Source organism: Variovorax robiniae (assembly GCF_037889955.1).
Lineage (GTDB): Bacteria > Pseudomonadota > Gammaproteobacteria > Burkholderiales > Burkholderiaceae_C > Variovorax > Variovorax robiniae.
In genome coordinates, this window is record NZ_JBBKZS010000012.1 from 115,343 (window position 1) to 172,250 (window position 56,908).

Here is a 56,908-nt window from a genome sequence, read left to right on the forward strand (position 1 = left end):
GACCGCCGAGTAGAAGTTCTCGGGGCTGCCTTCGGAGCAGAACACCAGCGTCTTCGCGGCGGCGGCGCCACAAGCGAGCGCCAAGGCGGTCGGGACGATCAGGGTGGCGGCGGCACGGATGCTGCGCGCGACAGGGGACTTGGCTTTCATTGCGGAAACTCCTTCAGACGGGAAACGGAAAAGGGTCTGCGCGCCGGCGGTCAGGCTGGCGCAAGCTGCGGATTATGGGCACCACCCGGGGCGGCGCCATTCAGGAATTTCTCTGCGTGATGGCAGGACACCATGCGTTCGTCGAGCGCGCGCAACACCGGGCGCTCGGCGCGGCATCGCTCGGTGGCGTGGGAGCAGCGCGTGTTGAACACACATCCCGTGGGAGGATTGAGCGGCGAGGGCAACTCACCCTGCAGCACGATGCGCTGGCTGGTGGCCAGGCCCGGCGTGGAGGCGAGCAAAGCCTGCGTGTACGGATGCAACGGGCGCGCGAAGATGCGCGACTTGGCGCCCTGCTCGACCACGTGGCCGAGGTACATCACCATCAGGTCGTGCGCGATGTGGCGCACCACGCCGAGGTCGTGCGAGATGAACAGGTAGGCCAGGCCGAGTTCATTCTGCAGGTCGGCCAGCAGGTTCAGCACCTGCGCCTGGATCGACACGTCGAGCGCGGACACCGGCTCGTCGGCGACCAGCAGGCGCGGCGACAACATCAACGCCCGCGCGATGGCGATGCGCTGGCGCTGGCCGCCGGAGAACATGTGCGGGTAGCGGTTGGCATGCTCGGGACGCAGGCCCACGCGCGACAGCATCTCACGAGCCTTGGCCGCACGCTCGGTCTTGCCGAGTGATGTGTTGATCGCCAGCGGGTCTTCCAGCACGGCCGAGATCTTCTTGCGCGGGTTGAGCGAGCCGTACGGGTTCTGGAACACCAGTTGCACCGCCTGCCGCATCTCGCGCTTGCGCTCGGTCGGCGGATTCACGGCGTCCATGCCGACGATGCTGAGCTGGCCCGCGGTCGGCTTCTCGATCAGCGTGACCATGCGCGCGAGCGTCGACTTGCCGCAGCCGGACTCGCCGACGACCGCCAGCGTGCGGCCACGCTCGAGCTTGAACGAGACCTCGCCCACGGCCTGCAAGTGCGCAGGCGCCTTGAACATGCCGCGCTTGATGTCGTAGACCTTGCGCAGGCCCTTGGCTTCGGCGACGACTTCCCCCGTCATGGCAATGCCTCCACCGGTTGCGGGCCATCGCGCTGGATCAGCACTTCGCGGTTCGGGTCGCCCAGCGCATAGTGGCAGCGCACCTCGCCGCCTTCGCCTGCAGCAATGGGGCGCAGCTCCGGGCGCACGGCGCGTGAATGGGCGGTGGCGTAGCTGCAGCGGGGGGCGAACAGGCAGCCGGTCGGACGGTCATGGACGCCGGGCACGACGCCGGCGATGGTAGCGAGGCGGCCTTCAGGGGCGGCGCGTTCGGGCAGGGCGGCGAGCAAGGCTTCCGTGTAGGGGTGTTGCGGCCTCGCGAACAGTCGGTCGACACGCTGCTGCTCCACCACCTGGCCGGCGTACATCACGGCCACGCGCTGCGCCATGTCGGCCACCACGCCCATGTTGTGGGTAATGAGCACCAGCGCCATGCCGCGCTCCTTCTGCAGGCTGCGCAGCAGGTCGAGGATCTGCGCCTGGATGGTCACATCGAGTGCTGTCGTGGGCTCGTCGGCGATCAGGAGGCGCGGGTTGCAGGCGATGGCCATCGCGATCATCACGCGCTGGTTCATGCCGCCGGACAACTGGTGCGGGAAGGAGTTGATGCGCGTTGCCGGCGCGGGAATCCCGACCTGCTCCAGCAGTTCGATCGCACGCTTGTGCGCGGCGCGCTTGTCCAGGTTCAGGTGCAGGCGCAGCGTCTCGATGATCTGGAAGCCGATCGTGAAGCACGGGTTCAGGCTCGTCGTCGGCTCCTGGAAGATCATCGCTACGTCCTTGCCGACCAGCGTGCGGCGCGCGCGGTCGGACAGGCCGAGCAGGTCCTGGCCGGCAAAGCGCAGATGTTTCGCGCGCACCTTGCCCGGTGAGCCGATGAGGCCCATCAACGCCATCATCGTGACGCTCTTGCCGGAGCCCGATTCGCCGACGATGCCGAGCACCTCGCCCTCGTCGACCTGCAGGCTCACGCCATCGACGGCATGCATGATCCCGCCCTGCGTGGGGAACTCGACGTGCAGGTCCTGAATTTCGAGAAGTGCCATACCTATCTCTTGAGCTTCGGGTCGAGCGCATCACGCAAGCCGTCGCCCACCAGGTTGAAGGCCAGCACCGCGGCCAGGATCGCGAGGCCCGGGAAGGTCACGACCCACCAGGCCCGCAGCACGAACTCGCGCGCGTCCGCGAGCATCGTGCCCCACTCCGGCGAAGGCGGCTGCGCGCCGAGGCCGAGGAAGCCCAGCGCCGCGGCGTCCAGAATCGCGGTCGACACGCCGAGCGAGGCCTGCACGATCAGCGGCGCGGCGCAGTTCGGCAGCACCTCGCGAAACATCAGGCGCAGCAGGCCGGCGCCGCTCAGGCGCGCGGCCGTGACGTAGTCGCGCGAGACTTCCGAGATCACTGCCGCGCGCGTGATGCGCACGTAATGCGGCAGCACGACCACCGCCACCGCGAGCATCGCGTTGATGAGCCCGGGTCCGAGGATCGCGACGATCACGATGGCCAGCAGCAGGCTTGGCAGTGTCAGCACGATGTCCATGAGCCGCATGATCGCGATCTCGACGATGCCGCGGAAGAAGCCGGCGATCAGGCCGAGCGCAATGCCGACCGCCATCGACAACGCGACCACCGCGATGCCGATCGACAGCGACAGCCGCGAACCCCACATGAGGCGCGAAAGGATGTCACGTCCGATGGCATCGGTGCCCAGGAGGAACTGCGTCGATCCACCCTCCTGCCAGGCCGGTGGCCGCAGGAAGGCGGCGCTGTCGGTCTCGTTGGGCGCATGCGGCGCGATCCACGGCGCAAGCACGGCCACGACCAGCAGCAGCACGATCACGCCCAAGCCGATGACGGCGCCCTTGTTGGCCGAGAACGAGGCCCAGAACTCGCGCCACGGACCCGGCGGCGCGGAGGCGCCGTTGACGACGGGGGATGCCAGTTCGCTCACTTCCTGATCCTCGGATTGATGACGCCATAGGCCACGTCGACGAGCAGGTTGACCAGCATCACGATCACGCCCAGCAACAGCATGCCGCCTTGCAGCACCGGATAGTCACGCCGCCCGATCGCCTCGATCAGCCACTTGCCCACGCCGGGCCAGGAGAAGATCGTCTCGGTCAAGATGGCGCCGGTGAACAGCACGCCCACCTGCAACCCGATCACGGTCACCACCGGGATCAGCGCATTGCGCAGCGCATGCAGCGCCACCACGCGGAACTTCGACAGGCCCTTGGCGCGCGCGGTGCGGATGTAGTCCTCGCCGAGCACTTCGAGCATCGCCGAGCGCGTCATGCGCGCGATCACCGCGAGCGGATTGGTGCCGAGCACGATCGCCGGCAGGATCAGGTGCTTGAGCGCGGACCAGAACGCACCCGGCTCATCGGCCTTGAGCGAATCGATCAGCAGGAAGCCGGTGGTCGGTTCGATGAAATACTGCACCGCGATGCGGCCCGACACCGGCGTCCAGCCCATCTGCACGGAGAAGAACAGGATCAGCAGCAGGCCCCACCAGAAGATCGGCATCGAATAGCCGGTGAGCGACACCGCCATCACGCCATGATCGAACACCGAGTTGCGCCGCACCGCCGCAATGATGCCGGCCGGAATGCCCAGCAGCAGCGCGAACAGGATGGCGCACACCGCCAACTCGACCGTGGCCGGGAACAGCGAGAGGAACTCGCTCATCACCGGCTCCTGAGTGATCATCGACTTGCCCAGGTCGCCATGCAGCACGCGCCAGACGTAGATGCCGTACTGCGTGATCAGCGGCTGGTCGAGCCCATAGGCCTTGAGCAATTCGGCATGGCGCGCGGGGTCGATGCCGCGCTCGCCGGCGAGCGTTTCGATCGGGTCGCCCGGCACCAGCCGGATCAGGAAAAAGGCGAGCATCGTCATGCCGATGAAGGTCGGCACGAGCAGGCTCAGGCGCGTGAAGATGAAGCGAAGCATTCGGCAGTGACTATGCAAGTCCAATGCCGGCCTCGACCTCCGGCTGAACCCTTACGACCAACGTATGAAAATGTGCGAGTCCGCGCACCCACTCGCGCTCGAAACCGCGGCAAGCGCAGCGATGCCCGTTCGTGGGCATCCGCGGAGCCGGCTTTGCCGGGCCGCTGGATGCGCCCCCGGTAGGGGGTTGGAGGAGCGCACGCAGTGCGCGGACCCTGGGGGCGAGCTTTATCTCAGCTCTCGACGCAGGATCTTGCCCACCGGCGTCTTCGGCAAATCGGCACGGAATTCGATCACGCGCGGCTGCTTGTAGCCCGTGAGGTTGGTGCGGCAGAAGTCGCGCACCTGCTGCTCGGTGAGCTCTGCCGCCTTCTTCACGATGACCAGCTTCACGGCCTCGCCCGTCTTGTCGTCGGGCACGCCGACCACCGCGCATTCGAGCACGCCGGGCATCATCGCGACCACTTCCTCGACCTCGTTCGGGAACACGTTGAAGCCGCTTACGATGACCATGTCCTTCTTGCGATCGACGATCTTGAAGTAGCCGCGCTCGTCGACTGTGCCGATGTCGCCGGTCTTGAAGTAGCCATCGGGCGTCATGACCTTGGCCGTCTCGTCGGGGCGCTGCCAGTAGCCGGCCATGACTTGGGGGCCCTTGATGGCGATCTCGCCGCGCTCGCCGTGCGGCACTTCGTTGCCGTCGTCGTCGAGCAGCTTCAGGTAGGTACCCGGCAAGGGCACGCCGATCGTGCCGGAGAACTCCTTGCTGGTGGTCGGGTTGCAGGTGGCCGACGGGGACGTTTCCGACAGTCCATAGCCCTCCACGATCGGGCAGCCGGTCTTCTCGAGCCACAGCTTGGCCACCGCGCCCTGCACCGCCGTGCCGCCGCCCAGCGACACCTTCAGGTTGCGCCAGTTGACCAGCCCGAAGTCCGGGTGGTTGGCCAGGCCGTTGAACAGCGTGTTGACCGCCGGGAAGCTGTGGAAGGTGTGCTTCGACAGTTCCTTCAGCACCGCGGGCAGGTCGCGCGGATTCGGGATGAGGATGGTCTTTCCGCCGGTGCGCATGCCGAGCATCATGTTCACCGTGAAGGCGAAGATGTGATACAGCGGCAGGGCGCAGACGCTGGTCGGCTGCTCGTTTTCCGGAATTGCGCGCATGACGGGCTCGTTCCAGGCCTCGGACTGCAGCACGTTGGAAATCACGTTGCGATGCAGCAGCACCGCGCCCTTGGACACGCCGGTGGTGCCGCCGGTGTACTGCAGCAGGGCCACGTCGTCCGGGCCGATCGCGTGCTTGTCGAGCTTGCGCACGCTGCCCTTCTCGACCGCGTCATTGAAGCGCACGGCACCCGGCAGGCTGTACGCGGGCACCATCTTCTTCACGTTGCGCACGACGTAGTTGACGATGAGGCCCTTCGGAAAGCCGAGCTGGTCGCCCATCGCGCACAGGACGATGTGCTTGACCTGCGTGGCCGCCACGCACTGCTGCAGCGTGGCCGCGAAGTTCTCGATGATGACGATCGCCTTGGCGCCGGAATCCTTCAGCTGGTGCTCGAGTTCGCGCGGCGTGTAGAGCGGATTCACGTTGACGATCACCAGCCCCGCGCGCAAGACGGCCGCCACCGCGATCGGGTATTGCGGGATGTTCGGCATCATCAGCGCGACGCGGTCGCCCTTGACCAGGCCGAGGTTCTGGAAATATGCCGCGAGCGCCGCGCTCATCTTGTCGGCCTGCGCGTAACTCAGGTCCTTGCCCATGAAGCTGTAGGCCACGCGATCCGAGTAGCGCGAGAAGCTTTCCTCCATCAAGCCCACCAGGGAGGTGTATTGCGAGGCATCGATGTCGGCAGGCACGCCTTGCGGATAGCTCGCGAGCCAAGGGCGATCGGTCATTTTTTTGAGTCTCCAAAACGGGAAAAGGCATGCGCCGCCGCAGTGTGCTGTCCCACAAATGGCTGCGCAAAATGAAATCGATGCGTTTCGTGTCAGGGCAAGGCGCAAACCACAGCGATACCAGCAGGTATCGCGAGGATTTGCAACGCAGCCATGGCGCGAAAGGCGCGATTTCATGCGCAGCCATTTGCGGGACAGCACACCAAGCGTGCGCATGCCGTATTAGACCAAAGCCGTAACGGGGTCGACCGGGCATTGTCAGCCCGGCGACAGGGGGTAATTACTCGATCGCCTTGCCCATGTCCTCGACCACCTTCTTGGCGTCGCCGAAGACCATCATGGTCTTGTCCATGTAGAACAGCTCGTTGTCCAGGCCCGCATAACCCGCGGCCATGGAGCGCTTGTTCACGATCACCGTCTTGGCCTTGTAGGCCTCCAGGATCGGCATGCCGTAGATCGGCGTGCCCTTCTGCAGCGCGGCCGGGTTCACCACGTCGTTGGCGCCCAGGATGATGGCCACGTCGGCCTGCGCGAACTCGCCGTTGATGTCTTCCATCTCGAAGACCTGGTCGTAGGGCACCTCGGCCTCGGCCAGCAGCACGTTCATGTGGCCCGGCATGCGGCCCGCCACCGGGTGGATCGCGTACTTGACCGTGACGCCCTTGTGGATCAGCTTCTCGGCCAGTTCGTTGACGGCGTGCTGCGCGCGGGCCACCGCCAGGCCGTAGCCCGGGACGATGATCACGGTTTCGGCGTTGGACAGCATGTAGGCCGCGTCGTCGGCGCTGCCGCTCTTGACCGGACGCTGTTCCTTGGCGCCGCCGGTCGCGGCCACCGCCTCGCCGCCGAAGCCGCCCAGGATCACGCTGAAGAAGGACCGGTTCATGGCCTTGCACATGATGTAGCTCAGGATCGCGCCCGAGGAGCCCACCAGCGAGCCGGCCACGATCAGCATCGCGTTGTTCAGCGAGAAGCCGATGCCCGCCGCCGCCCAGCCCGAGTAGCTGTTGAGCATCGACACCACCACCGGCATGTCCGCGCCACCGATCGGGATGATGATCAGCACGCCCATCACGAAGGACAGCAGCACCATCAGGAAGAAGGCCAGCCAACTTTCGGTGAAGACGAACACCAGGCCCAGGCCGATGGTGATCAGGCCCAGCACCAGGTTGACCATGTGCTGGCCCTTGAATTGCACCGGCGCGCCCTGGAACAGGCGGAACTTGTACTTGCCAGACAGCTTGCCGAAGGCGATGACCGAGCCGCTGAAGGTGATCGCGCCGATGGCCGCACCGAGGAACAGCTCCAGCCGGTTACCGGCGGGAATCGCGAAGCGCAGGAAGCCGTCGACGATCATCGCGCCTTCGGGCGTGTTGACCGTGCCCGCGGCCTGCACCGGCAGCGGCGTGATGCCGAAGGCCCAGGGCTCGACCACCGCAGCAATGGCGATGAACACCGCCGCCATACCGATCATGCTGTGGAAGAAGGCGACCAGTTCCGGCATCGCAGTCATCTCGACCGTCTTGGCCCGGTAGGCGCCGTAGCCGCCGCCGGCCACCAGGCCCAGCAGCACCCAGCCCATGCCGATCAGGTTGCCCGAGGACAGTTGCAGGATCAGCGCGGCCGTGGTCAGGATGGCAATGGCCATGCCGACCATGCCGAAGATGTTGCCGCGGATCGAGGTCGTCGGATGGCTCAGGCCCTTGAGCGCCTGGATGAAGCAGATGCTGGCGACGAGGTACAGCAGCGTGACGACATTCATGCTCATTTGGCTGCCTCCTTCGCCGGCGCCTTTTTCTCTTTCTTCTTGAACATCTCCAGCATTCGACGCGTCACGAGGAAGCCGCCGAAGACGTTCACCGCGGCCAACGCGACTGCCAGTACGCCCATGGTCTTGCCGAAGACGGAGCTGGTCATGGCGGCGGCCAGCATGGCGCCCACGATGACGATCGCGGAGATCGCATTGGTCACGGCCATCAGCGGCGTGTGCAGCGCGGGCGTGACGGTCCAGACCACGTGGTAGCCCACGTAGATGGCCAGCACGAAGATGATCAGGTTGATGACTGTGTGGGAAACGGGATCCATGGCTTCTTCCTCCTCGTTATGTGCGGGTGACCTGGCCGTCCTGCGTCATGCGGCAGGCCGCGACGATGTCGTCCTCGAGGTCGATCTTGAGCGTGCCTTCCTTGGTGATGACCAGCTTCAGGAAGTCGAGCACGTTGCGCGCATACAAGGCCGAGGCGTCGGCCGCCACGAGCGCGGCGAGATTCGTTTCGCCGACGAGGGTGACGCCATGCTTGATCACCGTCTTGTCGGCCTCGGACAGCGGGCAGTTGCCGCCGACGCCATCCGGGCCCTTGCCCGCGGCAATGTCGACGATGACCGAGCCGGCCTTCATCGACTTGACCATGTCTTCGGAAATCAGCGTGGGCGCAGCGCGGCCCGGGATCAGCGCGGTGCTGATCACGATGTCGGCCAGCGCCACGCGCTTGGCCACCTCGACCTGCTGGCGCGCGAGCCAGCTCGGGGGCATCGGCTTGGCATAGCCGCCGACACCGACGGCGGCTTCCTTCTCTTCATCCGTGTCGTAGGAGACTTCGATGAACTTGGCGCCCAGCGATTCGATCTGTTCCTTCACGCTCGGGCGCACGTCGCTGGCCTCGATGACCGCGCCCAGGCGCTTGGCCGTGGCAATGGCCTGCAAGCCCGCCACGCCGACACCCAGGATCACGACGCGGGCGGCCTTCACCGTGCCGGCCGCTGTCATCAGCATCGGGAAGAAGCGCTGGTAGCGGTCCGCCGCGATCATCACGGCCTTGTAGCCGGCGATGTTGGCTTGGGAGGAGAGCACGTCCATGCTCTGGGCGCGGGTGGTGCGGGGTGCGGCTTCCAGCGCGAAGCTGGTGAGGCCGGCGCTGGCCAGGCGTTGCAAGCCGGGCGCGTCGAAGGGGTTGAGCATGCCGATGACGACGGTGCCCGGTTTCATGCGCGTGGCTTCGGCGTCGGAGGGGCTGCGCACCTTCAGCACGATGTCGGCGGCAAAGGCGCCATCGGCATCGGTGATCTCGGCGCCGGCGGCCTGGTAGGCGGCGTCTGTGACGCTGGCGGCAATGCCTGCGCCGGATTGCACGCGGACCGTATGGTCTTGTGCTGTGAGCTTCTTCGCCGTTTCGGGCGTGACGGCCACGCGGGTTTCGCCGGCGGCTGTTTCGCCGGGCACACCAATCAGCATAGTTATTTCTCCTCGGGCCAAGCCCCTCGGTACCTCGATGACATTCGGCGCAGACTTTAACGTACGGCCCCCTCATGTCACGCTTTGTGCTGCATTTGCACACTTGGCTACAAATTGACAGGCAAATACGCTGGCTGCGGTTTAATGCAGCCAGAGGCCAAAAATGGGTACTTTTGACTAATTCTGACCGTAGTTGACGTTTGAAGCCCGCCTTCGTGCGGAAGTTGACAGTTGAAATCGGTCGGGACTTTGTCGCGTCACAAAGACAACCTCTAGACTCGGAAGTTCTAATAAAACGCAAGGGATTGGAATGCGAATCGCAGCGCTCGATGACGAGCCGTCTCAGCTCGAACTGATACGGCACACGATGGAAGGCATCGGACACGAATGCCATGGGTACACCGAAGGGAAGACACTGCTGCGCGATCTACGACAGCAAAGTTTCGACCTCCTCATCCTTGACTGGACGCTACCGGAAGTCTCCGGCCCGACGATCGTCAAGTGGATCCGCCAGGATCTCGCCAGCCGACTGCCCATCCTGTTCGTGACCAACCGTCGCGAAGAAGCCGACATGGTCGAAGGCCTCAGCGCCGGCGCCGACGACTTCATGGTCAAGCCGATCCGCGTGGGCGAACTGGAGGCGCGCGTCAAGGCGCTGCTGCGCCGCGCGTATCCAAGCCAGCACGAGGCGGAAGTCCTGTTCGGGCCCTACCACTTCCATCTCAATTCACGCACCCTGCACGTCAACGGCGTGCCGATCGAACTGAAGCACCGCGAATACGAACTCGCGCTGTTCCTGTTCCAGAACATCGGCCGGCTGCTGTCGCGCGAGCATCTGCGCGAGGCGGTGTGGGGCATGGGTCCGGACGCGCCCTCGCGCTCGCTGGACACCCACATGTCGCGCCTGCGCACCAAGCTCGACCTGCGCCCGTCCAACGGCTTCCTGCTGTCGGCGGTGTACGGCCTGGGCTACCGCCTCGAAGCCATCGACGTCGATTCGCTCAACGCCATGCCGGCGAGCCAACCGGGTTCGCTCAGCGCGGTCGCCTGAGGCCGCCATGTCTTCGCCAGGCTGGTCACGCGCGGCTGCCGCGTTTGTGCTGACGACGGCGCTCGGCGGCACGGGCGCGTGGGCTGCGCCCGCGAGTTTCGTGCAGCACCGCGTGATCGCCGGCGAGACGCTGGCGTCCATCGGCGAGCGCTACCTGCGCACGCCGACCTTGTGGCGCGACCTGCAAGCGCTCAACAACATCGCCGATCCGCAGAAGCTGGTGCCCGGCAGCATCGTGAAGCTGCCGCGCCGCATGGTGCGTCCGGCGGGCTTGGCCGTGGCGCAGGTCGAGTTCGTGCAGGGCGTGGCCACGGGCACCATGCCGGCGGGCAAGGAAGCCGCGGCCGCGCCGACGCCGCTTGCGGCCGGCGACGCGTTGACCGAAGGCACCAAGCTCACTGTCCCCGATGACGGCTACCTGCGGCTCAAGCTGGCGGATGGCTCGGTGGTGCGGGTGCTGGCCGATTCCGACGTGGAACTCAAGCGGTTGCGCGGCAAGCGCCCAGGCGCCTCCTATCAGTCGGTGATCGAGGTGCACAAGGGCAAAGTCGAATCCGAAGTGGCGCCACAACCCAGGGGCCGGACCTTCGAGGTACAAGCGCCCGGTGCGGTCGCCAGCGTGCGCGGCACCCGCTTCGACGTGGCCATCGGCCATGAAGGCCAGATGTGCGCCGCGGTCACGGAAGGCACGGTGCTGATGAAGCCGCGCAAGGCGCGAAAGAACGGCAAGACGGCCATGGTGGCAGCCGGGCAAGGCGCCGTGTTCGACGGCAAGGGCCAGCTCAATTCACGCCAGTCGCTGCCGGATGCGCCCGACCTCTCGGCGATGCCGCGCGATTTCGAAGACCCCAACACATTGGCCATGGCCATGGCGCCGTTGACCATCACCGGCAGTGGCTACGAAGTGCGCATCGCGCGCGACAAGCGCCTGCACGAGGTGGTGCGCAACGGCGTCTTCAAGACCGAGAAGGTGAAGTTCGCGCCGCTCGAGGATGGCGACTACACGATCGGCGTGCGCACGATCAATCCCGATGGCCTGGCCGGACCGGAATCGCAGCGCGCGATCCGCGTGCATGCCAACCCCGTCCCGCCGCTCTACCAGAGCCCCGCGCCCGGCGGCCGCGTCACCAGCGAAGCCGGCCAACTGGTCTGTTCCGAGGTGGCGGGCGCTGGCGGCGTGCTGTTCGAGGTGGCGAGCGATCCAGGCTTCCGCAACGTGCGGCTGCACGATGTGCGCTCGGGCGATTGCCGCATCGGCATCGGCGGGCTGCCGCCGGGCAACTACTGGTGGCGCGTGGCTTCGCTGCCGAAGAGCGGCGGGGAAGCGCAGCGCGGACCGTTTGCCGCGGGCCAGCCTTTTACCGTGGCGGTGGCGCCCACGACCGGCGCCGTCGACATCGACGACAGCGGTGAAAGCCCGACCCTGCGCTGGCAAGCCGGCGCCGGAGACAAGTTTCGCGGCCAGTTGGCGCGGGACGAGGCGTTCACCCAACTCGTCGCCGACGTCGAACTGACATCGCCGGCCTGGACGCTGAGCGGCCAGCCGCGCGGCCAGTACTTCGTGCGGCTGCAGGCGCGTGATGCCGAGGGGCTGGCCGGGCCGTTCTCGCCGGCCCGCAAGGTGCGCATTGGCGCCGTGGTGCGCAATGGCGCCGGCGGTGGTTTGGTGACGAGCGACGGCGCGCCGATCGAGCGGCCGTAGACCATTCAGCGTTCGCCAGGGCCACGTCGCCGGCCACCCGAAGCGGGGAAGCGCGGCACATGAAGGACTTGTTTTGGCTTGACCTAAGATTGCGCGCAGTGCCCACCCTCCATGCCGTACCAGCCGCCTGCGCCTTCTGATTCCAGCCTCCGCCAGCGGTGGTGGCGCAGTGTCCGCAAGCGGGTTCCGTGGCTGCTGCTGTCGGTCGGCATGCTCGGCTTCGTTGCCTTCCTGGTCGTCACGCAGCCGCTGCCGCGCGTGGACCGCATGCTGCAGGACAACGCGCGTGCCGAGATCAGCCAGCCCCCTACCAAGGACATCGTGATCGTCGCGATCGACGAGAAGAGCGTCGAGGCGATCGGACGCTGGCCCTGGCGCCGCGCGCTGCATGCGGAACTGCTGCGCCGCATCGCGGCCGATTCGCCGAAATGCATCGGCCTCGACCTGCTGCTGACCGAACCCGACAGCGAGCACCCCGGCGACGACCGCGTGCTGGCCAACGGCATCACCGATGCGGGCTGCGTCGTGCTGCCGATGGCGCTGCAGGTGCGCGGCGGCAAGACGCAATCCGAGCTGCTGCCGCTGCCGACGCTGTCCGACGCGGCGACCGCCCTCGGCCACAGCCACGTGTCGATCGACGAGGACGGCGTGGCCCGCACGGTCTACATGCACGAGGGCTTCGCGGGCCGCAGCTGGCCCCACTTCACCCTGGCCATCCAGGAGGCCGCCAACGCCTATGCCAAGGGGACGCCCTTGCCACCGGCCCCCAATCCGCACACCCAACCACGCGAACCGACCGGCCCCTGGCTGCGCACGGACCACCAGGTCGTCGTTTTCACCCGGGGAGATCCGCCGTTCAAGACGGTTTCGTACGTCGATGTGATCCGGGGGGCGGTGCCCAAGGGCACCTTCACCGACCGCTACGTGCTGGTGGGCACCACGGCCGCCGGGGTGGGCGACCTGTACGCCACCTCCGCGACCTCGACCACCGGCCTCACGCCCGGCGTCGTCATCTTCGGCAGCGTGCTGCAGGGCCTGATCACCGACCGGCAGGTGGTCCTGGCGACCACGGCGCAGGACCTGGCCTTCAACCTCGGTCCGCTGGCGGTGGCGCTGCTGGGGCTGCTGTGGCTGCGCCCGGTCGGCGTGGTGATCCTGATCTGCGCGATGCTGGCCTTGCGGCTGGGGCTGCATGCGTCGCGGCCGCTCGTCGGCATCCAGTTCGCGCCGGCGGCGGGCTTCTTCGGGCTGCTGCTGGTGTACCCGCTGTGGAGCCTGATGCGGCTGACGGCCGCGATCCGCTACCTGCGCTGGGGTACCGAACAGCTCAACGAGGCGATGAGCGGCCTGCCGCCGCGGCCACGGCGCCCGCTGAGCGGCGACTTCCTCGACCGCGAGATGGCCGTGACCTCGGAGGCCGGCCTGCGCATGCGCGACCTGCAGCGCTTCATCCGCGACGGCATCGACCACCTGCCCGACGCGACCATGATCCTGAGCCCGGTCGGCATGGTCTTCCTCGGCAACCTCGCGGCGTCGCGGCACTGGCAGGCCGGGCCGAACGGGCTGGTCGGCCGCGATGCCCACGAGCTGCTCGCCGACCTGCGCTGGCGCACCACCGAGGCACCGATGATGCCGCCGGGCGCGCTGGTGGGCCCCGATCCCAAACCGATCGTCGGCGAAGGACAGGATTCGCAAGGACGCTCCCTGCTGTTGCGTTGCGTGCCCTTCTACAGCGCCGGCAATGCGCATGCGGGCTGGATGGTGGCCCTGGTCGACATCACGCGCATGCGCCAGGTGCAGAGCCAGCGTGACGAGGCGCTGCGCTTCATCTCGCACGACATCCGCGAGCCCAGCGCCGCCATCCTCACCATCCTGGAACTGCTGCGCGCCAACCCGGGCGCGCTGAGCGACGCGCAGGTCCAGCAGCGCATCCGGCGCCATGCGGAGACCGGGCTGGAACTGGCCGACGGCTTCGTGAATCTGGCGCGCGCCGAGGCGCAGCCCTTCCATCCCGAGATGCTCGACGTCGTCAGCCTGCTGGAGCAGACCGTCGACGACGCCTGGGCGCATGCCCGCAAGCGCAACGTGAACATCGTGATGGTCGACAGCGTGGACGAGGCCCTGTGCCTGGTCGACCGCAGCCTCCTGATGCGCGCGCTGAAGAACGTGCTGAGCAACGCGCTGAAGTATTCGCCCTCGGGCGCGGACCTGTACTGCCGTGTCATCGAGCGCCCGGAACATTGGGCCCTGGCCATCCAGGACCAGGGGCCAGGCATTCCGGCGGCGATGCAGTCGCAGCTGTTCCAGCCCTTCCACCGGCTGCACAGCGAATCGCACCCGGAGGTGCATGGCGTCGGCCTGGGCCTGTTGCTGGTGCGCACCGTGGTGCAGCGCCATGGCGGCACCGTCGAGATCGACAGCGTGGAGAATGAGGGCTGTACCGTGACGCTGGTGCTGCCCAGGCCCACCGCCGCGGAGCTTGCCGCACTCGGCGACGAGAAGGAAGACCTATGAACCGGCCCCTGACGATCCCCATGCTGCTCGGCCTGACGCTGCTCCTCGGCTGGCTGGCCCCGGCCGCTGCGCAGGAAGTGGAAGCCAGCGACATGGTGCGCGGTGGCATGCAGGTGATCCAGATGGTCGACCAGGGCAAGACCGGCGAGCTGTGGGACGGCGCCACGGCGGCGGCCAAGAAGCAGGTGGGCCGCAGCGAGTTCATGGCCCAGATTTCCAAGGCGCGCGGGCCGCTCGGCGCGCCGGTGCAGCGGACCTGGGTTGCGGTGAACCGGCAAGTGGTGGCCGACAACAATGCCGACGTGGCCGGGCAGTACGTCAGCATCGAGTACGAGACCCGCTTCACCAACACGGCCGCCAACCGCAATTCGATGCGCGAGCTGGTGAGCTTTCACCTGGACCGCGACAAGATCTGGCGCTTCAGCGGATACCTCCTGAGGTAACAGCGATGCACAACCCCGAGATGCCCGCCAGCCCGGTGCGCTGGAAGCCCAACGTGACGGTCGCCGCGGTGATCGAGCGCGACGGGCGCTTCCTGCTGGTGGAGGAACACACCGCAGGCGGCCTGAAGCTCAACACGCCGGCCGGCCACCTCGATCCCGGCGAATCGCCGGCCGAGGGCTGCGCGCGCGAGGCGCTGGAGGAAACGGCCCATCACTTCACGCCGACCGCGCTGGTGGGCGTGTACATGGCCCGCTTCCAGAAACAGGCCGGCGGCGAGGACATCACCTACATGCGCTTCGCCTTCAACGGCGAACTGGGCGCCTTCGAGCCCGATCGCCCGCTCGACACCGGCATCGTGCGCACGCTGTGGCTCAGCATCGACGAGATCCGCGCCAGCACCGAGCGGCACCGCAGCCCGCTCCTGCTGCAATGCATCGAGGATCACTTGGCGGGGCAGCGCTATCCGCTGGAAATGATCCACGTCGATCCGTCGGTCACGCAGGGCGGCGCGGCGTAACCCGAAATTTCCGCACGCGGGCACCGTCTTGGCCAAGGCTGGGACAATCCCCCGGTCATGGAAAAAAAGCAGCGCGTCGTGGTGGGTCTGAGTGGCGGGGTCGACTCCGCGGTCACGGCGCACCTGCTCAAGCAGCAGGGCCACGAGGTCATCGGCATCTTCATGAAGAACTGGGAAGACGATGACGACAGCGAATATTGCTCGTCGAACATCGACTTCATCGACGCAGCGAGCGTGGCCGACGTGCTGGGGATCGAGATCGAGCACGTCAACTTCGCGGCCGACTACAAGGACCGCGTCTTCGCCGAGTTCCTGCGCGAGTACCAGGCCGGCCGCACGCCCAACCCCGACGTGCTCTGCAATGCCGAGATCAAGTTCAAGGCCTTCCTCGACCACGCGATGCGCCTGGGTGCCGAGAAGATCGCGACCGGCCACTATGCCCGCGCCCGCTTCAACGAGGCCACGGGCAAGCACGAGCTGCTCAAGGGCCTGGACCCGTCCAAGGACCAGAGCTACTTCCTGCACCGCCTGAACCAGGCGCAGTTGTCGAAGACGCTGTTCCCGGTCGGCGAGCTGCACAAGACCGAGGTGCGCCGCATCGCCGACGAGATCGGCCTGCCGAATGCCAAGAAGAAGGATTCGACCGGCATCTGCTTCATCGGCGAGCGGCCGTTCCGCGAGTTCCTCAACCGCTACATCAGCAAGGCGCCGGGGCCGATCAAGGACGCGCGCGGGCGCACCATCGGCGAGCACCAGGGGCTGAGCTTCTACACCCTCGGGCAGCGGCAGGGGCTGGGCATCGGCGGCGTGAAGGAGAAGGGCGCGCAGCGCGGCAGCGGCGACCATTCGCCGTGGTTCGTGGCGCGCAAGGATGTCGAGAAGAACACGCTGTGGGTGGTGCAGGGCCATGACCATCCGTGGCTGCTGACCCACTCGCTGGAAGCCGACGACACGAGCTGGGTGGCCGGGGCGGCGCCCTTCGCGGGCGAGTACGCGGCCAAGTCGCGCTACCGGCAGGCCGACGCGGAGTGCGCGCTGGCCGACGGTGCCAACGGGCGTATCCGGCTCGACTTTCCGGACGCGCAGTGGGCGGTCACGCCGGGGCAGTCGGCGGTGCTGTACGACGGCGAGGTCTGCCTCGGCGGCGGCGTCATCTCGCAGGCTGGATAGATAGGCCCACCCCCGAATGCGCCTGCGGCACCAGGGCGGCCACCAGAGGCGGCTGCTCTTGCGGGCCGTCCAAGCCTGCGCAGGCAGGCTCGGAGCCGCGGCCCTCAGCCCCTCGAGGGGGCGCACCCCGTGGCCCGGCGAAGCCGGTTCCACGGGTGCCCACGCACAGATTGCCACGCAACGTACCCGGGCGCCGCACGCAAAACCCCTGCGCACGCACGCAAGCTGCGAGTAGCATCGCCCGACGCGACAAAACTCAAGGAGAAGGCAACATGGCCAAGAGCGGACTATCGATACTCGACCCCATGGAGATGTGGCGCGATGCGCTCGCGCAATGGGAAGGCACGGCCAACAAGGTGGCCGGCAAGCAATTGAAGACGGAAGAGTTCGCGAAGGTGCTGCACTCGGTTTCGGGCGCGACGATGGGCATGCAGCAGGCCCTCACCAAGGCCAACAAGACGGTGCTCAAGGAAATGAACCTGGCCAGCCGCGACGACCTGGCCGAGATCGGCGAGCGCCTGCATCGCATCGAGGACATGCTGGAATTCCTGTGCCGCCAGGTGAGCGGCAAGTCGCCGGCGGCCTCCACGCCGGCGCCGATGCCGCCGCGCACGAAGGTGCCGCCCACGCCGGCTGACGCGCCTGCGGCTGCGGCACCGGTTGCAGCAGTGCCGGCAACGACGCCCGCAGCGGAAGCCGCCGCCACGAGCGTCGCGCCAAAGGCCGCTGTCAAGAAAGCTGCCGGCAAGTCTGCGCCCAAGCGCGCCGCTGCAAAGCCCGCCGCGAAGCGCCCGGCCCGCAAGAAGGCCTGACCATGTCGAGCAACCCCAAGGCGGAAGCGGCGCCGGACCCGTCCTGGGTCGCGCGCGCACGCGAGGAAATCGACCGGGCCGTCAAGCGCAGCATGAAGGCCGCGCAGTTCCTGACGGCCGAGCCGGCCACGGTCGGCACCACGCCCAAGGACGTGATCTACAGCCGCGGCACGCTGAGCCTTTACCACTACCGGCCGATGGCCGACGAGATCTACCGGATCCCGCTGCTGCTGGTGATGGCCACGACGAACAAGGCCTACATCTTCGACCTGGCGCCGGGACAGAGCCTGGTGGAGTTCCTGCTCAAGGCCGGCTACGACGTCTACGTGATGGACTGGAACCCGCCGCGCGCCGACGAGGCCAACCTGCGCTTCGAGGACTACACGCAGCGCTTCATCCCCGACTGCGTGCGCCGCGTGCAGGAAGACTCCGGCGTGCAGGACGTGAACATGATCGGCTACTGCATGGGCGGCGTGCTGGCCACCATGTACATGGCCACGCACACTGACGGGCCGGTGAAGAACCTGGTGTGCTTCACCACGCCGATCGACTTCAGCAAGATGACCGAATTCCAGGTCTGGTCGGACAGGCGGCACTTCAAGGTCGACAAGATGGCCGACGCCTTCGGCATCGTGCCGGCGCCGGTCATCGTCGGCGGCTTCGACGCGCTGCGGCCCACCGGCCGCCTCACCGGCAACATCCGCCTCTGGGACAACCTCTGGAACGACGAGTACGTCAAGCAGTACCGCATGATGGACCGCTGGGGCGCCGAGACGCTGCCGCTGGCGGGCGCCTACTTCAAGCAGACCATCAAGACGCTGATGTGGGGCAACGAGCTGTTCAACGGCACGCTGAAGGTCGGCGGCAAGACCGTCGACCTGGGCAACATCAAGGTGCCGCTGTTGTCGATCGTGGCCGAGTACGACCACATCGTGCCGTACGACGCAGCGCATCCGCTGATGGAGAAGGTCGGCTCGACCGACAAGGAAGAAGTGATCTTGAAGGGAGGCCATGTGAGCCTGGTGGCGGGACCGAACGCCGTCAAGCGCATGTGGCCGAAGCTGGACCAATGGCTCGGAGGACGATCGACATGAAGAAGGCGACTGCCACGAAGAAGAAGGACGACGCGGCCCACAGCTACCCGCGCATCGTGGATTGCAACGGCACCGAGGTCCACATCGACCTGCTGCGCGCCGGCGACGAGGACGAGCTGCTGGCCTTCGCGCAATCGCTGCCCGAGCACGACCTGCTGTTCATGTCGCGCGACATCGGCCAGCCGCGCGTGATGAAGGCCTGGATGCGCGAGTCCGTGGAGCTGCGCCGCATGCCGAGCCTGGTCGCGCGCGCCAACGGCAAGGTGGTCGGCTGCACCGCGCTGATGCACGACGACCATTCGTGGTCGCCGCACGTGGGCGAACTGCGCGCCGTGGTGAGCGCCGATGCGCGCGGGCTGGGACTGGGACGGCACCTGATCCAGGAAGGCTTCGTGCAGGCGCTCGCGGTGGGCCTGGAAAAGCTCGTGGCCCAGATGACGACAGACCAGCGCGGCGCGATCGCGCTGTTCGAGAGCATGGGCTTCCGGCCCGAGGCGCTGCTGTCCGGACACGTGCGCGACCGCAGCGGGCGCAAGCACGACATCGTGGTGCTGAGCCATGACGTGGCGGCTGCGCAAGGGCGGATGGCGGTGATGGGGGTGGGGGAGTAGCGGCGCTTCCGGCGCAATGGTGAAGCGCGCTTTGTTGGCTGCGGCGCTTCTTGCTGCGGCGTCCGTCGATGCCTTTGCGGATGGACGTTGCACAAGGGGATCGAAGACTGAACCTCCTCTGTGCCCGCTGTCGCTGCCATCTACCCAAAGGGTTGTCATTGCGGAGAACGGGGCGAAGTCCGCGCTGGAAAAGGATCCTTCGGTGCAGTGTTCCGGATTCGTCGTATCGGAGCGCCTGGTCCAACGCTTTTTTCGGCAAGCGAAGCGTGTTCCCGACGGGGCAGGGCATTCGACGCTGGACTGGTCGCCCTGCTACGCCGCTGGTACGGTACGTTTTTCGGATGGGCGGCAAGCCCGTTGGTCCGTTTCCCGGTTTCGCGTTGGGTCACTGACCTTCGATGGGCAACCTGAACAAACGCTCTACTGCGCGACTTGCAAGACAAGGCCGTTCGGCTGGTAGCCGGTTGCTCACGCATCGGCTGATGGTGCGTTGTGACCGTAGAGTTTTCTGAGGGCGCCCGACGCCAGCAACACCATCCCCAGCGCCGCAATGCCGGTCAACACGCCCGCCAACCGCTCGAGGGGGGGGCCGGCTGTCGACGGTCCAGCCACTGTCCTGCACGAACACCATGAGGAAGGCGACGCTGAACTGCGTCGCCATGTAGCGCACGACGGGCGCACCGCGCTGGAGATACGCACCGAGCCACGCACTCGCACACAACGTGAAAAGGCACCACAGTGCGTGGCCTTCGAGCAGCGGCAGCAGGGCGAAGGCGATGGTGCCTGCGCGGCGAGGCAGCCCACGAAGCGCTGCGCCATGCGCTCCACGACGCGGCCGTGCACGTCTGCCATCGCAGTCCCCGCTTCGAGTGGCACCACCAGCACGGCGATGGTGGTCACGAGCGCCTGGGCGAAGGAGCCGAGGTGCTCGACCAGAAGGATGACCGAAAGGATCGCCACGACGACGGCGCCGTGCAGCGCATGGACCGCGATGTTGCGCGTCTCGGCCGGCGATTCAGAAAGGCGGCCGGTGGGGCGGTGCGCAGCCGGGTCGGTCGCGGGGCCTGCGATGCCGCGCCGGAAAATCGTGGACAGCACGCGCCGGTCCGTCAGTCCTGCCACGACCATACAGGCCGCCGTGCCAAGCAGGACGTTGCCGATGCGTTCCACCGCAAACGTGCCGAGGCCTGCATGACCTGCCAGTGCCTCGCACATCACCATCGCAAACGTCACCAGCGCCAGCACCCAGGCATAGCTGTGGCACCAGCGCAGCGCGGCATAGAGGCCGGCCCATGTGGCCACGGTCATGAGGATGACGAACAGGATCGGATGCCCTGCCCCGGCGGGCCCCAGCACGAAGCCCAGCGCCGCGCCGCACAGCGTGCCGACGATGCGCAGCACGCCCCGGTTGAAGGACGCGCCGAAGTCCGCCTGCATCACCATGAATGCGGTGATGGCGGCCCACCAGGCGTCGTGCAGGCCGAGCGCATGAGCCGTGGTCACTGCGATCAGCACCCAGAGCAAAGGTCGCGCGGCTTGTAGCGCACGCGGGCTGCGCCACGAGAACGCCCGCCACTCGTCGCGCAAGCCGAGGGCGAGGTCAGCAAGGATCGATCCGGGCATGCCGCGAACCTGTGCCAAAGCGGGCCGCAGCGCCGCGAATTTCAACGCCAGATGCAGGCCTGAACGCTCAAGCCCGCGCGGCAACGGGCGACGTCTTGGCCCGCTCCCCCGGCAGCTCATCAAACTGGCTGTGACCGCGATCGTCGAGCGCGGTCGAGACACTGAAGCCGACGGTCGTCATGCCGGCTTCCGAGCGCGCGAACACCTGGCCGTCGTGCATCAGTGCCACGGCCTTGACGATCGACAGGCCCAGCCCGTGGTTCTCGCCGCTGTTGCGGCGCGAGGTGTCGACGCGGTAGAAGCGGTCGAACAGGCGTGGCAGGTGCTCCGGCGCGATGGTCTCGCTCGGGTTGGTGAAGCTCACCTCGACGGCATGCTCGCCCTGCGAGATGCAGACGTCCACGCGCGCACCGGGCCGCGAATGCTGGATCGCGTTCTGCAGCAGGTTGGTCAGCGCGCGGCGGAACAGCGCGGTCTGGATCGGCGCCACGGCATCGCCATCGACGAACACGTGCATGTCGGCTTCGTCGAGCAGCAGTTCGAGGAACTCCACCGTCTTGCCCACCTCTTGCGCGATCGACGACGCCACGAGGTCGCGCGCCCGCACACCCTGCTCGGCGCGCGCGAGGAACAGCATGTCGGCGACGATGGCGCGCAGGCGCTCCAGTTCCTCCAGGTCGGATTGCAGCACCTCGCGCAGTGCGTCCGGCGTGCGGGCGCGCGCGAGTGCCACCTGGGTTTGGCCGATCATGTTGGCGAGCGGCGTGCGCAGTTCGTGCGCCACGTCGTCGCTGAAGGTGGCGAGCTGGCGATAGGCCGCATCGAGCCGGTCCAGCGCGGCGTTGAAGGAGGCGCCGAGGTCGGCCAGTTCGCCGGGCAGCGCGGGCAATTGCAGGCGCTGCTCGCGGTTGTCCGGCCCGATGCGCTGCGCGTCCGCCGACAGGCGCTGCACGGGCGCAAGCCCGATGCGCGCGATCCAGTAGCCGAGCGCGGCCGACAGGGCCGTGCCGAGCAGCGTGAGCACTACCACCGCCGTCTCGAAGGTGCGCAAGGTGTCGTTGAAGGGCTCCGCGTCGGCGCCGACCATCACGCGCACCGCCGCCCGCGTGTCGCTGGCCGGCACCCACACGGCGCGCACGCGCATCCGCTTGGCCTCGGGGCCCACGCTGGCTTCCATCGCCTCCAGCGTGTCGGGCGCGATTTGCGGCATGCCATCGCCATAGCGGAAAGCCGGGTCTTCGCTCCACATCCACGAACGCGTGCGGGCGTCATCGGTGGCGAGCGTGTCGAGCTTCGTGCGGATGCGATCTCCCAGTCCCACGGCGCGGCCGTGCTGGAGCATGTAGGACATGTCGTCGATGCGCGCGTCGATCTGCTCGTCCTGGTGCCGCAGCAACTCGACCGCCAGCACGCGGTGCAGCGCGCCGCCGATCAGCGCGAAGCCGACCAGTGCCGCCGCGGCGAACATCAGGGCGAGCCGGACGGCGATCGACTTCCTCATGGGCTGTCCGCAGTGGCTTCCACGACGTCGCCGCGGTCTTCCAGCACATAGCCCATGCCGCGGATCGTGTGCAGCAGGCTGCGGCCGAAGGGCGCATCGATCTTGGCGCGCAGGCGCTTGATCGCGACCTCGACGACGTTGGTGTTGCTGTCGAAGTTCATGTCCCACACCAGTTCGGCGATCACCGTCTTGGACAGGATCTCGCCCTGCCGCCGTGCCAGCACGCCGAGCAGCGCGAACTCCTTGGCCGTGAGGTCGATGCGCTGGCCCTGCCGCACGGCCTTGCGCGCCAGCAGGTCGATGTGCAGGTCGCCAACGCGCAGCAGCGTCGTCTCATGGCTGCGGCCGCGCCGCGTGAGCGCCTGCAGCCGCGCCAGCAGTTCGATGAAGGAGAAAGGCTTGACCAGATAGTCGTCCGCGCCGTCCTGCAAGCCACGCACGCGGTCGGCCACGCCGTCGCGGGCGGTGAGCATGATGACCGGCGTGTTCTTCACGCTGCGCAGCGACTTGAGGATCGAGAAGCCGTCCAGCCCCGGCAGCATCACGTCGAGCACGATCACGTCGAAGTCGTAGTGCAGCGCCATGTGCTGGCCGTCGATGCCGTCGAAGGCCAGGTCGACCGTGCAGCCCTGCTCCGTCAGGCCCTGGTGCAGGTACTCGGCCGTCTTGCGTTCATCTTCGACGATCAGGACTTTCATCGGGCTCCAGTGGTGATGGTGATTATTCGGCGGCGGCTCCGACGGCACCGACGGCTCCGGGTGGCGCCAGCGGCGGAAGGCCCTGGCGCTGGCGGCGCGCGTCCTTGCGGCGCACGTACCAGTGGTGCGCGCGGTCCAGGTAGAGGTAGATGATCGGCGTGGTGAAGAGCGTCAGCATCTGCGAGAGGATCAGGCCGCCGACCATCGCGAAGCCCAGCGGCCGGCGCAACTCGGAGCCGGCGCCGGTGCCCAGCATCAGCGGCAGGCCGGAGAGCAGCGCGCACATGGTGGTCATCATGATCGGACGGAAGCGCAGCACGCAGGCTTCATAGATCGCATCTTGCGGCGACATCCCTTTGTCGCGCTCCGCGTGCAATGCAAAGTCCACCATCATGATGCCGTTCTTCTTCACGATCCCGATCAGCAAGATGATGCCGATGAGCGCGATCACGCTGAGATCGTACCCCCCTGCCATGAGAATCAGCAATGCGCCGACACCCGCCGAAGGCAGCGTTGACAAGATCGTCAGCGGATGGATGTAGCTCTCGTAGAGCAGGCCCAGCACGATGTAGACCGAGATCAGCGCCGCGGCGATCAGGTAGGGCTGCGTGCGCAGCGAATCGCCGAAGGCCTGCGCCGTGCCCTGGAAGGTGCCGCTCAGCGTGGCCGGCACGCCCATCTTGGCCTGCGCCGCGTTGATGGCCTTGACCGCATCGCCGAGCGCGGTGCCGGGCTTGAGGTTGAACGAGATCGTCACGGCCGGGAACTGGCCCTGGTGCGCGATCGCGAGGTAGCCGGTCTTGCTGGTGTCCACCGTGACGAAGGTCGACAGCGGGATCTGCTGGCCATTGATCGGCGAGGTCAGGTAGAGATGGCTGAACAGCGACGGGTCCTTCTGCAATTCCGGCGTGACTTCGAGCACCACGTTGTAGCTGTTGAGCTGGGTGAAGTACTGCGCCACCTGGCGCTGGCCGATCGCGTCGTAGATGGTGGCATCGACCATCGCGGGCGAGATGCCGTAGCTCGAGGCGCGCTGGCGGTCGATGGTGACCATCGCGGTCGGCGCGCGGTTCTGCTGGTCGGAGGTGACGTCGGTCAGCTCGGGGAGCTTGCGCATGGTGTCGAGCACCTTGGGCGACCATTCGTTGAGTTCCGCGAGGTTGGGGTCGGTCAGCGTGTACTGGTACTGCGTGCGCGACTGACGTCCGCCCACGGTGATGTCCTGCCCGGCCTGCATGAACAGCGTGATGCCCTGCACCTGCGCGAGTTGAGGACGCAGGCGCGCGATGACTTCGTCGGCGTTCGACTTGCGGCCTTCGTCCTTGGACCGCAGGCCGATGAAGAAGTTGCCCGAGTTGAAGGTGCTGGCGCCGGCCTGCAGGCCGAAGGTGGTGACGTCCGGGTCCTTGCGCACGATGTCGGCGAGTTGCAGCATGCGGCCGTGCATGATCTCGGAGGAAGAGTCCTGTGCCGAGTCGGCCGAGCCGAAGATGAAGCCGGTGTCCTGCTGCGGGAAGAAGCCCTTCGGGATCACGATGAACAGCGCCGCCGTGGCCGCCACCGTCGCGATGAAGCTCATCAGCGTGATGAACGGGTGGCGCAGCACCAGGTGCAGGCCGCGCTTGTAGCCGTTGAGCATGGACTCGAAGAAGCGCTCGAACATCTGGTACAGGCGGCCGTGCTTCTCGTTGTGCTCATGGGGCTTCAGGAACTTGGCGCACATCATCGGCGTGAGCGTGAGCGAGATGATCACGCTCACCGCGATGGTCAGCGTCACCGTCACCGCGAACTCGCGGAACAGCCGGCCGACGATGCCGCCCATCAGCAGCAGGGGAATGAACACCGCCACCAGCGACACCGAGATCGAGACGATGGTGAAGCCGATCTCGCCCGCGCCTTTCAACGCGGCCTCCATCGGCTTCATGCCGTCCTCGATGTGGCGGTAGATGTTCTCCAGCATCACGATCGCATCGTCGACGACGAAGCCGACGGCGATGGTCAAGGCCATCAACGATAGGTTGTCCAGGCTGTAGCCGACCACGTACATCACGGCCGCGGTGCCCAGCAGCGCCAGCGGCACGGTGACGCTGGGGATCAACGTGACCGTCACGTCGCGCAGGAACACGAAGATCACCATCACCACCAGCGCGATCGACAAAACCAGCGTGAACTCCACGTCCTTGACCGACGCGCGGATGGTCTGGGTGCGGTCGATCAGCGTGTCGACGGTGACGCTCGGCGGGATGGCCGCGCGCAGCTTGGGCAGCGCGGCCTGGATGCGGTCCACCGTCTCGATCACGTTGGCGCCGGGCTGCTTGGTGATGGCCAGCAGGATGACGCGGCCGTTGTCGATGTCGGTGTCCTTGTCGGCGGCGGCGCCCGCGTAGCCCCAGGCCGCCACCTTGGCATTCTCCGGACCGTCCACGGCCACGCCCACGTCGCGCACGCGGATCGGCGCACCATTGCGCCAGGCCAGCACCATGTCGTTCCACGGTGCAGCCTTGAGCAACTGGTCGTTGGTGTAGACGTTGAGCGCCTGCGTGGCGCCGTCGATCGTGCCGGTCGGCTGGCTCACCGTGGTCTGGGCGATCACGCCGCGCACGTCTTCCAGGCTCAGGCCCACGGCCTTGATCTTGGCCGGGTCGATCTGCACGCGCACGGCCGGCTTCTGCTGGCCGAAGATGTTGACCAGGCCCACGCCCGCGATGCGCGAGATCTGCTGCGCGAGCACGTTGTCGGCATAGTCGTTGACCTGGATCAGCGGCAGCACCTTCGACTGCACGCCCAAGATCAGCACCGAGGAATCGGCCGGGTTGATCTTGCGGAAGCTGGGCGGGCTCGGCAGGTTGTTCGGCAACTGGCCGCTGGCCGCATTGATGGCGGTCTGCACGTCGAGTGCGGCGGCATCGATGTTTCGGTCCAGGTCGAATTGAAGCGTGATCTGCGTCAGGCCGAGCGAGCTGTTCGAGGTCATCTGCGACAGCCCCGCGATCAGCGAGAACTGGCGCTCCAGCGGCTGCGCGACGTTCGACGCCATGGTCTCCGGACTCGCGCCCGGCAATCGGCCCGTGACCTGGATGGTCGGGAAGTCGACCTGCGGCAGCGGCGCCACCGGCAGCAACGGCCAGGCCACGAGCCCGACCAGCAGGATGGCGAGCGCGAGCAGCGAGGTGCCGATCGGGCGCTTGATGAATGCGGCGGAAATGCTCACGGCCTGGCTCCCGTGGCCACGGTGGCCGTGCCGGCTGATGGCGCGGTGGAAGAAGGCGATGCGGCAGCAGACGCCTCCGCCGAGCCCGTGCCCGTCAATGCGCCGCCCTGCTTCGATTCGACGATGCGCGCGCCCGGCGTGAGCTTGTACTGGCCGTCGACCACCACACGATCCCCCGCGTTCAGTCCCTTGTCGATGGTGGCCTTGCCGTTGACCGTGTCGGCCACGCCGATCGGCTGCACCCGCACCTTCTCGTCGTCACCCACCACATAGGCGAAGAACCCATCGGGGCCGCGCTGCACCACGGCGGCGGGCACGGTCAGCGCATCGGCGCGCTGGCCCAGCACCACGCGCGCATCGACCGACTGGCCGGGCCACAGCTTGTGCTCGCCGTTCGGGAACTGCGCCTTCAGCGCGATGGTGCCGGTGGCCACGTCGATCTGGTTGTTGAGCAAGACCAGCTTGCCGGAGGCCAGCGGCTCGTGCGTGTCGCGGTCGATGGCCTGCACCTGCAGCGGCTCCTGCGTGCCGCGCAGCGCCTTGTTGACGGCCTGGAAGCTGCTCTCGGGCAACGTGAACTGCACCGCGATCGGGTCGATCTGGTTGATGACCAGCAGGCCGTTGGCGTCGGTCGCGTGGACGATGTTGCCCGGGTCGACCAGTCGCGCGCCGATGCGGCCGCTGATCGGTGCGGTGATGGTGGTGAAGTCGAGTTGCACCTGCGCGAAATGGACCTGCGCATCGTCGGCCTTGAGCGCCGCGGTGAGCTGGTTGACCAGCGCCTTCTGTGTGTCGAGCGTCTGCTGGCTGGTCGCGTCTTCCTTGATGAGGTCGCCGTAGCGCTTGAGGTCGGCGCGCGCATTGGCGAGCTGGGCCTCGTCCTTGGCCTTCTGCGCCTGCGCCTGTTCGAGTTGCGCCTGGTAGGTGCGCGGGTCGATGCGCGCGAGCACCTGGCCGGCCTTCACGTCCTGGCCTTCCTTGAAGTCGACGCGGTCGAGTTGGCCGTCGACGCGCGAGCGCACCGTGACGGTGGCCACGGTCATCACCGTGCCGACGTTGCTGCGCGTGACGGGCACGGTCTCGGTCGCGACCTTGGCGGTGGTCACGGGCACCGCGGGCGGGGCCGCGGCCTTGGGCGCTTCATGCGTGAAGAGCTTGCGGCCGAAGAAGACCGCCAGCGCGATGACGACGAGCAGGGCGAGCACCATCGGCCAGCGCGAGCGTCGATGGGGAGGAAGAGGGGCGGCAGTGGAATCCATGGCGTTCATTCGTCGTCGGTCATCGGGTGTGCGGTTCCGCGAGCAACCGGCGGGTTATTGGCGGGACGGCGCGTCGGCAGCGGAAGCCACCGCACCGGAAGTTGTGGGGCTGGCCGAGGTGCTGGCCTGCAGCTGGCCGGCATTCCAGCCGCCGCCCACGGCCTTGACCAGCGCGACGCTGGCGGCGTATTGGCGGCCCTGGAGTTGCAGCGCCGTGCGCTCGTTGTTGAGGGCCAGCGTCTGCGCGGTAATCACCGCGAGGTAGGTGGCCGTGCCGGCGCGGTACTGCGCCAGCGACACGCGTTCCGCGGCCTGCGCCGACTGCACCGCGGCATCCTGCACCGCGCGCTCCTGCGCCAGCAGGTCCAGCGCGGCGAGGTTGTCCTCGACTTCCTGGAAGCCGGCCAGCACGGTCTGGCGGTATTGCGCGGCCGAGGCATCGAAGGTGGCGCGGGCCTGCGCGACCTGCGAACTGCGCAGACCACCGTCGAACAGGGTGCCGGCGAGCGCCGCGCCGAGCGACCACACCTTGTCCGGCGCGTTGAGCCAGCTGCCGAAGCCGGCGCCTGCGAAGCCTCCCGCCGCCGACAGGATGAGATTCGGATAGTAGGCGGCCTGCGCATAGCCGATGCCGGCGTTGGCGGAGGCGGCGCGGCGTTCGGCGCCGGCGATGTCGGGACGGCGCTCCAACAGTTCCGAAGGCAGGCCCACAGGAACTTGCGGCAAGGTGAAGGCCAGCGCATCGGGCGGTAGCGAGAACTCCGACGGCGTCTTGCCCAGCAGCACGGCAATTGCATGTTCGAGCTGGCGGCGCGCGATCTCGATGTCGATGGCCTGTGCCTGCGCTGCCTGAAGCGTGGTGTTGGCCAGTTCCACGTCGGCGCGCGTGACCACGCCGGCGCGGTACTGGCTCTGCGAGATCTGCGCCGACTTCTTGTAGGCCTCGACGGTGCGCGTGTAGAGCTGCTGCTGCGCGTCGGCCACGCGCAGTGCGATGTAGTTGGTGGCCATCGAGGCCTGCACCGCGAGGCGCGCTGCGGCCAGGTCCGCCTGCGAGGCCTGCGCCGTGTCGCTCGCGCCTTCGACGGCACGCCGCACACGGCCCCAGAGGTCCGGCTCCCAGCTGGCCTGCACGGACCAGGCATGGGAATCGCCGACCACCGACACGCCCTGCGCATTCTTTGCACGCGCGCGGCTCGCGCCGGCGTTGGCGCCGACGGTGGGGTACCAGGCGGATTCGGCACCTTGCACCAGGGCCTGCGACTGCCGGTAGCGGGCCTCGGCCAGGCGGATGTCCTGGTTGGCCGCGTCCGCCTGCTCGACCAGCGCATTGAGGCGGGCATCGCCGTAGGCGGTCCACCACGGCTGGGTGGGATCGATATGGCCCGGTGAGGCCGGCTTCCAGTTGCCGTTGCTACCGATTTCCTTGAAGGCCGGGGCCGTGACGCCATCGGTCAATGCGGGGCGCTGGTAGTCCGGGCCGACAGCACAGCCCGCGAGTGAAGCGGCAGCCAGGGCCAGACAGAGTATTCGCATGGGGCCACTCTAGGAAAGCGGCCCGGACGCCAGCCTGACAGCAAGATGACAAGTCTGTCAGGTGGCGGTTTCGCCCGGCGGGCGCGAGATCGGCGGGACTACGCCTTCGACAAGGCGCCCTGGCTCACCTCGGCCAGCAAGCCGTAGGAATGCAGCCGCGCGGGATGGTCGAACACCTGCGAGGTGATCATCAATTCATCGGCGCCGGTGCGGGCGATGAAGGCGTTGACCGATTCGCGTACCGTGTCGGGCGAGCCCACGGCCGAGCAGGACAGCACCGAATCGAGCAAGGCCCGCTCGGCCGGACCGGAGCGTTCGTAGTAGCCCTCCACCGGCGCCGGCAGGCGGCCCGGCCGGCCGCTGCGCAGGTTCACGAAGGCCTGCTGCCAGGAGGTCGCGTGGAAACGCGCCTGCGCGTCGGTGTCGGCCACGAACACGTTGAAGCCGAGCATCACATACGGCTTCTGCAACTGCGCCGAGGGCTTGAAGGTCTTCCGGTAGATCTCGATGGCCTGCATCATCTGCTGCGGCGCGAAGTGCGAGGCGAACGCATAGGGCAGGCCCAGGTGCGCCGCCAGTTGCGCCCCAAAGGTGCTGGAACCAAGGATCCACACCGGCACTTCCAGGCCCATCCCCGGCACCGCGCGCACGGCCTGCCGCGGGCTCTTCGACATGAAGTCCATCAACTCGACCACATCCTGCGGGAACTGGTCCGCATCGGAATCGAGGTTGCGCCGAAGGGCGTGCGCGGTGCGCTGGTCGGAGCCCGGCGCACGGCCGAGCCCGAGGTCGATGCGGCCGGGGTAGAGCGATTCGAGCGTGCCGAACTGCTCGGCAATCACCAGCGGCGAATGGTTCGGCAGCATCACGCCGCCCGCTCCGATGCGGATGGTCGAGGTACCGGCGCCGACGTAGGCCAGCAGCACCGCTGTGGCCGCGCTTGCGATGCCTGGCATGCCATGGTGCTCGGCCAGCCAGTAGCGGCGGTAGCCGAGCTTTTCGCCGTGTTGCGCGAGCGAGAGCGAGTTGCGGAAGGAATGCGCGGCGTCGCCGCCTTCGCAGATGGGCGAGAGGTCGAGGATGGAAAGGGGGAGCATCGCGGGATGATGCCGCAGGACTTGCGCCCCTGCTGCCATACGGCTTTGCAACCAGCGACCCGCGAACTCGCGCCCGTGACCGGGCTTCCCGTCGTGATAGAAAGCGGCCCCTCCCGGACAACACGCATCGAATGAACAAGAAAGAGTACCTGGCGCAAGCCGAGGATTTCGTGGACTGGCTCGCCAAGGTCCTCCACGACCACGAGATCGGCTTCAGGCACCAGCGGGACCTGGCCGGCGCTCCCCACGGAAGCGGCATCTATCGCACCCTGCACGACGCCTTGCTGGCCTACGCATGGCCCGCCAAGGCGACGCAATTCGAAGTTCCCGAGGTCGGCAGCGTGCGCCTGGAGGGCAAGGCGAGTTTCGAGCGCAACCACCAGGAACTGGCCCGGCTTCAACAAGGCCTGCGAGCCGCGATGGCGGATGCCGAAGGCGACCCCTTCGACTGGGTCGCGGCCATCCTGACCTGGGGCGGCGTCTACACGAAGAAGGGCAACCGGGGCTGGGTGGAAGCCAATCGGTCCGGGCTTCGCGCGGCGATCGAGGACACGGCCAGGGCGCTGCGCCAGGACTCGGACGACTTCTCCGGCATGCCGGACCTGCGCTTCAACTCCGGCTTCACCAAGGTCTACGCGCTGCTGCTCGACGACTTCATCATCTACGACAGCCGCGTGGCCGCCGCGCTGGCCTGGCTGGTCTGCAAGTGGGAAAGGGACACCGGCGCCAAGGCATCGGAGTTGCTGCGCTTCGGCTGCCTGCCTGCGAACCAGGGCAATCTCGCCCGCACGAATCCGGCGACGATCAAGATCCGTCGACCGGATCCGATCCTGTTCCGGCAGATCCTTCGCGCGGACGAACATGCGCAATGGAACGTCCGTGCGAACTGGCTGCTGCACGCGGCCTTCGAGAAGCGCGATCGCGAGGCCTGCGCCTTCCAATCCCCGCGCGAGATCGAGGCGGCCTTGTTCATGATGGGCGCCGACCTGCGGCATGCGCCATTGCCGCCGCCATTCGCCCCCCGAAAGCCGGCGAAACAAGCGGCCAGGTCGGCGGCTCGCGGCGCATCACAGCAGGGCGCCTGATCGGCACTGCGCTAAAGCACGTCGCCCACCTGCATCGACGGCGTCTGCGCAATGCGCTCCGAGATCACGCGGCAGGCCTCCAGCAAGGGCGCGACATAGGCCTGCTCGGGGTTCTCCTTCTGGCGGAACAGCAGGGTGCTGACGCTGATGGCGGCCACCGGCTCGCCCGCCGCGTTGCGGATCGCTGCGCCGAAGCAGAAGATGCCGGCCTCGTTCTCCTCGTTGTCCACCGACCAGCCGCGTTCGCGCACCTGCTCGACCTGGGCGCGCAGTGCGGCGGCATCGGTCACGGTATTGGCGGCATGGCGCGGCAGCGGCAGCCCCTTGACCAGCGCCTTGAAACGCTTGTCGTCCAGCGCGGCGAGGTACGCCTTGCCAACCGCCGTCGAATGCAGCGACACGCTGGTGCCGATGCGCGAGGCCATGCGCACTGCACTGGGGCTTTCGAGCTTCTCGATGTAGACCATGCTGGCGCCATTGGGCACCGCGAGGTGCACGGTCTCGCCGGTCAGGTCGCGCAGGCGCTTGAGTTCGTCGACGGCCGCCAGTCGCAGTTCGGAGCGGCCCCAGCTGCGGCTGGCGAGCTGGATCAGGCGCGGGCCCAGCGCCAGGGTGGCGGCGCCCTGGCTTTCCACCAGCAGGCGCTCGGCAATCAGGGCCTGCACGATGCGATGCACGGTGGGGCGTGGGTAGCCGCTGGCGCGCATCAGCGCAGCGACGTTCATCGGCTCCTCGGCATCGGCCACCAGTTGCAGCACGCGCATGAACTTGGAAAAGGCTGCGGTGCCGGCGACCTGCGCGTGGAGGGGTGAGTCGGCGGGCGACGGAGTGGCGGGAGCAGGCATGCCTCAGGTCACCATGTAGCCGCCATCCACCGGAAGGATCACCCCGGTCATGAACGACGCGGCGGGCGTGCACAGGAACATCGCGGCCCGCGCCACATCGTCCGGCGTGCCCCAGCGCGACAGCGGCGTGCGGGCCAGGATCGGACCGGCGCGCGCGGGGTCGTCCTGCAGGGCCTGCGTCAGGGGCGTTGCGATCCAGCCCGGGGCCACGGCGTTGACGCGGATGCCGTCCGCCGCATAGGCGATGGCCAGCGACTTGGTGAGTTGCGCCACACCGCCCTTGCTGGCCGAATAGCCCGGCACCAGCCCGCCGCCGAAGAAGCTGAGCATGGAGGCGGTGTTGACGATGCAGCCGCCGCTCGCCTTCAACCGTTCGCGCGTCATGGCGCAGACGCGCATGGTGCCTGTGAGGTTCACGGCCAGGACCTTCTCGAAGACGGCGAGGTCGTGTTCCGCACCGCGCTGGATGATGCCCGCGCAGTTGAAGACGATGTCGAGCGTGTCGATGTCGCCCAGCGCCGCTGCGAGGCTGTCCTCCGAAGTCACGTCGGCCTGGCGCACGTCGACCGCTGCATCGAGCGTGCCGTCGCCCGGGCCGAGCCCGATCGCGGTCACGCTGGCGCCGAGCGCCGCCAGGTGGTTGGCGATGACCGCGCCGATGCCCTGCGTCGCGCCCGAGACCAGCGCACGCTTGCCCTGGAAAAGTCCTGCCTGGTAAGTCATCGCGCTATCGAATGAACTGCTTGGTGTAGTCGGCGCCCAGGCCGACCGCCTCGAAGTGCTTGCGGCACATGTCGATCTTGGTGAACACGTCCTCGTAGCCCATGCCCTTGCCCCACGGGTCGGTGTAGTACATGACACCGTTGACCTGGAAGTAGGTGATCATTTCCTCGACGTCCTCCGGCACGTAGAGCGTGTGCGTCTCGCCGGGCGGCTCGAAGACGTAGCTGCCTTCGGTCGCTTCCCAGTCGTGCTCCAGGTAGCGCCAGCGGCCCTTGAGCACGAAGCCATGCACCGCCTGCGGATGCCGATGGCGGCTCAGCACCCCGGACTTGCGCACGCGCAGCAGGTTCATCCAGTAGCCCTGGCTCGCGTTGAGACAGAGCGGACGGAACCAGACGTTCTCGGCCTGCGGCACCCAGAGCCGCTCGTCCGTGGGGATGGCGTTGTTGACCACGATTTCCGGCAGCGCGTCGGGCGGGTTCGGGTACTGGTACGGGGTCTTGGGGTTGGGGTCCGATTCATCGACGGGCATGGTGTTTGTCCATATTGTGGATGGTGGTCCATATTGTAGACAACACGCGCGTTAGGAAGGTTTGCGTAAACCCTTGGGTCTGCGTGCAGGCTCGCACGAACGGGTATCTTCATCGCCAAGGCAAACACGGAAAGGTCGAGGCTGATCGATGACAGCAACCGAAGTGAGGGTTCGTGCGGCGCGCGAGGGCGATGCCGAGGCAGCAGCGGCCTGCGTGCGCGCTGCCTTCGAGCGCTATGTGGCGCGCATCGGCCGGCCGCCCGCGCCGATGCTGCTGGACTACCCTGCCGTCATTGCGCAAGGCCGGGCCTGGGTCGCGGAGCTGCAAGGCCAGGTGGTGGGCGTGCTGGTGCAGTACGAGACCGAGGACGGCTTCTACATCGACACCGTGGCTGCCGCGCCGCACACCCAGGGCACTGGCGTGGGCCGCGCATTGCTGCTGTTCGCGGAGGCCGAGGCGCGTGTGCGAGGCTACGAATCCCTCTACCTCTGCACCAATTCGATGATGACGGAGAACCAGGTGTTCTATCCCCGCATCGGCTATGTCGAATACGACCGGCGGGCGCAGGGCGGGTATGACCGTGTGTTCTACAGGAAGGCGCTTCAGCAGCGCCCGTGACTACACAAGAACCTTGGAGACCACCCATGCAGATCGTCGCCTGTACCTATGAATCCCACGCCGCGGAGATCCTGGAGATCTTCAACGAGGCCATCGTGAGCTCGACGGCGCTCTACGACTACAAGCCGCGCACCCCGGAAAGCATGGTCGGCTGGTTCAAGGCGAAGGAAGCGGGGCGCTTTCCCGTGATCGGCGCGACCGGGCCGGACGGGCGCTTGCGGGGCTTCGCGAGCTACGGCACCTTTCGCGCCTGGCCGGCCTACAAGTACACGGTCGAGCATTCGGTCTACGTGCACCGGGACCATCGCGGCGAGGGCATCGGCATCGCGCTGATGAAGGAGCTCATCGCGGCGGCCCGCAAACAGGACGTCCACGTCATGGTCGGCGCCATCGACGTGGCCAACACCGGCAGCATCGCGCTGCACGAGAAGCTGGGCTTCTCGCATGCCGGGACGATCGTGCAGGCCGCGTTCAAGTTCGGCCGCTGGCTGGACCTGGGCTTCTATCAGTTGGTGCTCGACACGCCGACGCAGCCAGTGGACGGTTAAGGGCGCTCAGGCCAGGTTGGTCTTGAGGAACGCGACCGTGCGTTCCCACGCCAGCTTGGCCGCGGCCGGGTCATAGCGCGGCGTGGTGTCGTTGTTGAAGCCGTGCTGCGTGTCGGGGTAGCGGTAGGCTGTGTATTTCACGCCGGCGGCTTTCAGGGCCGCTTCGTACTCGGGCCAGGCCGCGTTGATGCGCTCGTCGATCGCGGCCTGCTGCACCAGCAGCGGCGCCTTCACCTTGGCCGCCTCCGAGGGTGCGGGCGTGTTGCCGTAGAAGGGCACGCCGGCGTTGAGGTCGGGCAGGCGCGTCGACAGGAAGTGCACCATGCCGCCGCCCCAGCAGAAGCCCACCGCGCCCATCTTGCCGTTGCCATCGGCACGGGCGCGCAGCCAGCCGGCGGCAGCCAGGAAGTCCTCGCGCGTCTTCGCCTGGTCGAGCTTGCCGAAGGCGTCGCGCGCCTTGTCCTCGTCGCCCGGGTAGCCCCCTGATGAAGTCAACGCGTCGGGCGCGAAGGCCATGAACCCGTCGAGCGCCAGGCGGCGCGCGATATCCTCGATGTGCGGGTTCAGCCCGCGGTTCTCGTGGATGACCAGCACGGCGGGCAGCTTCGACGTGCCGGCCGATGCAGGCCGCACCAGGTAGCCGCGGATGGTGCCGTAGCCCGAGGGCGACGGCACGTTGATCCATTCGGTCTTGAGACGCGCATCGTCGGGCTTGACCTGCTGGCCGGCGGCAAAGTCGGGACTCAGCGCGGCCAGCAGGCCGGCCGCCGTCACGCCGGCCTTGGCGAAGCGGCGGGCCTTGTCGAGGAAGCCGCGGCGGTCGACGTCGCCATGGACGTAGGCGTCGAAGAGGATCAGCAGTTCCTGGTCGAACTTCTCGTGGGGCAGCAGGTCACGTGGCATGGGGACTCCGTGAGGTTGATACGAATGTCGCGCGAGGTCGGCATCATGGCTGCATCGCAATAGGCCGCATCGCCCGAGGACTTTCGACGACATCGCTCGCACATGGTTCCGGCGTGCCGGTCGAGCCCGGCAACGCCAACGTCCCCATGCGCATCGCCGCGCGCCGCGATGGCATGGCCGATGCCGATCCGTTGACCGCGCATCGACGCTCCCAGGCGCCCTTATTTGTCAGGCCCGGGATGCTGCTGGTGCTTCGGACGGATCGCGCGCGACTGCCAGAGCTGCTCCATCTTCAGGTAGGTGAAGGAGGCGGACCAGCCGATCATCATGAGGCCGGTCAAGGCCTCGGTGACGGCGACGAAGCGGACGCTGCCAAGCGGGAACACCTCGCCATAGCCCAGCGAGGTGTAGTTGACGGCCGAGAAATACAGGTAGTCCCCGACCTTGCCCTCGAAGCCCCCGCCGATGCCACCGAACGCGGGGAACCACAGCATCGCGCGGATCGCCAGGGCGAACAGCCAGATCTCTGCGATGTGGCCGAGCATGAGGGCCATCAGCGCGAAGACGATGGTGCGCCGGCCTTGCATGCGCCGGACGCCCCAGGGAACGACGCGGTCGGAAATGAGCGTCATCGTCTCGAAGTGCACGAGCACCGAGACGACAACCATCACGGCGGCGATGGTCCAAGCCAGCAGATCGATCACGGGATGCCCTCGCGTCAGTTGCAACCAGGATGGATTCAGTATGGCTCTGCGATGAGGCTTCGCCCAGTCGAAATCGATGCCCCGACACCACGATGCAAGCCACCCCGCGGCCAGATCAGGAGCAATCCGGCAAAAAGCGCTGTACGAGCGAATGGGTTTTCGTGTCGCAGGGGAGAACGACGCGACCTTCGACATGCAGCTGGATTGGTCCGGTCGCCGCAAAAGAAAAGCCCGCAGCGGTGAAGCTGCGGGCCCTTGTCAGTCAGAAAGACCGAAAGTCTCGTCAGAACGGAATGTCGTCGTCCATGTCGTCGAAGCCCGACGACGACTTGGCCGGTGCCTGGCGCGGCGCCGGTGCTGGTGCGCGCGGTGCGGCTGCCGGTGCGCGCGAGTAACCGCCGCCGCCGCCACCGCCGCCGTAACCACCACCCTGGCCGTATTCGTCGTCACCACCACCGCCACCACCCGACGACGGGCCGCCCTGGCCCTGCCGGCTGCCCAGCATCTGCATCTGGTCGACACGGATGTCGGTGGCGTACTTCTCGACGCCGTCCTTGTCCTGGTACTTGCGGGTGCGGATCGAGCCTTCGACGTAGATCTGCGAGCCCTTGCGCAGGTATTGCGCGGCGATCTCGGCCAGGCGGCCGTTGAACACGAGGCGGTGCCATTCGGTGGCCTCGCGCATTTCGCCGCTTTGCTTGTCTTTCCACTTGTCGGTGGTCGCGATCGTCACGTTGCAGATCGAATCGCCGCTTGGGAAGGTACGGGTTTCCGGGTCGCGCCCGAGATTGCCGACGAGGATGACTTTATTGACCGATGCCATGTGCACTGCCCCTGATGAATGGATGAAAGAGGAGGTTTTAACGAGAAGAACGCGAGGCAGGATTGTGCCCGATCGCCGGGACCGTCTATTTCTGGGGATGGGCACAACTAATGCTCACGGTCAGAATGGCCCCCGCCGCATGAACCACGAACCCGACTTCTTCGAGCACCTGCGCAACGAGTTGCGCGGCGGCCGCATGTGGCTGGACCGGGCCATCGTGCTGGGCTACGCGGTGGCGGCCGGGCTGGCGGTGGTGGCGCTGACGATGGCGGTGGATTGGGTCTTTGCCCGATTCCAGCGCGCCTTTGCCTGGCAGCCGTGGCTGCCTCTGGTCGTCACGCCTGTGATCACGGTGGGCATCGTCTGGGCGACGCGGCGCTTCTTTGGCGCGGCCAGCGGCTCGGGCATTCCGCAGGTGAAGGCGGCGCTGAATCCGGCGCTGCCGCCGGAGCGGCGCTCGCTGTTCGTGTCGCTGCGGCTCGCGGCCGGCAAGACAGTGCTCACGGTCGCGGGCTTCGGGGCGGGGCTGTCGATCGGGCGTGAAGGTCCTTCCGTGCAGATCGCGGCCGGCGTGATGCAGCATGCGCGCCGCTGGCTTTCGCCCAACACCACGATCGACTCGCGCGCGCTGCTGATGGCCGGCGGCGCGGCGGGCATCGCGGCGGCCTTCAATGCGCCGCTGGCCGGGGTGGTGTTCGCGATCGAGGAACTGTCGGGGCGCATCGAGTCGCGCGCCAGCGGGCTGATCATCACGGCCATCGTGCTGGCCGGCCTGGTGGCGGTGTCGGCCTTCGGCAACTCGAGCTACTTCGGCGTGATCAGGGTGCCGCCGTTCGGCTGGGAGGCGCTGCTGCCCGGGCTGCTGGTGACACTGCTGAGCGGCGTGGCCGGCGGGTTGTTCGGGCGGCTTTTCATCGCGTCGCTGACCGGGGCGCCGGGGCGGTTCAACCAATGGCGCGCACGCTACCCGCTGCGCTTCGCGGCGGCCTGCGGGCTGGGCATTGCGGTGATCGGCCTGGCCACGGGCGGCACGACCTTCGGCGCGGGCTCGGAGGCGGTCAAGGACATGCTCAAGGGCCACGAGCGCATGCCGGCCGTCGACACACTGCTGAAGTTCATCGCGACCTGGCTCAGCGCCTGGGCCGGCGTGCCGGGCGGGATCTTCGCGCCATCGCTGTCGATCGGCGCAGGCATCGGGCAATCGGTGGGGCAATTTACGGATGCCAGCCTGGCGCCGGCCCTGATCGCCATCGGCATGGCCGGCTTCCTGGCCGCCGTGACGCAGGCGCCGCTGACCTCCTTCATCATCGTCATGGAGATGGTCGACGGCCACGCGATGGTGCTGAGCCTGATGGCGGGGGCGATGCTGGCGAGCCTGGTGTCGCGCATGATCAGCCGGCCGCTCTACGACACGCTGGCGGAGCACATGGTGGCGGCGGCGATCGGGTCGCCTTCACCGGTGCGCACTGAGCCAGAGCCTCCCATGGCGCCGGAGCCCGCGTCAGTGCCCGAGCCACCCGCGTCGCCCGATCCCCGCACGCGCCTTGACCCCGACCTGGCCCGCATCGATACCCTTTCCCCGCCGGAGCCCGAATCCGGCCCGGCCCGCTGAAAAGCCCCGGGGATTTATGATGCTCGGTTGCCCAAAACCGACTGCCAAGTGAATCTCCCCACCCCGGACAACGTCGACGCTGCCTACCTCGGCGCCCTGCTCGCGCAGCAGCGCATCAGCATCCGCGGCGCGCGCACGCACAACCTCAAGAACATCGACCTCGACATCCCGCGCAACAAGCTGGTGGTGATCACCGGCCTGTCGGGCTCGGGCAAGTCCAGCCTGGCCTTCGACACGCTGTATGCGGAAGGCCAGCGCCGCTATGTCGAGAGCCTGTCGGCCTATGCGCGGCAGTTCCTGCAGTTGATGGACAAGCCCGATGTCGACGTGATCGAGGGCCTGTCGCCTGCGATCAGCATCGAGCAGAAGGCGACCAGCCACAACCCGCGCTCCACCGTGGGCACGGTGACCGAGATTCACGACTACCTGCGGCTGCTCTACGCACGCGCGGGCACGCCGTATTGCCCCGACCACGACCTGCCCTTGCAGGCGCAGACCGTGTCGCAGATGGTCGATGCGGTCCTCGCTATCCCCGACGAGCCACGCCTGATGATCCTCGCGCCGGTCGCTCGCGAGAAGAAGGGCGAGTTCCTTGAACTGTTCGCCGAGATGCAGGCGCAGGGCTACGTGCGCTTCCGCGTCGATGGACAAACGTACGAATACAACGACCTGCCCAAGCTCAAGAAGACCGAGAAGCACGACATCGACGTGGTCATCGACCGACTGCGCGCCCGCCCCGATGTGCAGCAGCGCCTGGCCGAGAGCTTCGAGACCGCGCTGCGCCTGGCCGATGGCCGTGCGATCGCGCTGCAGCTCGGCACGGAGGGCGCGCCCGACAAGGAGCATCTCTACAACGCCAAGTTCGCCTGCCCGATCTGCCACTACTCGCTGGCCGAACTGGAACCGCGCCTGTTCTCCTTCAACTCACCGGTCGGCGCCTGCCCAAGCTGCGACGGCCTCGGCAATCGCGAAGTGTTCGACTGGACGCGCGTGGTGGCCTTCCCGTCGCTCTCGCTTGCGAGCGGCGCGGTCAAGGGCTGGGACCGCCGCAATGGCTACTACTTCAGCATGCTGGAATGCGTGGCCAAGCACTACGGCGTGGACATCGACAAGGCTTTCGAGGACCTGCCGGAGAACGTGCGCCACACGATCCTGCACGGCTCCGGCGAGGAAGAGATCAAGTTCAGCTACGTGATGGAATCGGGCGCGAACGCGGGCCGCAAGCTCACGCGGAAGCACCCCTTCGAAGGGATCATCCCGAACATGGAGCGGCGCTACCGCGAGACCGACTCTGTCCCGGTGCGCGAGGAACTGGCCCGCTACCGCAACAACCAGCCCTGCCCCGATTGCCATGGCACGCGGCTGCGGCGCGAGGCGCGCAATGTGTTCCTGGTCGACGAGACGGGCGGCGATTCCAAGCGCATGAGCATCTTCGCGATCAGCCACGTGACGCTGCGCGACAGCCTGGCCTACTTCCAGACACTCAAGCTGCGCGGCGCCAAGGCCGAGATCGCGGACAAGGTGATCCGCGAGATCGGGCTGCGACTCAAGTTCCTCAACGACGTGGGGCTCAACTACCTGAGCCTGGATCGCAGTGCCGAGACCTTGTCCGGCGGCGAGGCGCAACGCATCCGCCTGGCCTCGCAGATCGGCTCCGGCCTGACCGGCGTGATGTACGTGCTCGACGAGCCGAGCATCGGACTGCACCAGCGCGACAACGACCGCCTCATCGGCACGCTGAAGCACCTGCGCGACATCGGCAACAGCGTGATCGTGGTCGAGCATGACGAGGACATGATCCACGCGGCCGACCATGTGATCGACATGGGACCGGGCGCCGGCGTGCACGGCGGGCGCGTGATGGCGCAGGGCACCTTCGAGCAGGTGCGCGACAACGCCGAATCGCTGACCGGCCAATACCTGCTCGGCACCAAGAAGATCGAAGTGCCCAAGCGCCGCACGCCGTGGCTGCCCGTTCTGCGCAAGCCCGAAGACGAAGCGAAGAAAGCGCCGATCAAGCCCAAGTTCCCGCCGAGCCCTGCCGCCTTGAAGCGCCAGGCACGCGAGGCCGCGCACCTCGCGACGCAGACCGATCTGCAGGAGATCCGCGTCATCGGCGCAAGCGGCAACAACCTGAAGAACGTGAGCGTCGCCTTCCCGGTCGGCCTGCTGACCTGCGTGACCGGCGTGTCGGGCTCGGGCAAGTCGACGCTGGTCAACGACACGCTCTACACCGCCGTCGCACGCACGCTCTACCGCGCGCATGAAGAGCCGGCCGCACATGAGTCAGTGGAAGGCATCGAGTACTTCGACAAGGTCATCAACGTCGACCAGTCGCCGATCGGCCGCACGCCGCGCAGCAACCCCGCGACCTACACCGGCCTGTTCACGCCGATCCGCGAGTTGATGGCCGAGACGAATACCGCGCGCGAACGCGGCTATGGCCCGGGCCGCTTCAGCTTCAACGTCGCGGGCGGCCGCTGCGAGGCCTGCCAAGGCGACGGCGTGGTGAAGGTCGAGATGCACTTCCTGCCCGACGTGTATGTGCCCTGCGAGGTCTGCCACGGCCAGCGCTACAACCGCGAGACGCTGGAGGTCCAGTACAAGGGCAGGAACATCGCGCAGATCCTCGAGATGACGGTCGAGACGGCCTACGAGTTCCTCAAGGCCGTGCCGACCATCGAGCGCAAGCTGCACACGCTGCTGGACGTGGGCCTGAGCTACATCAAGCTCGGCCAAGCCGCGACCACGCTGTCAGGCGGCGAGGCGCAGCGCGTGAAGCTGGCGCTGGAGCTGAGCAAGCGCGACACCGGCCGCACGCTGTACATCCTGGACGAGCCGACCACCGGTCTGCACTTCGCCGATATCGAGCTGCTGTTGAAGGTGCTGCATCAGCTGCGCGACGCGGGCAACACCATCGTCGTGATCGAGCACAACCTCGACGTCATCAAGACCGCCGACTGGCTCATCGACATGGGCCCCGAAGGTGGCGCGGGTGGTGGCACGGTGGTGGGCGAGGGCACGCCGGAGGACATCGCGGCGAACGAGGCGAGCCATACGGGCAAGTACCTCAAGCGTCTGTTGGCGTAGGCAGCCGGCATTGGTGGCGCAGCGTGGCGCGAGACCACCTGCTCGACTGTCTTTGCTGCTCACATCGGCAATTCGACCGCAGCGAGTTTCCAGAAGAAGACGCCCTCTCGCCGAAGGATGAATTTGCCGGGCGATCCGTCGCGCGCATGAATCTCCACCGTCGAGAAGTCGAGGTAGTCGATCGCATATCTCGGTGCGGAGGACGACTCCTTCGACGGCGATGGCGGCGCGGTGCCGGGCGTACCAGGCACCGAGAACTTGCCCTGCTGCATCAGCAGCATGACACCCGTGGGCGTGACGAGTGCGTCGACCGTCTGGTTGATCAGGCCCGTGCCGATCAATTGCCCCACGCCCGCCAGCGGACTGTCCTTCAAGCCACTGGAACTCATCAAGCCACCCATCTTCGTCATGAGCTGAGCCTTGACGCTTTCCTTCAGCAACGGGAAGTCGACCTGGCTGGCAAGGGCCGTCGCATCGCGGGCCTCGATGGCCTTTCGCATGCGATAGACGGTCCAGTGCGGGCCGAAGTAGAGCGCTGCGGCGACGAGCCCCGCCACAAGCGCCACGAGCCAATACAGGCGTCTGGATTTCATGGCGCACCATTCTGAGCCACTTCTGCGCGCTTGAACGGGATGAGCCGGAATGCCGCATCACAGCGGGTTGCATTCAGCGCATCCCGATCTTCGCCCCCTCGCCAAACAAACCCTTCATCTCGCGCGGTTGCGAGCGCCAGTACTGCTGCGGCGCCTCGACCGTCGCGCCCAGTTCCGCAGCGGCGCGCCACGGCCAGTGCGGCTCGAACAGGATCGCACGCGCGATCGCCACGAAGTCGGCCTGTCCATTGGCCACGATGGCATCGGCCTGCCTTGCATCGGTGATCAGGCCCACCGCGATCGTCGGCAGCCCGCTCTCGCGCCGGATGCGTTCCGCGAAAGGCACCTGGTAGCCGTCGACCAGCGGAATCTTCTGCTTCTGCGAAACGCCGCCCGAGGACACGTGGATGAAGCTGCCGCCACGCTGCGCCAGCGCCTTGGCGAACTGCACGCTCTGGTCCAGCGTCCAGGTCTCGCCTTCATCGACCCAGTCGCTGGCCGACAGGCGCATGCCCACGGCGATGTGCGCCGGCGCCGCGGCGCGCACCGCATCGAACACCTCCAGCGGGAAGCGCATGCGGTTGGCCAGCGAGCCGCCGTACTCATCGGCGCGCTGGTTGGCGATCGGCGACAGGAACTGGTGCAGCAAATAGCCGTGCGCCGCATGCAGCTCGATCGCTTCCAGTCCCAATGCGACCGCACGCTGCGCAGCGCGCACGAATGCGGACTTGACGCGTGCCAGTCCAGCCGCATCGAGCGCGATGGGTGGCGGCTCATCGGCCGCATGGGGCAGCGCGGAAGGCCCCTCCGTCTGCCACGCGCCCTCATCCGGCCGCAGGCTCTGGCCGCCATCCCACGGCTTGTGGCTCGACGCCTTGCGGCCCGCATGTGCGAGCTGGATGCCGATGGGCATCTTCGAATGCGCGCGCACCGCATCCAGCACGCGCTTGAGCGCGGCCTCGTTGTCGTCCGAATACAGGCCGAGGCACCCTGGCGTGATGCGACCCTGCTGCTCGACCGCGGTCGCCTCGATGATCAGCAGCCCCGCGCCCGACAGCGACAGTTGCCCGAGGTGCATCAAGTGCCAGTCGCCGGCATTGCCATCCTGCGCGGTGTACTGGCACATCGGCGCGATGACGATGCGGTTGCGCAGTTCGAGCGGGCCGAGCGCGCCGGCGGAGAAGAGTGAGCTCATGGGAGTCCTGGTCGGGGAAGTGGTGACGGCAATGCTGAACGAGTCTGCCGAGCCGCGAGGCTGACTCAGCGCTTGCCTTTATAGCGAGGCCGCGCCCCGCGCGCTTGGCCACGGACTTTCGTCGCCAGCGTCAACGCTCAAGGCTGGCGACGTTCGCCCGCCATCGCTCGCACCGCATCCCGCAACGCAAGAATGCCGGGCTCGATCTGCGCGACGTCGATCGATGACAAGCGCAGCCGGAAGTACGGACAAGGTCGCGGCGGCTGCGCGAAGAACACATCGCCCGGCTCGATCAGCACGCCATGCCCGCGCGCGCGCAAGGACAGCGTGGCGCCATCGAGCCAAGCCGGCGTCTTGACCCACACCGACGCGCCGCCGTTCGGCACTGTCGCCTCGAACTCCGGGATGTGCCGCGCCAGCGCCTGCATCACCGCGTCCATGCGCTGCCGCAGCACCTGGTTCACGCGGCGCGCATGCGAGTCGTGATGACCCAGCGAGAGGAACAACGCATAGGCATGTTGCAAGAAGGCGCTCGGGTGCCGCACCATCGCATGCCGCAGCACGCGCAGTTCGCTGATCAATTCCTTCGAGGCCACGATGTACCCCAGCCGCATGGCGGGCGCCAGGCTCTTGGACAGCGAGCCGATGTAGATCACGCGCCCGGTCTTGTCCAGGCTCTTGAGCGCGGGCGTGGGTTCGCCGGCGTAGAGGTTCTCGGCCTCGTAGTCGTCCTCGATGACAACGAAGTCCTGCAACGCCGCCTTGCGCAACAGCCATTGGCGCCGCTCCAGGCTCAGCGTGCGCGTGGTCGGGCTCTGGTGCGAGGGCGTGACGAACACATAGTCGAGCGCGGGCAGCGCGTCGACCACCAAGCCTTCGTCATCGACCGGGATACCGATCATTTCCGAAGTACGCAGCGAGAAGGCATTGCGCGCATGCGGATAGCCCGGCTCCTCGAAGCCCACGCGCGTGTTGCGATCGAACAGCGCCTCGGCCACGAGGTACAGCGCATGCTGCGCGCCCACCGTGACGAGGATCTCCTCGGGCCGCGCGAACACGCCGCGCTTGGGCAGCAGGCGGATGCGGATCTGCTCGACCAGGTCGGGCATGTCGTCGGTCTCGAAGTCCGGCGTCCAGTTCGGCAACTGCGATCGGGCCAGGCTGCGCACGCAGCATTCGCGGAAGTCTTCCGTCGGAAAGAGCTGCGCGTCATGCGTGCCGTAGACGAAGGGATAGGGGAACTTGCGCCACTGCGCGGGCTTCGACAGCGTCGGCTGCTCGCGCAAGGAGCGCAGCACGCGCGCGTCCCATTGCGGCGGCGCACCGGCGCTGGCGCTGTCGCCCTTGAACGGGTCGATGAACTTGTCGACCGAGACGATCGATGCCGGCAGCGCACCCGCGTTCACGAACACGCCCGAGCGCGGGCGCGATTCCAGGTAGCCCTCGTCCACCAGCTGCTGGTACACGGCGGTGACGGTGTTGCGGCTCAGGCCCAGCGCCTGCGCCAGGTCGCGCGACGATGGCAGCGCCGCACCGGCCGCCAGCCGGCCATCGAGGATCACCTGCACCACCTTGAGCCGCAGGCGCGATTGCAGCGGCAGGCCGGTGTGGTCGTCCAGCGCAAAGAGTTGCGCCCACAAGGGGGTCGTCGGCGGGAGTTTGGGGTTCACGGTGGCGTTCATCGGTGCACTTCAAACGTGCACCGGGCGATGCATCTGGCTTTCACGATAAGGCTCGACTGGCTCTATGACGAGGGGTGGGCCGAGCTTAACCTTTGCGCAAGATTCGATCCGCCGCAGGAGCCCGCTTGACCACCGTCACCACCGCCACCCTTGAAGCCTTTTCCGATGCCTGGAACCGCCACGACCTGCCCGCGCTGATGTCCTTCATGCACGCTGACTGCGTGTTCGAGACTGCCGCCGGCAATGACGCCTGGGGCACGCGTCACACTGGCCATGAGGCCGTCGCCAAGGCCTTCGCCGCCGCATGGACCAACTTCCCCGATGCGCAGTGGCGCAACGGCAAGCACATGGTGATGGGCGATCGCGGCATGTCCGAATGGACCTTCACCGGCACCGCGCTCGACGGCCAGCGCAGCGAGTCCGACGGGGTCGACCTCTTCACCTTCAAGGACGGCAAGATCCTCGTCAAGAACGTGTTCCGCAAGGCCCGCCCCCTGCTGCCCGCGGAATGAAAGCCCACCCCCAAGCGCCTACGGCGCCACGGGCGGCCACCAGAGGCGGCTGCTCTTGCGGGCCGTCCAAGCCTGCGCAGGCAGGCTTGGAGCCGCGGCCCTCAGCCCCTCAAATGGGCGCACCCAGCGGCCCGGCAAAGCCGGTTCCGCGGGTGCCCACGAACAGTCATTGCTCGCCCCTGTTTCATGCATCGCGGGTCAGCAATAGCGTGGTGGAGAACTGAAATGAGCATCGCCACGCCGCGCGAACTCTTCGCGCCCTACGACCCCGCCTACGACCCGCTGGTGTCCGACGGCCCCGGCCGCAACCGCGACTACGCACCCACCTACTGGGCCGCCACCGCCGGCCCGGCACCCGATGACGATGGCCCGGTGCAAGGCGATGTCGATGCCGACGTGGTCATCATCGGCTCCGGTTTCACCGGCCTCGCGACCGCGCTCTTCCTCGCGAAGGAACACGGCATCAAGGCGCTCGTGCTGGAAGCCAATCGCGTCGCCTGGGGTTGCACCAGCCGCAACGGCGGACAGGGCCAGAACGCCAGCGGCCGGCTCTATCGCTCGCAGTGGATCGAGCGCTGGGGCCTGGCCACGGCACAGCGCCTCGATGCCGAGATCCGCTTCGGCTTCGACACCTTCAAGGAACTCGTCGCGGACGCCGACTGCGACCCGCAACCCGGCGGTCATCTCTACATCGCGCATCGCGAGAAGAAGATGGCCTTCCTCCGCAACGAGGCCCGCGTGATGGCCGACCACTTCGGCTATGCGACGCGCATGCTCACCGCCGAACAGGTGCGCGAGGAATACTGCAACGACCAGGACGCGGCCGGCGCGATGCACGAGGCCGAAGGCATCTGCGTGCATCCGCTCAAGCTGGCCTACAGCTACCTGAAACGAGCCCGCGCCGGCGGTGCGCGCGTGCATCCATCGAGCCCCGTCATCGGCTGGGAAACGAAGAACGGGGTGCACCACTTGAAGACGCCCGGCGGCACCGTGCGCGCCAAGACCGTCGGCATCGCAACCGGCGCCTACACCGCGCCCGGCCTGCACCCGACGCTGACCAATCGCTACTTCCCCGTCCTCTCGAATTCCATCGTCACGCGCCCGCTCACCGATGCCGAACTGAAGGCCACCAACTTCCTCACGCACGAGGCCATCACCGACACGCGCACGCTGCGCTTCTACTACCGCCTGCTGCCCGACAAGCGCGTGCAGATCGGCAGCCGCAGCGCCATCACCGGTGCCGATGCGAGCCGAGACGCGCACTACAAGCTGCTGGTCGATGGCCTGGCGCGCAAGTTCCCGCCATTGAAGGGCATCGCCATCGACTACTCCTGGTGGGGCTGGGTCGACGTCGCGCACGACATGATGCCGCGCGTGGTGCAACCCGACCCGAAGCAGAGCGTGTTCTATGCACTGGGCTATGGCGGCAACGGCGTGTCCTTCTCCGCGCATGCGGGCCGACGCATGGCACAGCGCATCGCGGGCGAAGGCGATGCAGCCTTCGACCTGCCGATCTACAACAGTCCTCTGCAGTTCCCACGACAAGGCGAATGGGCCGCGCCGTTCCGTCGCTTCGGACAGTCCATGCTGTACCGCTGGTATTACCTACGTGACGAGGTGCTCTGAGTATGTGAAAACCCTTGGACCCATCGATCGCGTGCATCTGGCTCCACGATGCACGCAGAGGTGGACCGTATCTTGCAAACCTTCGCGCATCACGTCCTGAACTCAAGGAGGTCTCGTTGAACCCACGTCTCATCACCCGTCGCACGCTCTGCCTTGCAGGCTCCGGCGCCATCATGCTCGGCCAGTTGCCTCTCGCCCAGGCACAGGAAGCGAAGAAGGGCGGCACCTTCGTCGTCGGCCTGACGCAAGCGCCACGCCACCTCAACGGCGCCGTGCAATCGGGCTTCGCCACGGCCGAGCCCTCGACACAGCTCTTCGCGAGCCCGCTGCGCTTCGATGACAAGTGGGCGCCGCAGCCCTACCTGGCCGAGACCTGGAAGCTCGACGAAGACGGCAAGTCCCTCACACTCAACCTGCGCAAGAACGCGGTGTTCCACGATGGCAAGCCAGTCACCTCCGCCGACGTGGCTTTCTCCATCATGGCCATCAAAGCCAACCATCCTTTCACCACGATGATGGGCCCGGTCGAGAAGGTCGACACGCCCGATGCCTACACCGCCATCGTGCGCATGAGCGTGCCGCATCCGGCCATCGTGCTGGCGATGAGCCCGGCCCTGTGCCCCATCCTGCCCAAGCACATCTACGGCGACGGCCAGGACCTGAAGACCCATCCGCGCAACAGCACCGACGTGGTCGGCTCCGGCCCCTTCAAGTTCGTCGAGTTCAAGCCCGGCCAGCGCGTGGTGCTGGAGCGCTTCGACAAGTACTTCATGCCGAACAAGCCTTACCTCGACAAGGTGATCTTCAGCATCCAGCCCGACATGGCGAGCCAGATCCTCTCCTTCGAGCGCGGCGACATGCAGATGATCCAGGTGTCCGCGCCCACCGACATCGCGCGCGTCAGCAAGGACCCGAACGCGGTGGTCACGGCCAAGGGCTTCGAAGGCATCGGCTCGATCAACTGGCTGGCTTTCAACACCACGAAGAAGCCGCTCAACGACGTGAAGGTGCGCAAGGCCATCGCCACGGCCATCGACAAGAACTTCATCACCAAGGCCCTGATGGGCGGCTACGCGCAGGTGGCCAACGGCCCCATCGCCGCGAGCAGCCCGCTGGCTTCGGCGGACGTGACGCTCTATCCCTTCGACCTGAAGAAGGCCGCAACGATGCTCGACGAGGCAGGCTACAAGGTCAACGATGGCGGCGAGCGCTTCAAGCTCACCATCGACTACCTGCCGGGCGTGGACGACCAGCAGAAGAATGTGGCCGAGTACATCCGTACCACGTTGAAGAAAGTCGGCATCACGGTGGAAGTGCGTGCCTCGGCCGACTTCCCATCCTGGGCCAAGCGCATGGCCACGCACGACTTCGACATGTCGATGGACCAGGTCTACAACTGGGGCGACCCGATCATCGGCGTGCACCGCACCTACCTGTCGACCAACATCAAGCCCATCGTCTGGACCAACACCCAGTCGTACAACAACCCCAAGGTCGACGAGCTGCTCAACAGCGCCGGCCAGATCCTCGACCCGGTCAAGCGCAAGGCCTACTACGCGACCTTCGAGAAGATCGTGACCGACGATGCGCCCATCGTCTTCATCAACACGGTGCCGGCGCGCACCGTGACGAGCAAGAAGGTGGGCAATGTGCCGATGACGATCTGGGGCCCGATGTCGCCCTATGACGAGGTCTTCCTGAAGTGAGCCTCGCCCGCGCCGTGGCATCACGGCTGATCCAGGGCCTGGCCCTGGTGCTGGCGGTGGTGGTGCTGAACTTCGTGCTGGTGCATGCCGCGCCGGGCGACCCGGTGGAAACCATCGCGGGCGCGAGCGGCGGCATGAGCGAGGAGATGATGACCGAGCTGCGCAAGCAGTACGGGCTGGACAAGCCGCTCTACGTGCAGTTGGGCGTGTACGTCGGGCGCGTGGTGACAGGCGACCTCGGCTACTCGTACTTCTTCAACCTGCCGGTGACGCAGATGATCGGCGAGCGCGTGCCGGCCACCCTGCTGCTGGTGTTGAGCGCGGTGCTGTCGGCGTTCATCATTGGCACGGGGCTGGGCGTGCTGTCGGCGCGCAAGCCCAATGGCGTGCTGTCGCAGTTCATCACGGTGCTGAGCATGGTGGGCTTTGCGGCGCCGGTGTTCTGGATGGGGATCATGCTGGTGATCCTGTTCGCATCGGTGCTGCCGATCATGCCGGTGTCGGGCATGCGCTCGCTGGATTCGAGCGGTGGCGGGATCGGCGATATCGTCGACGTGGCGCACCACCTGGTGCTGCCGACGCTGACGCTGGCGCTGGTCTACCTCGCGCAATACAGCCGGCTCGCGCGCTCGTCGATGCTGGACGTGCTGGGTTCGGACTTCATCCGCACCGCGCGTGCCAAGGGGCTGGCCGATCGCGTGGTGCTCTACAAGCATGCACTGCGCAATGCGCTGCTGCCGGTGGTGACGGTGCTGGGCTTGCAGTTCGGCAATGTGATGGCGGGCGCGATCCTCGTGGAGACAGTGTTCAACTGGCCGGGGCTGGGCCGGTTGGCGTTCGAAGCGGTGCTGCGGCGGGACTATCCGACGATCCTGGGCGTGCTGCTGTTCTCTTCGATCGTCGTGATCGTGATGAACCTGTTGACGGACGTCGCGTATCGGCTCATCGACCCGCGGATCAAGGCGTCATGAACACCGTCGTTGCCACTCCGCCCAAGCCGCTGCCGAAGGTCGAGCACCCGGCCGCCGAAGCGCTGCGCATGTTCATGCGCAACCCTTCCGCCATCGCCGGCATGGTGATGCTGTTCATCGTGCTCGCGGTGTCCATCGCGGGTCCGTGGGTCTACCCGGCCGATCCCTTCGAGATCCGCACCGCGCCGCTCACGCCGCCCTTCTCCGAAGACGCGATCCTCGGCAGCGACTACCTCGGCCGCGATGTGCTCACCACGCTGATCTACGGCGGCCGTGCCACGCTGCTGGTGGGTGCCGTGGCCGCGCTGCTGTCGGTGCTGATCGGCATCACGCTCGGCGCGATGGCGGGTTACTACCGTGGCCGCATCGACGCGGCGCTGATGCGTGTCACCGAGTTCTTCCAGGTGCTGCCGGCGCTGCTGTTCGCGATGGTGGTGGTCACGCTGTTCTCGCCCTCGCTCGTGACCGTGACGCTGGCCATCGGGATCGTGAGCTGGACCGGCACCGCGCGCCTCACACGCGCCGAGTTCATGAAGTACCGCGACCTCGAATTCGTGCGCGCCGAGCATGCCATCGGCGCGCGCGACCGCCGCATTATCTGGAAGGTGATCCTGCCGAATGCGCTGCCGCCGCTGATCGTGTCGGCCACGCTGGCGGTGGGCGCGGCGATCCTGTTCGAGGCGGGCCTGTCCTTCCTCGGACTCGGCGACCCGAACCAGATGAGCTGGGGCCTGATGATCGGTTCGAGCCGGCAGTACGTGCTGTCGTGCTGGTGGGCCGTGGCCTTTCCGGGCGCAGCGATCTTCATCACGGTGCTGGCCGTGAGCCTGATCGGCGATGGCCTCAACGATGCGCTCAACCCTAAGCTGCGTGAACGCTGACATGACGCAACCCCTGCTCCAGGTCAAAGACCTCCGCGTCGAATTCAAGACGCGCCGTGGCAACGCGCTGGTCCTCAACGGCGTCGACTTCGAGATCCATGGCGGGGAGACGCTCTGCGTGGTCGGCGAGTCCGGCTGCGGCAAGAGCATGACCGCGCTGGCGCTGCTGCGGCTCATCCCGTCGCCACCCGGCCGCATCAGCAGCGGCAGCATCCTGTTCGGCGGCGAAGACCTCGTCACCGTCAGCCTGGAACGCATGCGCGAGGTGCGCGGCAACCGCATCTCGATGATCTTCCAGGAGCCGATGACCTCGCTGAATCCGGTGCTCACCGTGGGCGACCAGATCGGCGAATCGCTGCGCTTGCATGCGGGCCTCGATGCGGGGGCCGCGCGCGCCCGGGCCATCGAGATGCTTCAGCAAGTCGGCATCCCCGCACCCGAGCGCCGTGTCGACGAGTACCCGCATCAGCTCTCCGGCGGCATGCGCCAGCGCGTGATGATCGCGATGGCGCTGGCCTGCCGGCCCGACATCCTCATCGCCGACGAGCCCACCACCGCGCTCGACGTCACCGTGCAGGCGCAGATATTCGACCTGCTGCGCGACCTGCAACGCGACAAGGGCACAGCCATCCTGCTCATCACGCACGACATGGGCGCCGTCGCCGAGATGGCCGACCGCGTGATGGTGATGTATGCCGGCCGCGTCATCGAGCAAGGCACCACCGCCGAGGTGCTCGGCAACCCCGGCCACCCCTACACGCACGGCCTGATCGCCTGCCTGCCCGAACTCGGCAGCAGCGCCTTTGCCGCCGCCGACAACGACCGCATCGAGCTCGCCGAGATCGATGGCATGGTGCCTTCGATCTGGGAGCTGGGCAGCGGCTGTGCCTTCCGCGAACGCTGCCCCTATGCGAAGCCGCGCTGCGCGGAGGAGGTGCCGCCGATGTTCGCGATGGAAGACGGCGCAACGCATGGCGCGGCCTGCTGGCTGCATGCGCAGCAGGAAGAGGTGGCGGCATGACCCCGGACACCCTGCTGACAGTCGACGATCTGAAGGTCCACTTCCCGCGCGCCAAGTCGGGCCTGTTCTCAAAGCCCGAGGTGGTCAAAGCCGTCGACGGCGTGTCCTTCACCGTGAAGCGCGGCACCACGCTGGCCATCGTCGGCGAATCGGGCTCGGGCAAGACCACGACCGCGCTTGCGGTGATGCGGCTGTCGCCGGTCACGGCCGGCCACATCCAGTTGGGCGACACCGACCTTGGCGCACTCAAGGGCGAGGAACTGCGCCGCGCCCGCAGCCGCCTGCAGATCATCTTCCAGGACCCCTTCTCGTCGCTCAACCCGCGCGAGCGCGCCGGCGCCGCGGTGCGTGCACCGCTGGACCTCATGAACGTCGGCACGCCCGCCGAGCGCACCGCACGCGTGGCCGAGTTGTTCACCGCTGTCGGCCTGCGGCCCGAGCAGCAGCACCTGTTCCCGCACCAGTTCTCCGGCGGCCAACGCCAGCGCATCAACATCGCTCGCGCGCTGGCCACCAACCCTGAACTGGTGGTCTGCGACGAGCCCGTGTCGGCACTCGACATCGCGATCCGCGCCCAGATCCTCAACCTGCTGGCCCGCCTGCAACGCGAGCTGGGCCTGACCTATCTCTTCATCTCGCACGACATGGCGGTGGTCGAGCACATCTGCGACGACATCGCCGTGATGTACCTCGGCCAGATCGTCGAGCGCGGTCCGCGCAAGGCCTTCTTCGCGAACCCGCTGCATCCGTACAGCGTGGCCCTGATGTCGGCCGTGCCCACGGTGGGCGGCGGGCGGGCGCGTGCGGCGCAACGCATCAAGCTCACTGGCGACCCGCCCAGCCCGATCAATCCGCCACCCGGCTGCCGCTTCGCCGGCCGCTGCCCGGTGGCGGAGCCCGCTTGCGCGCAAGCCCTGCCACCGCTCACCGAAGTGCAGCCCGGCCACTGGGTGCGATGCCGCCGCGTGGAGATCGTCGACGGCCGCCCGGTCGCGCCGCTCCTGCCGCAAGCCATGGCCGCATGACACGCCTCACAACAACACTGCTCGATCCATGACCGACATCACCGTCTTCCAGGCCCGCAAGATCCTCACGATGAACCCCAAGCAACCCGAGGCCACGCACGTCGCCGTGCGCGACGGCAAGGTGCTCGCGGTGGGCGACCTCGCACGCATGCAGGCCTGGGGCGCTTTCACGCTCGACACGCGCTTTGCCGACCAGGTGCTGATGCCCGGCCTCGTCGAAGGCCACTCGCACCTGATGGCCGGCGGGCTGTGGCAGTTTCCCTTCGTCGGCTTCCACGCGCGCACCGCGCCGGACGGCAAGGTCTGGACCGGCTGCACGGATTTCGAGTCCGTGATCGAACGCCTGCGCGCCATCGAGGCCACCATGACCGACCCGGCCAAGCCGCTGCTGGCCTGGGGCTTCGACCCGATCTTCTTCGGCAAGGAGCGCATGACCACGCGCCACCTCGACCAGGTCTCGTCCACGCGCCCCGTGGTGATCCTGCATGCGAGCCAGCACCTGATGAACGTCAACACGCCGGCGCTCGTGCAGTCCGGCATCACGCGCGACACCGAGATCGAAGGCATCGCCCGCTACGACGACGGCGAGCCCAGCGGCGAGTTGCAGGAGTTCGCCGCGATGTTCCCGGTCTCGCGACTCACCGGCAACATCTTCCGCGTCGCCGGTGCCGATCCGCAGAGCCTGCGCCTGTTCGGCCAGATGGCGCAGCATGTCGGCGTGACCACCGCCACCGACCTGGTCAACGACCTCTCCGACTACAACGCCGCCGGCCTCGCCGAAGTCACTGCGGAGCCCGACTTCCCCGTGCGCATCGTGCCGGCCTACCTCAGCATGATGGAGGCGCTGAGCGTCGACGCGGGCGCCGCGCGCATCCGCGAGCGGCAGGCCAATGGCGGCAACGACAAGCTGCACTACGGCCTGGTCAAGATCGTGGTGGACGGAAGCATTCAGGGCTTCACCGCGCGCGTGCGCTGGCCCGGCTACTTCAACGGCGCGCCGAACGGCATCTGGATCCAGCCGCCGGCCCAGCTCAAAGCCGCGATCGCCGGCTTCCACGCGGCCGGCTTCCAGCTGCACATCCACACCAACGGCGACGAGGCCACCGAACTCGCACTCGACGCCATCGAGGCCGCGCTCGAAGCCCACCCGCGCAGCGACCATCGCCACACCTTGCAGCACTGCCAGATGGCCGACGCCGCGCAGTTCGCACGCATGGCCCGGCTCGGCATGTGCGTGAACCTGTTCGCCAACCACATCTACTACTGGGGCGATGCGCACCGCGAACTCACGATGGGCCCCGACCGCGCGCTGCGCATGGACGCTTGCGCCACCGCGCTCGCACACGGCGTGCCGCTGGCCATCCACTCCGACGCGCCGATCACGCCGCTCGCGCCGCTGTTCACCGCCTGGTGCGCGGTGAACCGGCTGACCTCGACCGGCCAGAAGCTCGGCGAGACGGAATGCATCTCGGTGCCCGATGCGCTGCATGCGATCACCATGGGCGCGGCCTTCACGCTGTCGATGGACCACCTGATCGGCTCCATCGAAATCGGCAAGTACGCCGACTTCTGCGTGCTCGGCGAGGACCCGCTCGCGGTGGCGCCGGAGAAGCTCAAGGATGTGCCGGTGCTCGGTACCGTGATCGGTGGTCGCGTGGTGCCGCTGCCGCAGGCGGCATGAGCGACGCCTCCCACGCGGGACGCATCCCGCTGACGGTCTTCGGCGGCTTCCTCGGCAGCGGCAAGACCACGCTGCTCAACCGGATGCTGGAAGGCAACGACGGGCGGCGGCTCGCTGTGCTGGTCAACGACTTCGGCGCGATCAACATCGATGCATCTCTGGTCAGCGCTCGCGGCGCCGACATGATCAGCCTCGCCAACGGCTGCGTCTGCTGCCAGATCGGCGGCGACCTCACGGACGCGCTGATCCGCGTCATCGACAGCACGCCCAGGCCCGACGCGATCGTGATCGAAGCCAGTGGCGTCTCCGACCCCTGGCGCATCGCGCAAGTGAGCCTCGCCGACCCCGCGCTCGCGCTCGATGGCGTGATCGTGCTGGTCGATGTGACGAGCGTGCTCGCGCAAGCCACCGACCCCTTGCTCGCCGACACTGTGGAGCGCCAGCTTCACGCCGCCGACCTGCTGGTGCTCAACCAATGCGACCGCGCGGATGCCGAGACCCTGGCCGCCGTGCGCGCGTGGTTCGATAAGCATCTGCCCAATACGCCCCGCTTTGAAACACGATTCGGCGAAGTGCCGGCAGCGTTGCTTGGGGGCGCGCTGCCGAATGCGGCACGCGACACATCGCACGGGCCGCACTGCGAGGCCGGCTGTGCGCACACCGATCATGAGCACGTTCACGATCACGCCCCCGATCACGGCGCGCAGTTCGACACCTGGTCGTTCTCCGCGCCCGGCGTGTTCCGCGCCGATGCGCTGCGATCACTGTTGCGCGCCATGCCCCCCGGCGTGATGCGCCTCAAGGGCGTGGTCCGCACGGATGCCAACGCATGGGCCGTGCTTCAGTTTGCAGGCCGCCACGGCTCACTGCGCGCGTGGCCTGCCGCAATGCCTCAGCCCGACGACGCCACCGACAACACCCTTGTCGCGATCGGACTGCGTGGCCGCTTGCCCATCGCGGCATTGGAGCAAGCGCTCCGCGAGAGCCTCAAGGCAGCCCAGGCAGTCTGAGCCCGCGCCGCGAACCCGGATGGTTCGCCGCCATCGTTGCGCCCCACCCCATGCCCGCTAAGGCAGGTTGATCACCGCCGCCCCCTTGGCCCCGAACCAGATCACCCCGCTCCCCATCATCGCCTGCCCGTTCGCCACAAACATGTCATGCGGCAGCGCCACCTTCAGCGCCTCGATGCAGGGCTTGGTGAAGACCTGGTCCCATCCCGCGACCAGCTGCTCGGCGTTCGCGATCTGGCGCGTCTTGCCGCCCTGCTTGACCTTCAGCGGATAGTCGACGAAGCGCGCAGCCTCGGCCTTCTCGCTCGCCAGCACGGCCTTGTGGAAGTCCTGCACGCGCGCCTCGAAGGCGGCATCGGTCTCGCTGGTCACCTTCTCGTAGCGCCGCGCGCTGCTCTCGCGCTTGCCGGTGTTGCCCAGGGTCACGTCCAGCCGACGCTTGGCCTGCGTCCAGGTCCCGGTCGCGCCGATGCTGTTGCCGATCTCCGGCGGCGGACCACCACCGTTGCCCGCGCCGACGAGCTCCAGGTCGAACACACCGCCGCCCGGCTCCAGCAACAGCAGGCGCCCGGCTTGCTGGCTGCCGGTCAACGGAATGTCCGTGAGCGCCTTGCCGAGGAAGTAGTGCCCCGTCAATTGGCCCTCCGCGCCCTTGGCCGGCACCAGCGTCATGCCGATGGCATCGGTGCCCAGCGCGCCTTCGTAGAGGAATTCGATCGTCGGCGCGGCGGGTGGCGCGGTCGGCCCGCGGGTCCAGCCGCTGGCGCCGCAACCCAACGCAGCCGCGCCGAGCACGAAGCGCGCAGCGAACATCCGGCGTGTTGCGGGCAGGCGGGACGGCAGCGGCAGCGTTGAATTCATTGCAAGAAGTATCCAAGCGGTGGCGCGACCATACACCGACTCGACAGGCTCCGGCCAAGTCCCGCGTGGACGTATCTCCATTGGCGGAGGACCGGATCAAGGACTCCCGGCATGACCTGCGGCGTCATCGACGCCACGACCCGCAGCCGCGACAGTGAAGCCACGACCCACAACCAACACAAAGGAACCCCCGCCATGACCGGCTTCGACATCCTCCCCCTCGGCGTCTCGCTGCTCATCGGCATTGCCGCTTTCGGCTCCTGCATCGGCATCGGCATCGTCGGCTCGAAGTTCCTCGAAGGCACCGCGCGGCAGCCGGAGCTGGTCGACACCCTGCAGACCAAGTTCTTCCTGATCGCGGGCGTGACCGACGGCGCCTTCATCATCGCCACCGGCATCGGGCTCTGGTTCGCGACCTCGAATCCGTTCCGGGGTTGATGCAGCGCAAGCCGGACGTGAGACACAGCACCGTGTTTGTCGTCCAATCGGGCGCATGGACCTGCACATCCGCACCTTGCGCCCGAATGAAATGCGCCTGGCCATCGAC

At 67.2% G+C, this 56,908-nt stretch carries 51 protein-coding genes (2 of these 51 cut by a window edge); 25 read left to right on the forward strand and 26 right to left on the reverse strand.

Going from position 1 to position 56,908, the window contains the following annotated elements:
• The 9 genes from WKW79_RS24345 to WKW79_RS24385 form a co-directional block, all read right to left on the reverse strand.
• Positions 1–150, reverse strand: the 5' portion of a protein-coding gene (locus WKW79_RS24345) for an ABC transporter substrate-binding protein (RefSeq protein WP_340337795.1). Its footprint begins 1,473 nt before the window's first position; only the first 150 of its 1,623 coding nucleotides appear in the window; it begins with the start codon at positions 148–150; its stop codon lies off the left edge, out of view.
• 50 nt (positions 151–200) lie between these two features.
• The gene (locus WKW79_RS24350) at positions 201–1,214 is read right to left on the reverse strand and encodes a peptide ABC transporter ATP-binding protein (protein ID WP_340337796.1); all 1,014 of its coding nucleotides are present in this window, start codon (positions 1,212–1,214) and stop codon (positions 201–203) included.
• Entirely contained in the window at positions 1,211–2,239 is a 1,029-nt protein-coding gene (locus tag WKW79_RS24355) for an ABC transporter ATP-binding protein (RefSeq protein WP_340337797.1), read from the reverse strand. Before WKW79_RS24355 ends, WKW79_RS24350 begins: the two co-directional genes overlap by 4 nt.
• A gap of 2 nt (positions 2,240–2,241) precedes the next feature.
• Positions 2,242–3,144: an ABC transporter permease subunit gene (locus tag WKW79_RS24360; protein ID WP_340337798.1), complete on the reverse strand. Its 903-nt coding sequence runs from the start codon at positions 3,142–3,144 to the stop codon at positions 2,242–2,244.
• Positions 3,141–4,145 carry an ABC transporter permease subunit gene (locus WKW79_RS24365; protein ID WP_340337799.1) on the reverse strand — a complete coding sequence of 335 codons (1,005 nt, stop codon included), beginning with the start codon at positions 4,143–4,145 and terminating at the stop codon, positions 3,141–3,143. The genes WKW79_RS24360 and WKW79_RS24365 overlap by 4 nt, the downstream gene beginning before the upstream one ends.
• Positions 4,146–4,373: 228 nt before the next feature.
• Positions 4,374–6,041 carry a long-chain-fatty-acid--CoA ligase gene (locus WKW79_RS24370; RefSeq protein WP_340337800.1) on the reverse strand — a complete coding sequence of 556 codons (1,668 nt, stop codon included), beginning with the start codon at positions 6,039–6,041 and terminating at the stop codon, positions 4,374–4,376.
• A 280-nt stretch (positions 6,042–6,321) separates the two neighbouring features.
• A complete protein-coding gene (locus tag WKW79_RS24375) occupies positions 6,322–7,809 on the reverse strand; it encodes an NAD(P)(+) transhydrogenase (Re/Si-specific) subunit beta (RefSeq protein ID WP_340337801.1) in 1,488 nt (495 codons plus the stop codon).
• Positions 7,806–8,126: an NAD(P) transhydrogenase subunit alpha part 2 gene (locus tag WKW79_RS24380; protein ID WP_340337802.1), complete on the reverse strand. Its 321-nt coding sequence runs from the start codon at positions 8,124–8,126 to the stop codon at positions 7,806–7,808. Before WKW79_RS24380 ends, WKW79_RS24375 begins: the two co-directional genes overlap by 4 nt.
• Before the next feature lie 16 nt (positions 8,127–8,142).
• Positions 8,143–9,273, reverse strand: a complete 1,131-nt coding sequence (locus WKW79_RS24385) for a Re/Si-specific NAD(P)(+) transhydrogenase subunit alpha (RefSeq protein WP_340337803.1) — start codon at positions 9,271–9,273, stop codon at positions 8,143–8,145.
• 310 nt (positions 9,274–9,583) lie between these two features.
• Between WKW79_RS24385 and WKW79_RS24390 the strand changes: the two genes are divergently transcribed.
• From WKW79_RS24390 to WKW79_RS24430, 9 genes are all read left to right on the forward strand, one after another.
• Entirely contained in the window at positions 9,584–10,324 is a 741-nt protein-coding gene (locus WKW79_RS24390) for a response regulator transcription factor (RefSeq protein WP_340337804.1), read from the forward strand.
• Positions 10,325–10,331: 7 nt separating this feature from the next.
• Complete coding sequence (locus tag WKW79_RS24395; RefSeq protein WP_340337805.1) at positions 10,332–12,026, forward strand: FecR family protein; 1,695 nt, start codon at positions 10,332–10,334, stop codon at positions 12,024–12,026.
• 111 nt (positions 12,027–12,137) lie between these two features.
• The gene (locus WKW79_RS24400; protein ID WP_340337806.1) at positions 12,138–14,540 is read left to right on the forward strand and encodes a CHASE2 domain-containing protein; all 2,403 of its coding nucleotides are present in this window, start codon (positions 12,138–12,140) and stop codon (positions 14,538–14,540) included.
• A complete protein-coding gene (locus tag WKW79_RS24405) occupies positions 14,537–14,983 on the forward strand; it encodes a DUF4019 domain-containing protein (protein WP_340337807.1) in 447 nt (148 codons plus the stop codon). Before WKW79_RS24400 ends, WKW79_RS24405 begins: the two co-directional genes overlap by 4 nt.
• Positions 14,984–14,988: 5 nt before the next feature.
• Positions 14,989–15,501 carry an NUDIX hydrolase gene (locus WKW79_RS24410; RefSeq protein ID WP_340337808.1) on the forward strand — a complete coding sequence of 171 codons (513 nt, stop codon included), beginning with the start codon at positions 14,989–14,991 and terminating at the stop codon, positions 15,499–15,501.
• Positions 15,502–15,558: 57 nt separating this feature from the next.
• Positions 15,559–16,671, forward strand: a complete 1,113-nt coding sequence (mnmA, locus tag WKW79_RS24415) for a tRNA 2-thiouridine(34) synthase MnmA (RefSeq protein WP_340337809.1) — start codon at positions 15,559–15,561, stop codon at positions 16,669–16,671.
• 272 nt (positions 16,672–16,943) lie between these two features.
• A complete protein-coding gene (locus tag WKW79_RS24420; protein ID WP_340337810.1) occupies positions 16,944–17,483 on the forward strand; it encodes a poly(R)-hydroxyalkanoic acid synthase subunit PhaE in 540 nt (179 codons plus the stop codon).
• 2 nt (positions 17,484–17,485) lie between these two features.
• Complete coding sequence (locus tag WKW79_RS24425) at positions 17,486–18,577, forward strand: PHA/PHB synthase family protein (RefSeq protein WP_340337811.1); 1,092 nt, start codon at positions 17,486–17,488, stop codon at positions 18,575–18,577.
• The gene (locus WKW79_RS24430; protein ID WP_340337812.1) at positions 18,574–19,188 is read left to right on the forward strand and encodes a GNAT family N-acetyltransferase; all 615 of its coding nucleotides are present in this window, start codon (positions 18,574–18,576) and stop codon (positions 19,186–19,188) included. The genes WKW79_RS24425 and WKW79_RS24430 overlap by 4 nt, the downstream gene beginning before the upstream one ends.
• Before the next feature lie 468 nt (positions 19,189–19,656).
• On the opposite strand, the gene WKW79_RS24435 is transcribed toward WKW79_RS24430, so the two are convergent.
• The 7 genes from WKW79_RS24435 to WKW79_RS24465 all read right to left on the reverse strand — a co-directional run bounded on the left by WKW79_RS24435 (position 19,657) and on the right by WKW79_RS24465 (position 30,113).
• On the reverse strand, positions 19,657–20,811 hold the full coding sequence (locus tag WKW79_RS24435; RefSeq protein WP_340337813.1) for an FUSC family protein: 1,155 nt from the start codon (positions 20,809–20,811) through the stop codon (positions 19,657–19,659).
• A 67-nt stretch (positions 20,812–20,878) separates the two neighbouring features.
• On the reverse strand, positions 20,879–22,312 hold the full coding sequence (locus WKW79_RS24440) for a heavy metal sensor histidine kinase (protein WP_340337814.1): 1,434 nt from the start codon (positions 22,310–22,312) through the stop codon (positions 20,879–20,881).
• Positions 22,309–23,010, reverse strand: a complete 702-nt coding sequence (locus WKW79_RS24445) for a heavy metal response regulator transcription factor (protein ID WP_340337815.1) — start codon at positions 23,008–23,010, stop codon at positions 22,309–22,311. The genes WKW79_RS24440 and WKW79_RS24445 overlap by 4 nt, the downstream gene beginning before the upstream one ends.
• Before the next feature lie 22 nt (positions 23,011–23,032).
• Positions 23,033–26,221: an efflux RND transporter permease subunit gene (locus tag WKW79_RS24450; protein ID WP_340337816.1), complete on the reverse strand. Its 3,189-nt coding sequence runs from the start codon at positions 26,219–26,221 to the stop codon at positions 23,033–23,035.
• Positions 26,218–27,480, reverse strand: coding sequence for an efflux RND transporter periplasmic adaptor subunit (locus WKW79_RS24455; RefSeq protein ID WP_340337817.1), 1,263 nt, complete (start codon positions 27,478–27,480; stop codon positions 26,218–26,220). Before WKW79_RS24455 ends, WKW79_RS24450 begins: the two co-directional genes overlap by 4 nt.
• 54 nt (positions 27,481–27,534) lie before the next feature.
• The gene (locus WKW79_RS24460) at positions 27,535–29,016 is read right to left on the reverse strand and encodes an efflux transporter outer membrane subunit (protein WP_340337818.1); all 1,482 of its coding nucleotides are present in this window, start codon (positions 29,014–29,016) and stop codon (positions 27,535–27,537) included.
• 98 nt (positions 29,017–29,114) lie between these two features.
• The gene (locus WKW79_RS24465) at positions 29,115–30,113 is read right to left on the reverse strand and encodes an LLM class flavin-dependent oxidoreductase (protein WP_340337819.1); all 999 of its coding nucleotides are present in this window, start codon (positions 30,111–30,113) and stop codon (positions 29,115–29,117) included.
• 131 nt (positions 30,114–30,244) lie between these two features.
• Between WKW79_RS24465 and WKW79_RS24470 the strand changes: the two genes are divergently transcribed.
• Positions 30,245–31,198 (forward strand): hypothetical protein, encoded by a 954-nt coding sequence (locus WKW79_RS24470; protein WP_340337820.1) that lies wholly within the window; start codon positions 30,245–30,247, stop codon positions 31,196–31,198.
• Between the two features lie 11 nt (positions 31,199–31,209).
• Here the strand turns inward: WKW79_RS24470 and WKW79_RS24475 are convergent, their stop codons facing one another.
• Genes WKW79_RS24475 through WKW79_RS24485 form a run of 3 tightly spaced genes read right to left on the reverse strand, consistent with a single transcriptional unit; the run spans position 31,210 to position 33,298 of the window.
• Complete coding sequence (locus tag WKW79_RS24475; protein ID WP_340337821.1) at positions 31,210–32,043, reverse strand: IclR family transcriptional regulator; 834 nt, start codon at positions 32,041–32,043, stop codon at positions 31,210–31,212.
• A gap of 3 nt (positions 32,044–32,046) precedes the next feature.
• Positions 32,047–32,766: an SDR family NAD(P)-dependent oxidoreductase gene (locus WKW79_RS24480; protein WP_340337822.1), complete on the reverse strand. Its 720-nt coding sequence runs from the start codon at positions 32,764–32,766 to the stop codon at positions 32,047–32,049.
• Between the two features lie 4 nt (positions 32,767–32,770).
• Positions 32,771–33,298, reverse strand: coding sequence for a 2,4'-dihydroxyacetophenone dioxygenase family protein (locus tag WKW79_RS24485; RefSeq protein ID WP_340337823.1), 528 nt, complete (start codon positions 33,296–33,298; stop codon positions 32,771–32,773).
• A 148-nt stretch (positions 33,299–33,446) separates the two neighbouring features.
• Here WKW79_RS24485 and WKW79_RS24490 point away from each other — a divergent pair, with 148 nt between their 5' ends.
• Positions 33,447–33,917, forward strand: coding sequence for a GNAT family N-acetyltransferase (locus tag WKW79_RS24490; RefSeq protein ID WP_340337824.1), 471 nt, complete (start codon positions 33,447–33,449; stop codon positions 33,915–33,917).
• A gap of 26 nt (positions 33,918–33,943) precedes the next feature.
• The gene (locus WKW79_RS24495; RefSeq protein WP_340337825.1) at positions 33,944–34,465 is read left to right on the forward strand and encodes a GNAT family N-acetyltransferase; all 522 of its coding nucleotides are present in this window, start codon (positions 33,944–33,946) and stop codon (positions 34,463–34,465) included.
• Between the two features lie 6 nt (positions 34,466–34,471).
• Here WKW79_RS24495 and WKW79_RS24500 read toward each other — a convergent pair whose 3' ends face one another.
• The 3 genes from WKW79_RS24500 to ssb form a co-directional block, all read right to left on the reverse strand.
• Entirely contained in the window at positions 34,472–35,368 is an 897-nt protein-coding gene (locus WKW79_RS24500) for a dienelactone hydrolase family protein (RefSeq protein WP_340337826.1), read from the reverse strand.
• A 221-nt stretch (positions 35,369–35,589) separates the two neighbouring features.
• The gene (locus WKW79_RS24505; RefSeq protein ID WP_340337827.1) at positions 35,590–36,096 is read right to left on the reverse strand and encodes an ion channel; all 507 of its coding nucleotides are present in this window, start codon (positions 36,094–36,096) and stop codon (positions 35,590–35,592) included.
• Between the two features lie 259 nt (positions 36,097–36,355).
• Complete coding sequence (ssb, locus tag WKW79_RS24510) at positions 36,356–36,895, reverse strand: single-stranded DNA-binding protein (protein ID WP_340337828.1); 540 nt, start codon at positions 36,893–36,895, stop codon at positions 36,356–36,358.
• Between the two features lie 139 nt (positions 36,896–37,034).
• Between ssb and WKW79_RS24515 the strand changes: the two genes are divergently transcribed.
• The gene (locus WKW79_RS24515; protein ID WP_340337829.1) at positions 37,035–38,507 is read left to right on the forward strand and encodes a chloride channel protein; all 1,473 of its coding nucleotides are present in this window, start codon (positions 37,035–37,037) and stop codon (positions 38,505–38,507) included.
• A 48-nt stretch (positions 38,508–38,555) separates the two neighbouring features.
• Entirely contained in the window at positions 38,556–41,597 is a 3,042-nt protein-coding gene (gene uvrA / locus WKW79_RS24520; protein WP_340337830.1) for an excinuclease ABC subunit UvrA, read from the forward strand.
• A 59-nt stretch (positions 41,598–41,656) separates the two neighbouring features.
• Here uvrA and WKW79_RS24525 read toward each other — a convergent pair whose 3' ends face one another.
• The 3 genes from WKW79_RS24525 to pdxR all read right to left on the reverse strand — a co-directional run bounded on the left by WKW79_RS24525 (position 41,657) and on the right by pdxR (position 45,055).
• Complete coding sequence (locus WKW79_RS24525) at positions 41,657–42,190, reverse strand: DUF2939 domain-containing protein (protein WP_340337831.1); 534 nt, start codon at positions 42,188–42,190, stop codon at positions 41,657–41,659.
• Positions 42,191–42,263: 73 nt separating this feature from the next.
• Positions 42,264–43,385 (reverse strand): NADH:flavin oxidoreductase/NADH oxidase, encoded by a 1,122-nt coding sequence (locus tag WKW79_RS24530; protein ID WP_340337832.1) that lies wholly within the window; start codon positions 43,383–43,385, stop codon positions 42,264–42,266.
• A gap of 137 nt (positions 43,386–43,522) precedes the next feature.
• Positions 43,523–45,055, reverse strand: a complete 1,533-nt coding sequence (gene pdxR / locus WKW79_RS24535; protein ID WP_340337833.1) for a MocR-like pyridoxine biosynthesis transcription factor PdxR — start codon at positions 45,053–45,055, stop codon at positions 43,523–43,525.
• A 137-nt stretch (positions 45,056–45,192) separates the two neighbouring features.
• On the opposite strand from pdxR, the gene WKW79_RS24540 reads away from it, so the two are divergent.
• The 9 genes from WKW79_RS24540 (at position 45,193) to WKW79_RS24580 (ending at position 55,500) form a co-directional block, all read left to right on the forward strand.
• Positions 45,193–45,579 (forward strand): nuclear transport factor 2 family protein, encoded by a 387-nt coding sequence (locus WKW79_RS24540; RefSeq protein WP_340337834.1) that lies wholly within the window; start codon positions 45,193–45,195, stop codon positions 45,577–45,579.
• Between the two features lie 225 nt (positions 45,580–45,804).
• Entirely contained in the window at positions 45,805–47,205 is a 1,401-nt protein-coding gene (locus WKW79_RS24545; protein WP_340337835.1) for an NAD(P)/FAD-dependent oxidoreductase, read from the forward strand.
• 116 nt (positions 47,206–47,321) lie between these two features.
• Positions 47,322–48,911 (forward strand): ABC transporter substrate-binding protein, encoded by a 1,590-nt coding sequence (locus tag WKW79_RS24550; protein ID WP_422823956.1) that lies wholly within the window; start codon positions 47,322–47,324, stop codon positions 48,909–48,911.
• Positions 48,908–49,882 carry an ABC transporter permease gene (locus WKW79_RS24555; RefSeq protein ID WP_340337836.1) on the forward strand — a complete coding sequence of 325 codons (975 nt, stop codon included), beginning with the start codon at positions 48,908–48,910 and terminating at the stop codon, positions 49,880–49,882. The genes WKW79_RS24550 and WKW79_RS24555 overlap by 4 nt, the downstream gene beginning before the upstream one ends.
• Positions 49,879–50,763: an ABC transporter permease gene (locus tag WKW79_RS24560; protein ID WP_340337837.1), complete on the forward strand. Its 885-nt coding sequence runs from the start codon at positions 49,879–49,881 to the stop codon at positions 50,761–50,763. The genes WKW79_RS24555 and WKW79_RS24560 overlap by 4 nt, the downstream gene beginning before the upstream one ends.
• A 1-nt stretch (position 50,764) precedes the next feature.
• The gene (locus tag WKW79_RS24565; protein WP_340337838.1) at positions 50,765–51,784 is read left to right on the forward strand and encodes an ABC transporter ATP-binding protein; all 1,020 of its coding nucleotides are present in this window, start codon (positions 50,765–50,767) and stop codon (positions 51,782–51,784) included.
• A complete protein-coding gene (locus WKW79_RS24570; RefSeq protein ID WP_340337839.1) occupies positions 51,781–52,809 on the forward strand; it encodes an ABC transporter ATP-binding protein in 1,029 nt (342 codons plus the stop codon). The genes WKW79_RS24565 and WKW79_RS24570 overlap by 4 nt, the downstream gene beginning before the upstream one ends.
• 28 nt (positions 52,810–52,837) lie before the next feature.
• Entirely contained in the window at positions 52,838–54,490 is a 1,653-nt protein-coding gene (locus WKW79_RS24575; RefSeq protein ID WP_340337840.1) for an amidohydrolase, read from the forward strand.
• Complete coding sequence (locus WKW79_RS24580) at positions 54,487–55,500, forward strand: CobW family GTP-binding protein (RefSeq protein WP_340337841.1); 1,014 nt, start codon at positions 54,487–54,489, stop codon at positions 55,498–55,500. Before WKW79_RS24575 ends, WKW79_RS24580 begins: the two co-directional genes overlap by 4 nt.
• 57 nt (positions 55,501–55,557) lie before the next feature.
• Here the strand turns inward: WKW79_RS24580 and WKW79_RS24585 are convergent, their stop codons facing one another.
• Positions 55,558–56,361 (reverse strand): hypothetical protein, encoded by an 804-nt coding sequence (locus WKW79_RS24585; protein ID WP_340337842.1) that lies wholly within the window; start codon positions 56,359–56,361, stop codon positions 55,558–55,560.
• Positions 56,362–56,556: 195 nt separating this feature from the next.
• Here WKW79_RS24585 and atpE point away from each other — a divergent pair, with 195 nt between their 5' ends.
• Positions 56,557–56,799 carry a F0F1 ATP synthase subunit C gene (gene atpE, locus WKW79_RS24590; protein ID WP_340337843.1) on the forward strand — a complete coding sequence of 81 codons (243 nt, stop codon included), beginning with the start codon at positions 56,557–56,559 and terminating at the stop codon, positions 56,797–56,799.
• Between the two features lie 55 nt (positions 56,800–56,854).
• Positions 56,855–56,908: the 5' portion of a GNAT family N-acetyltransferase gene (locus WKW79_RS24595; protein ID WP_340337844.1), read on the forward strand. 792 nt of this gene lie beyond the right edge of the window; the window shows 54 of its 846 coding nt (coding positions 1–54); its start codon is at positions 56,855–56,857; its stop codon lies beyond the right edge, outside the window.

Excerpts from the sequence above, each read along its gene's own strand:
- atpE (WP_340337843.1), top strand. The coding sequence starts at position 56,557 with ATGACCGGCTTCGACATCCTCCCCCTCGGCGTCTCGCTGCTCATCGGC.
- WKW79_RS24445 (WP_340337815.1), bottom strand. The coding sequence starts at position 23,010 with ATGAAAGTCCTGATCGTCGAAGATGAACGCAAGACGGCCGAGTACCTG.
- WKW79_RS24390 (WP_340337804.1), top strand. The coding sequence starts at position 9,584 with ATGCGAATCGCAGCGCTCGATGACGAGCCGTCTCAGCTCGAACTGATA.
- WKW79_RS24580 (WP_340337841.1), top strand. The coding sequence starts at position 54,487 with ATGAGCGACGCCTCCCACGCGGGACGCATCCCGCTGACGGTCTTCGGC.
- WKW79_RS24400 (WP_340337806.1), top strand. The coding sequence starts at position 12,138 with ATGCCGTACCAGCCGCCTGCGCCTTCTGATTCCAGCCTCCGCCAGCGG.
- WKW79_RS24530 (WP_340337832.1), bottom strand. The coding sequence starts at position 43,385 with ATGAGCTCACTCTTCTCCGCCGGCGCGCTCGGCCCGCTCGAACTGCGC.
- mnmA (WP_340337809.1), top strand. The coding sequence starts at position 15,559 with ATGGAAAAAAAGCAGCGCGTCGTGGTGGGTCTGAGTGGCGGGGTCGAC.
- WKW79_RS24485 (WP_340337823.1), bottom strand. The coding sequence starts at position 33,298 with ATGCCCGTCGATGAATCGGACCCCAACCCCAAGACCCCGTACCAGTAC.
- WKW79_RS24495 (WP_340337825.1), top strand. The coding sequence starts at position 33,944 with ATGCAGATCGTCGCCTGTACCTATGAATCCCACGCCGCGGAGATCCTG.
- WKW79_RS24420 (WP_340337810.1), top strand. The coding sequence starts at position 16,944 with ATGGCCAAGAGCGGACTATCGATACTCGACCCCATGGAGATGTGGCGC.
- WKW79_RS24425 (WP_340337811.1), top strand. The coding sequence starts at position 17,486 with ATGTCGAGCAACCCCAAGGCGGAAGCGGCGCCGGACCCGTCCTGGGTC.
- WKW79_RS24575 (WP_340337840.1), top strand. The coding sequence starts at position 52,838 with ATGACCGACATCACCGTCTTCCAGGCCCGCAAGATCCTCACGATGAAC.
- WKW79_RS24465 (WP_340337819.1), bottom strand. The coding sequence starts at position 30,113 with ATGCTCCCCCTTTCCATCCTCGACCTCTCGCCCATCTGCGAAGGCGGC.
- WKW79_RS24365 (WP_340337799.1), bottom strand. The coding sequence starts at position 4,145 with ATGCTTCGCTTCATCTTCACGCGCCTGAGCCTGCTCGTGCCGACCTTC.
- WKW79_RS24515 (WP_340337829.1), top strand. The coding sequence starts at position 37,035 with ATGAACCACGAACCCGACTTCTTCGAGCACCTGCGCAACGAGTTGCGC.
- WKW79_RS24430 (WP_340337812.1), top strand. The coding sequence starts at position 18,574 with ATGAAGAAGGCGACTGCCACGAAGAAGAAGGACGACGCGGCCCACAGC.
- WKW79_RS24570 (WP_340337839.1), top strand. The coding sequence starts at position 51,781 with ATGACCCCGGACACCCTGCTGACAGTCGACGATCTGAAGGTCCACTTC.
- WKW79_RS24585 (WP_340337842.1), bottom strand. The coding sequence starts at position 56,361 with ATGAATTCAACGCTGCCGCTGCCGTCCCGCCTGCCCGCAACACGCCGG.
- WKW79_RS24350 (WP_340337796.1), bottom strand. The coding sequence starts at position 1,214 with ATGACGGGGGAAGTCGTCGCCGAAGCCAAGGGCCTGCGCAAGGTCTAC.
- WKW79_RS24385 (WP_340337803.1), bottom strand. The coding sequence starts at position 9,273 with ATGCTGATTGGTGTGCCCGGCGAAACAGCCGCCGGCGAAACCCGCGTG.
- WKW79_RS24565 (WP_340337838.1), top strand. The coding sequence starts at position 50,765 with ATGACGCAACCCCTGCTCCAGGTCAAAGACCTCCGCGTCGAATTCAAG.
- WKW79_RS24470 (WP_340337820.1), top strand. The coding sequence starts at position 30,245 with ATGAACAAGAAAGAGTACCTGGCGCAAGCCGAGGATTTCGTGGACTGG.
- WKW79_RS24395 (WP_340337805.1), top strand. The coding sequence starts at position 10,332 with ATGTCTTCGCCAGGCTGGTCACGCGCGGCTGCCGCGTTTGTGCTGACG.
- WKW79_RS24525 (WP_340337831.1), bottom strand. The coding sequence starts at position 42,190 with ATGAAATCCAGACGCCTGTATTGGCTCGTGGCGCTTGTGGCGGGGCTC.
- WKW79_RS24545 (WP_340337835.1), top strand. The coding sequence starts at position 45,805 with ATGAGCATCGCCACGCCGCGCGAACTCTTCGCGCCCTACGACCCCGCC.
- WKW79_RS24380 (WP_340337802.1), bottom strand. The coding sequence starts at position 8,126 with ATGGATCCCGTTTCCCACACAGTCATCAACCTGATCATCTTCGTGCTG.
- WKW79_RS24355 (WP_340337797.1), bottom strand. The coding sequence starts at position 2,239 with ATGGCACTTCTCGAAATTCAGGACCTGCACGTCGAGTTCCCCACGCAG.
- ssb (WP_340337828.1), bottom strand. The coding sequence starts at position 36,895 with ATGGCATCGGTCAATAAAGTCATCCTCGTCGGCAATCTCGGGCGCGAC.
- WKW79_RS24435 (WP_340337813.1), bottom strand. The coding sequence starts at position 20,811 with ATGCCCGGATCGATCCTTGCTGACCTCGCCCTCGGCTTGCGCGACGAG.
- WKW79_RS24480 (WP_340337822.1), bottom strand. The coding sequence starts at position 32,766 with ATGACTTACCAGGCAGGACTTTTCCAGGGCAAGCGTGCGCTGGTCTCG.
- WKW79_RS24500 (WP_340337826.1), bottom strand. The coding sequence starts at position 35,368 with ATGCCACGTGACCTGCTGCCCCACGAGAAGTTCGACCAGGAACTGCTG.
- WKW79_RS24490 (WP_340337824.1), top strand. The coding sequence starts at position 33,447 with ATGACAGCAACCGAAGTGAGGGTTCGTGCGGCGCGCGAGGGCGATGCC.
- WKW79_RS24475 (WP_340337821.1), bottom strand. The coding sequence starts at position 32,043 with ATGCCTGCTCCCGCCACTCCGTCGCCCGCCGACTCACCCCTCCACGCG.
- WKW79_RS24560 (WP_340337837.1), top strand. The coding sequence starts at position 49,879 with ATGAACACCGTCGTTGCCACTCCGCCCAAGCCGCTGCCGAAGGTCGAG.
- WKW79_RS24410 (WP_340337808.1), top strand. The coding sequence starts at position 14,989 with ATGCACAACCCCGAGATGCCCGCCAGCCCGGTGCGCTGGAAGCCCAAC.
- WKW79_RS24370 (WP_340337800.1), bottom strand. The coding sequence starts at position 6,041 with ATGACCGATCGCCCTTGGCTCGCGAGCTATCCGCAAGGCGTGCCTGCC.
- WKW79_RS24460 (WP_340337818.1), bottom strand. The coding sequence starts at position 29,016 with ATGCGAATACTCTGTCTGGCCCTGGCTGCCGCTTCACTCGCGGGCTGT.
- WKW79_RS24440 (WP_340337814.1), bottom strand. The coding sequence starts at position 22,312 with ATGAGGAAGTCGATCGCCGTCCGGCTCGCCCTGATGTTCGCCGCGGCG.
- WKW79_RS24375 (WP_340337801.1), bottom strand. The coding sequence starts at position 7,809 with ATGAGCATGAATGTCGTCACGCTGCTGTACCTCGTCGCCAGCATCTGC.
- WKW79_RS24405 (WP_340337807.1), top strand. The coding sequence starts at position 14,537 with ATGAACCGGCCCCTGACGATCCCCATGCTGCTCGGCCTGACGCTGCTC.
- WKW79_RS24455 (WP_340337817.1), bottom strand. The coding sequence starts at position 27,480 with ATGGATTCCACTGCCGCCCCTCTTCCTCCCCATCGACGCTCGCGCTGG.